The organism is Micromonospora sp. NPDC049301, from assembly GCF_040678715.1.
Classification (GTDB): Bacteria; Actinomycetota; Actinomycetes; order Mycobacteriales; family Micromonosporaceae; genus Micromonospora.
The window spans coordinates 518,027-573,902 of sequence record NZ_JBFAQO010000001.1 but is presented as its reverse complement, the minus strand read 5'-3'; the positions used below and the strand labels follow the sequence as shown (position 1 = coordinate 573,902).

Here is a 55,876-nt window from a genome sequence, read left to right as displayed (position 1 = left end):
GGGTGTACGGCCAGACCTCGTCGACGGCCGCCTGCATCCGGCGGTGCGACTCCTCGGTGCCGTCGCCGAGCCGCTTCACCCACAACGCGCCGTGGTCCAGGTGGTACGCCGATTCCTTGCGCGCCTTGGCGCCGATCGCGGCCAGCCGCTCGTCCGGGCAGCCAGCCAGCGCGGTGTACAGCGGTAGCTGGTACGCCGCCAGGAAGAACAGCTTCGCCATGGTCACCGCGAAGTCGCCGTTGGGCAGCTCGACCAGGAGCACGTTGCGGAACTGGCGGTCGTCGCGCAGGTACGCCAGCGCGTCCTCATCCCGGCCGGCGCCCTCCAGCTCGCCCGCGTACGACAGCAGCAGGCGGGCCGCGCCGAGCTGGTCGAGGGCGATGTTGGCCACCGCGATGTCCTCTTCCATCTCCGGCGCGCGAGTGGTCCACTCGGCCAGCCGTTGCGCGGCGATCAGCGCGTCGTCGCCGAGGGCGAGGGTGAAGTCGAGGGGACCGTTCACGCCGTCACCTCGCTGCGCTCGGCGGTGACGCCGCTGAGCTGGCTGGTTCGCTCGCTCCGCTCGCTCACAGGTGGGCCACCCCGTCCGGCACCTCGTAGAAGGTGGGGTGGCGGTAGACCTTGTCGGCGGCCGGGTCGAAGAAGGCGTCCTTCTCGTCCGGACTGGACGCGGTGATCGCGCTGGCCGGCACCACCCAGATCGACACGCCCTCCTGGCGTCGGGTGTAGAGGTCCCGGGCGTTGCGCAGCGCCAGCTCGGCGTCGGGGGCGTGCAGGCTGCCGACGTGGGTGTGCGACAGCCCGCGCCGGGCCCGCACGAAGACCTCCCACAACGGGCTGTTCTCGGTACTCACGCCGCCACCTTCTCCCTCTGTCCGGCCCGCTTGGCGGCGTACGCCGCGGCGGCCTCCCGTACCCACGCGCCCTCGGCGTGCGCGGCCCGCCGGCGGGCGATCCGCTCGCGGTTGCACGGCCCGTCGCCGGAGATCACCCGCATCAGCTCGTCGTAGTCCGGCTGGGTGTAGTCGTACGCCTGCCGCTCCTCGTTCCAGCGCAGGTCGTCATCCGGGATGCGCAGCCCCAGGAACTCCGCCTGCTGGACGCACATGTCGACGAAGCGCTGGCGCAGGTCGTCGTTGGAGAAGCGCTTGATCTTCCAGGCCATCGACTGGGCGGAGTGCGTGGAGTCGCCGTCCGGCGGGCCGAACATGGCCAGCGACGGGTACCACCAGCGGTCCACCGCGTCCTGGGCCATCGCCTGCTGCTCCGGGGTGCCGTGCGCCAGCGTGTGCAGGATCTCGTAGCCCTGACGCTGGTGGAACGACTCCTCCTTGCAGACCCGGATCATCGCCCGGGCGTACGGGCCGTAGGAGCAGCGGCACAGCGGCACCTGGTTGACGATCGCCGCGCCGTCCACCAGCCAGCCGATCGCACCCATGTCGGCCCAGGTCAGCGTGGGGTAGTTGAAGATCGAGCTGTACTTCTGCCGCCCGTCGAGCAGCAGCCGGACCAGCTCGTCGCGGCTGATGCCGAGGGTCTCGGCCGCGGCGTAGAGGTAGAGGCCGTGGCCCGCCTCGTCCTGCACCTTGGCCAGCAGGATCGCCTTGCGCTTGAGCGAGGGCGCCCGGCTGATCCAGTTGCCCTCCGGCTGCATGCCGATGATCTCGGAGTGGGCGTGCTGGGCGATCTGCCGGATCAACGTCTTGCGGTACGCGTCCGGCATCCAGTCGCGCGGCTCGATCTTCTGTTCCGCGTCGACCACCGCGGTGAAGTACGCCGCCAGGTCCTCGTCCGGCGCGGGTCCGCCGCGCCGTTGCCGTGCGGCGGCTGCGCGCAGCTCCGCCTCGGCCGCCTCGACCTCGCCGAGCAGGCCGCCGCCGGTTGCGTCGTCCGGGGCGGAGAAGTCATTGCCATACATGAGGACAAGTGTTACAGCTTGCACCTCGATGCACCAGGGGGTGTAACAGGAAACCCGAGTCACGTTCGGTCACCGATGGGCGCTTCCGTCTCACGCACGGCGATCTCGTGGGCTATGACTTGGCTCACTTTGCGAAAATGAATCCTCCTAGAAGCCCCATACCGTCGCGACATCCCACCTTTATCGCGCATTGCCACGTGTCTGGCTCTGGTGGTCGCGCGGACCGGACGTAGACTTCTGCCGGTCACACGATCGGCTGCCCAGACTCGCCGTCTCCACAGAGGCCACCTCCCCCGGCCTCGGCGATCGCACCGGTCGCCCCGGACAACAAGCCGGTCCCCCGGCCCTGACATCTGGAGCTCACCCAACTCATGCGATCCCGCGTGATCATGGTGTTCGCCGTCGTGGCGGTCCTGCTCGGTGGCGTCCTGCTGGTCCCCACCGCGTACGCCCGACTCGCCGGCGACGACGGCAGCGGAGGCGGCGGTGGCGGCGCCGGAAGCGTCGCCGCGCCGGCACCCACCCCACCGCCACCGCCCACGCTCGCCGCTGGCCCGGTGTCAGTGGCCTTCAAGGGCGAGTTCTTCTCGTGGGCGTTGATGGACCGGCAGACGGGCAAGATCTCCGGATCGCCGAACATGACCTCCACCAGCTCCACCGAATCGATGATCAAGGCGTGGATCGTCTCCGACTACCTGCGCCAACTCGGCAACAAGGAGCCGTCCGCGGCGTTGAAGAAGGCCGCCAGCCTCGCGATCCGCGACAGCAACGACGACGCGGCCAACCAGGTCTACAAGGCCGCCGGCGGCTCGTACGCCATCCCTGCCGGTGGCCAGCCGGGGCCGGTGATCAAGCGCGCGATCAGCATCTGCGGTCTGACCGACACCAAGCGCGGCAACGTGCCGAAGTACGAGGGCTACTGGAGCTTCACCCGGATGTCCCCGCGCGACGCCGTACGGCTCGCCGACTGCATCGCCGACGGCAAGGCCGCCGGCCCGAAGTGGACCAAGTGGGTGCTCAGCGAGATGAGCAAGGTGCAGGGCACCACCGCGGCCAAGGACCAGAAACTCAAGTCCGGCGGTGGCCGTTGGGGGATCATCAACGGCCTGCCGAAGTCGATCACCGCCCAGGGCCCGGTCAGCATGAAGAACGGCTGGACCCCGCTCTACTACGACGGCAACTGGCACGTGAACTGTCTCGCCGTCAACGGCAAGTGGAGCCTCGCGGTGATGATGCGCTACTCGATCAAAAATGGACTGGACTACGGCGCGCAGTTCTGCGCGAGCGTGGCCACTCAGCTCGTCACCCCGCAGCCCGGCGCCGCGCTGAAGGTGCCGCAGCAGCCGGTCGGGAAGTTCTGATGGCCGGCAACCGTCGGGCCGACCGACGCGGCGGCGGCGAGGCGTCGCCGCTACGGCTGGTCGCGATCACGGTCATCCTGATCGGGCTGGTCCTGGTGTCGCTGCGGCTGCTGCCCGGGTCGCCGTTCGAGTCCAATGCCGCCGCCCTGTGGGGCGACGCCGGCAGCACGACGAACGACCGGTCCACCGGCACCCCCACCGACCGCAGCGCCCGTCAGCCGGCTCCGGCACCGAGCCCCACCCCAGCCCTGGAGCCGCTGCCGTTCCAGGCCCAGGACCTCGAGCTCGACATCGAGGGCTGGTACTCCTGGAGCGTGCTCGACCGCCGCACCGGGAAGATCATCGGTTCCCAGAACATGGACGAGACCAGCACCACCGCTTCGATGATCAAATCCTGGATCGTCGCCGACTACCTGCGCCGCGCGGCCGACGCCGGCGACACCCCGAGCGACGCGAAGCTCGCCGACGCGACGCGGATCATCCGGGACAGCGACAACACCCGAGCCGAGCAGTTCTACAACTCGGTCGGCCGCGCCGCCTCGATCCGGCGGCTGCTCTCCATGTGCAAGCTGACCGACAGCAGTGTGGCACCCGACGGCGGCTGGAGCCGGACGGCACTCTCCCCTCGGGACACCGCCCGCCTGGGCAACTGCATCGCCGACGGCACCGCCGCCGGGCCGAAGTGGACCGAGTGGCTGCTCAACGAGATGAAGCTGGTGCGCGGCGCCGGTGACTTCGGCATCCGCAAGGCGTTCCCGGCCGCGGAGCAGAAGCAGATCGCCATCAAGAACGGGTGGATCGACCGGACCAGGGAGCAGGAGATGCACATCAACTGCCTGGCCATCGGCGACACCTGGACGATGGGCGTGATGGTCAAGTACCCGATCAACATGGGTTACGACTACGGCATGAAAAACTGCGAGAAGATCACCGAGGCCCTGCTCCGCCCCGGCGTCTGACCCTCGCTCCACGGCCGCGTTGGCGGCTCAGCCCGCTCGGCAGCCCAGCCCGCTCGGCGGCTCAGCCGGCGAAGAACTCCGGGCCGCCGTCCGGCAGCGCCGGTACCTCGCCGAGCGCGGCGGCCCGCCGGGCGAACTCCCGCAGCCCGGCGACCTGCCGGTCACCCAGCGAGAAGTCCAGGGTCCGGAAGTACGTGGCCAGCGTCGCCGCGTCGAAGGGCTCCCACCGGGCCGCCGCCTCCGCGACCTGGTCCAACTCGGCCAGACAGAGGTCACGCGAGCGCAGGAACGCCTCGTGCACCTCCTTGACCAGGCCCGGGTGGGCGGCGGCGAAGTCGCGCCGGACCGCCCAGACCGCGAACACCATCGGCAGGCCGCTCCACTCCCGCCACGCCTGCCCGAGGTCGGTGACCGTGAGGCCCAGGTCCGGCGCCTCGTAGAGCGCCCGCAGCGCCACGTCACCGATCAGCACCCCGGCGTCGGCCTCCAGCAGCATCTGGGTCAGGTCCGGCGGGCAGCGGAAATAGTCGGGTCGGACGTTGTACCGCTCGGCGAGCAGCAACTGTGCCAGCAGCACCCCGGTCCGCGAGGTCGAGCCGAGCGCCACCCGCGCGCCGTCCAGCTCGGCGAGAGGCTTCGTGGAGACGATGTTGACCGACAGCACCGGCCCATCGCTGCCCACCGCCAGGTCCGGCAGGAGCAGGAGCTCGTCGGCGTGCTTCAGGTACTCCACGAACGTGATCGGGCCGATGTCCAGATCACCGGCGACCAGCGCGGCGCTCAACCGGTCCGGCGAGTCCTTGTGCAAGTCCACGTCGAGCAGGGCTCCGGAGCGCATCAGACCCCAGTAGATCGGAAGGCAGTTCAGGAACTGGATGTGCCCGACCCGGGGACGTGCGATGCGCTCAGCCATGACCCGACCGTATCCCTGGCCTCCGGCTCCGGCTCGGCGGGCCGGCCCGGAGTGGCCAACCCCGCATCCGCCCCCGTTGACTGCTGGCGCTGCGGTCCGCCCGGGACGGCCGGGGACGGCCGGCGTACCACCCGCGCGACGACCGGCACGAAGGTCAGCACCACCAGGAGCCCGGCCAGGCCTGCTGCGGCGATCAGCGGCCGGGGCGGGACGGCGGTGAGCAGCGCGCCCCCGATCAGGAAGCCGGCCATCGAGCCACCCTGCACCGCCGCGCCGTAACTGGCGTACGCCCGAGCCCGCATCGCCTCCGGCACCCGGCGAGCGGTGAGCAGGTTGGCGAAGACGTTCTCGCCGCCGTTGGCCGCGCCCCCCACCAGCCAGAGCGGCACCAGCAGACCCGCCGCCGGCACCGTCGCGGCGACCAGCACCATCAGGCTGCACCCGCCCAGGGTGAGCAGCACCCCACGGACCAGGGCAGCGTCGTCGTCGAGCCGGTGGGCGAGCCGGGCGGCGAGCCAGCCACCGGGCAGCATCCCCGCCATCCAGGCCGCGCTGACCAGGCCGTACGTGGTGGGTGAGCCGCCCAGCGTCTCCCGGATGAAGAAGACCTCGATCACGTTGATGCCGCCGATCGCCGCGATCACCACCGCGATGCTGACCACCGTGACGAGCATCAGCGGGTCCCGGCGCAGCCGCCAGGCCGGGCCCGTACCCCGTGGATTGCCGGGGGTGACCACGGCGGCGGTCCGTCGACCACCGCGCCGCGTCCGCAGCAGCAGGCCGGCGACCACCAGCGCCAGGTAGGTCGCGGCGTCGACCAGCAGCGGTACGCGGGTGCCGAACTGCCCCACCAGCAGCCCGGCCAGCACCGGACCGCCGAGCGCGCCGAGGGAGACGGCGGTCTGACCGATCGCGCTCGCCCGTGGCAGGTCGCCCGGGCGGACCATGGCCGGCACCAGCGCCGCCAGGCAGGGCTGGGTCACCGCGAGCCCGCAGGCGAGCAGTGCGACGAGCCCGACCACCAGGACCGGGTGATCGACGAGGGCGAGCAGCGTACAGATCACGGCCTGGGCCAGCCCGACGGTCACCAGCAACGTGCGGCTGTCCACCCGGTCGGCGAGCCGGCCGGCGAGTGGTGCGAGCACCACCAGGGGCAGGGTGGCCGCGAGCAGCAACCCGGACACCGCGAGCCCGCCGGCGCCCGTGCCCTGCAACGCCAGCGCGAGTGCGGTGGCGGCGAGGAAGTCACCGCAGATCGTGGTGCCCCGCGCCGTCGCCGCGAGCCAGACGTCCGACCAGCGCGATTCGCCAGGTGTGAAGGACATATTTCGAAAATAATCCTTCACACCTGTTCGACGCAACCCCCGCTAGGCCAGCGGCACCGCCCGGTACTGCACCGAGACGGCACGCGCCCCTGGCGGCGGGTCGGCCCGACCCCGCCGAGGGTGGTACGGCCGGAACAGCGCCACGACCGCCTCGTTCAGCTCAGCCAACTCCTCCGCGGTGAGCAGCAGCAGCGTGTCGTTGAACAGCACAGCGTCGTACCACTCGGCAGGCTCGTCCCCGGCGCGCCGCAACCAGTCCCGGGTCCTCTCCATGGCCCGGACCGCGTGCGCCTCCACCAGCGCCTGCTCGGCGGCGCGCGCCTCGGGCCCGGCCTCGCGGCCCGCGTCGACCATCCAACTCGGACTCGGCGTTCGCCACACCCGCTCGCGGGCGTCACCCCGGCTCGGCGCCTGCTCCACCAGGCCGAACTTCGCCAGCGCCCGCAGGTGGTAACTGGTCGCGCTCGGTGACAGCCCAGCGATCTCCGCGCACTCGGTGGCGGTCCCGCCGCCCTCGCGGCTGCTCAGATACTCCATGATCGCGATCCGGGCCGGATGGGCCAGCGCCCGCATCACCTGCGGGTCACTGATCGTCATCCGGCGCGGCTCGGGACGGGCCTCGGTCATGCCCCCATGATCCCGGCCACCGGCGCAAGCCGCCATCACCCCCGTGGTCCCGGCACGCGCCCGCGTCGTCGGCCCTCCCGCCGGAGGGTCGCGCCAGCGATCAAGGCCGACGAAAGTGTCGTACACTTGTTCTATTGTCGATCCATGTTGGGGGCGTTGGCGCAGGCGGGCGGGGCCGTCGACGACTGCGCCGAAGCCGCTCCGTGGGCGCTCTCCGACGACGAGCTGCTCGCGTCGCTCGACGCGACGCACCGGATGGCGCAGCGGCTGGCCACCGTCCAGCTCGGGCTGGTCCGCGAACTGGACGCTCGCGGCCTCGCGGTCGCTCAGGGTGCCTCGTCCACCGCCGTCTGGCTGCGGGAGCGGCTCCGACTCTCCGGCCGATCCGCCCGCCAGCTGGTCCAGCTCGCTGCCACCGTCGACGCCGCGCCCTCCGCGGTGTGCGACGCCATGATCGCTGGCGCCATCACCGTCGAGCAGGGCCGGGTGCTGGCAGAGACCATCGCGGCCCTACCGGTCGAGGCGGGGCCGGAGGTGGCTGACAAGGCCACCCAGCTGCTCATCGCGTGGGCCGACCGGTTCGACCCGACCATCCTGAGCCGTCTCGGGGACCGCGTCCTCACCCACGTCGCGCCGGACCTGGCCGACCAGGCCGAGCTGGCGGCGCTCGAACGGGCCGCCGAGCAGGCCGAGGCCCGCCGGCACGTCACCCTCTCCGAGCAACAGGACGGGCAGGTACGCCTCAGCGGCAGCCTCGACACCGAAACCGCGAGCCTGCTGCGCGAGGCGATCGATCCGCTGTGCGCCCCGGCCGGAGCGCACGACGACCGCAGCCCCGGCCAGCGCCGGGCGGACGCGCTCGGCGAGATCTGTCGGCTGGCGTTGCGCACCGGTCACCTGCCGGACAGCGGCGGCGACCGACCACAGGTCGTGGTGACCGTTTCGCTGGACGCGTTGGTCAACGGCGTGCGCGCCGGTGCCCTGGAAACCGGGGCGCGCCTCACGCCGGGCGCTGTCCGTCGCCTCGCCTGCGACGCCGCCGTGCTGCCGGCCGTGCTGGGCGGCAACAGTCAGGTCCTGGACGTCGGGCGTCAACGGCGCCTCTTCACCGGGCCGCTGCGCCGCGCGCTCGTGCTGCGCGACGGCGGCTGCGCCTTCCCCGGCTGCGACCGGCCATCCCGATGGTGCGACGGTCACCACGTCCAGCACTGGGCCGACGGTGGCGCGACGGCGCTGGGCAACGCCGTCCTACTCTGCGGCCACCACCACCGGCTGATCCATCAGGGCGACTGGAGGGTCCGCATCGGGTCGGACGGCCTACCTGACTTCCTCCCACCACGCTGGCTCGACCCGCTCCGCACGCCACGCCGCAACCTCTACCACCGGCGATGCTGATGCCGAGGGGAAAGGCCTCCACCCCACTCGCGTCAGATTTGACACGCCGCCGCAGCGGCACGCCGCCACGCGTCAGTGCCAAGCCCCACGCGGCCTCACCGCACCCTGAGCGAAGGGTCCGGCACCACGCCGCGCGCTCGGCGCCGGGCCGCATCGCGCCTCCGCCACGCCGCACCCTCGGCTCCGCGCCGCATCACCGCCCTCCGCCACGCCGCACCGTCCCTCAGCGCCGCACCCCCAGCGCCGCAGCGCGTCGCTGCCCTTCGCCACGCCGAGCCCCAACGCCCCCAGCGCCGCGCCCCCAGCGCCGCGCCCTCAGCGCCGTCCGCTCGGCGCCACACCCTCATCCCCGCAGGCCCAGCGCCGCGCCTCCGCCACGCCGCATCGCGGTACGCCTTGGCCATGCCGCCGTGTCGCCACGCCGTCTCTGTCGGGTGGTCGCGTCGGTAATTCGGTGGAAGAGCCGGGCGTGGGGGCGTAGGGTTGCAGGCCGCTTGACGGCCGAGGTGAGCTGCACCGGAACGGACGTCCCCGCGCCGGGCGGGCGGCCATCCGCCCCCGGACACGCGAGCGCGCAGCAGATGTGAACGATGGGACGTCAGCATGCCCGCACTCGACCTGGACACCCACCTCGACACGGATCTGGCCGCCGAGCGCGCACACCTGGCCACCTCGCGGGATGCGCTTCGGTGGATGCGGGAGCGGGCCGAGGCCCTCTTCGCCACCGGGGACCAGGTGGCCGGCGACGCCTACGCCGCGGAGACGCTCGGCCGCACGCTGTCCCGCCGGGTGGCCGAACTGGCCGACGACCCGACGACGCCGCTCTTCTTCGGCCGCCTCGACTTCGCCGGAACCACGGACAGTGGGACCGGCGACGGCGCCTCGGTCCCGGACACGAGCACGAGCGCCGTGTCCACCACGACCGGCACCGCCGGCGCCGACACGACCGGCAGCAAAGGCACGACCAGCGCGGACACGACCGCCGGGGCGGCCAGCACCGACAACACCGGCAGCGGCAGCGGCAGCGGCAGCGGCAGCGGCAGCGGCAGATCATGATGGCCGGCGGTATCACGTCGGGCGGCGGCATGTCACCGATGAGCTGGGCGAGCCGTTGGTGCTGGACTGGCGGGCGCCGGTTTCCCGGTCGTTCTACCGGGCGAGTGCGCGGGATCCGCAGGGGGTGGCGGTCCGGCGGCGGTTCGGGTTCAGCAACGGGGTGCTGACCAGCTTCGAGGATGAGCGACTGGACCGGGGCGAGGAGCTGGGCACGACCAGCCGGATCCTCACCGCGGAGATCGAGCGGCCGCGCGTCGGGCCGATGCGGGACATCGTGGCCACCATTCAGCCGGAGCAGGACGAGCTGGTTCGGGCCGACCTGGCCGACTCGATCTGCGTGCAGGGCGCGCCGGGCACCGGGAAGACGGCGGTCGGCCTGCACCGGGCCGCGTACCTGCTCTACCTGCACCGGGAGCGGTTGCGGCGGGCGGGTGTGCTGATCGTCGGGCCGAACCGGGCGTTCCTGTCGTACATCGCGGCGGTGCTGCCGGCCCTCGGCGAGGTCGAGGTGCAGCAGGCCACCGTGGAGGAGCTGATCTCGCGGGTGCCGGTCCGGGCGGTCGAGCCACCGGCGGTTGCCGCGCTCAAACACGACGTACGGATGGCCAGCGTGCTGCGCCGCGCGGTGCGGGCGCAGATCGGCACCCCGACCGACTCGATCACCGTGTCGGACGGCTCGTTCCGGTGGCGGATCGGGCTGGAGCCGCTGCACCGGATCGTCGAGGAGACCCGCCGGGAGGGGCTGCCGTACGGCACCGGCCGGGAGCGGGTGCGGGCGCGGGTGGTGAGTCTGCTGCAACGGCAGGCCGAGGCGCGGCGGGCGGAGTCGCCCGGCGACGCCTGGCTGCGCCGGATGGGCCGGTGCCGACCGGTGACCGACTTCCTGGACGCGGTCTGGCCGGCGCTCACCCCCGAGGGGCTGGTACACGGTCTGCTGGCGGACCCGGCGCGGCTCGCCGCCGCGGCGGACGGGTTGCTCAGCGACTCCGAGCAGGCGCTGCTGACCTGGGCGAAGCCGGCCCGTACGGCGAAGGCGGCCCGCTGGACCGCCGCCGACGCGGTGCTGATCGACGAGGCGACCGGGCTGCTGGAGCGGCCCTCCGGGTTCGGGCACGTGGTGGTGGACGAGGCGCAGGACCTCTCCCCGATGCAGTGCCGGGCCATCGCCCGGCGCAGCGAGCACGGCTCGGTCACCCTCCTCGGTGACCTCGCTCAGGGCACGGCGCCGTGGGCGGCGACCGACTGGAAGGAGTCGCTGGCCCACCTGGGCAAGCCGGATGCGGTGGTGGTGCCGCTGACGGTCGGCTTCCGGGTGCCCGCCGCAGTGGTCGCGTTCGCCAACCGGCTGCTGCCGGCGCTGGCGGTGGACGTACCCCCGGCCGAGTCGCTGCGCCGCGACGGCGGCCTGGACGTGCGTACCGTGACCGACCTGACCGCCGCGACGGTGGCCGAGGTGCACGCGGCGCTCGCGCACGACGGCTCGGTGGGTGTGATCGCCGCCGACGACGCGGTCGACGGGCTGCGCGCGGCGCTGGCCGACGCCGGCGTGCCGACCGCGAGCGCCGACGACGTGGCCGACGCGGAGCGGGTCACCGTGGTGCCCGCGACGCTGGTCAAGGGCCTGGAGTACGACCATGTGGTGGTGGTCGAGCCGGCCGCGATCGTCGCGGCCGAACCACGGGGGCTGCACCGGCTGTACGTGGTGCTCACCCGCGCGGTGTCCCGGCTCGCGGTGCTGCACCACGAGCCGCTGCCCGCGCCGCTCCTGACCTGGTCAGCGACTCACGAGGGCTGAGGCGATCTCCCGCAGCGGCTTGCCGGGCTCGGCGATCGGCACCGTGAAGGCCAGCCACGAACCGTCGGTGAACTCCACCCGGAGTCGCTTCGGGTTGAGCCGGTGCCAACCCACGCGGGCGTTGGCCACCGCGGCCCGGGGCGCCGACCAGACGACCCGGGTGCCGGCCACCGCCCGCTCGTCGTCGGCCCGGGTCGACCAGAGCTTCACCGGCCCGGACGCGCACACCAGCAACCGCCGGTCGGTGACGGCGAGGACCGTGTCGGCGAGTGTGGTCGCCGGGGGCACCGGTCGCCGGGAATGTTGCAGCGTCGAGGCGAGCGAGCCGGGCGCTCCCCGGCCGGCCACCCCGTGGGTGACACGGTCGACGATCCGGTCCCCCGCCGGGAACGAGATCAACGGCGAGACCAGGTTGAGCAGGACGCCGCCGATGCCGGCGCCGGCCCCGGAGGCCTGCGGACGCTCGGCGTCGGGTGGGTCGGGCGGCAGGACACCCTGGGCGATCTCCGTCTTGGCGACGGCGAGCACCTGCTCCCCCGGCTCGACGAGCTGGGTCAGCCGTTCCTGGTAGCTGATGTCCGCCATGGGCTCAGTATCGGTCCCGGTGGTCGCCGGCCGGCCGGTCGGCGCCGGGCGCATCGCCGATCACCTCGCCCACCAGTTCGCGTACGCGGGCGGCGGCGGCCTGCTGCGCGCGGCTGGCGGCGGCGGTGAACTCCTCGGCGAGGGTGTACGAGTCGAGGCGCATCGCCCGCGCGTCGAGCTCCGACGAGACGATCGTGCCGTCGGCGGCGGCGGTGACCCGGACCAGGCCAGAGTCGCTCACCCCCTCGGCGTTGCTCTGCTCGATCTCGGCCATCTTGCCGGCCAACTCGCGCTGCCAGCCGTCCAGGTTGCGGGCCAGGGCCTCGATGCGGTCCAGACCGGGAAAGGTCATGTCGGTCTCTCTCAGGTCAGGATGGAGTCGAAGATATTCTGCACGCCCTTGGTGTAGGGGCCCAGATCCTCGCGGTACGTGCCGTCCACCAGGTAGTTGCGGTCCTTGGTGCCGTCCGAGATGTCGTGCAGGCCGACTCCGGTGTCCAGCAGGGCCCCGCCGAAGCCGGGGATGTTCACCGGGGACACCTGGTTGATCAGGAACTTGCCCGGGAAGAGCGTCTTGAACTTCTCGATCTGGAACGCCCTGGCCTCGGCCGACCACCCGGACTTGTTCCACATCCGGTACGCCTTCTTCGCCTTGCGGATCTCCAGCACCGCCCGGCGGTACTTCATCAGCAGCTCGGCGACCTTCTGCATCTTGGCGGCCAGCTTCATCAGGATCTCGGCGAACCGCGCGACGATCTTGACCATGCGGCCGACGGTGGTGGCGAGCCGGGCCAGCACCCGGACGACCGTCGCCGCGAGCGAGATGCCGGCGCTGAGCGCCGCCGCCACCGCCGCGATGATCACCTCCGTGAGGAACCAGAGCAGGAACTCGAGGATCAGCTCGACCAGCAGGTTGAACGCGTCGACCGCCGCGTTGGCCGCGTCGACCAGCACCTCCTTGGTGCCGTCCAACCCACGGGCCAACTCCTCGATCGCCTCCTCCACCGACTCCATGGAGGCGTGGAAGCTCTCGGCGGCATCGCCCGTCCAGGCGCCTCGCAGCCGGGACCGGTCCTGCATCTGCTCGTCGGCGATCGCACGGACCGCCGCACCGGTGGACAGACAGAGCTGGGCGGCCTGCATCAGGTCGTCCGGCTCGCCCGCGACGAGTTCGAGCAGTTGCTCGAAGGGCCACAGCACCGCGTTGGAGAGCGGCTTGAACGGGTCGGGCGTGCCCGACACGATCTGCTCGAAGTAGGTCTTGTTGCGCTGCAACGCCTCGGTGCTCACACCGGCCCCTGCCCGCTCGGGCCGCCGCTGCCGGGCGACCAGGGGCCCGGCGCGATGACGTCGGGAGCGGGCGGGCGCCCGGGCACGAACATGTCGGTGTTGGCCACGTCGGTGCCGGTGTAGGCGTCGGCGGTGTCGGTGAGCCCGTCGGCGATGTCCGCCATCACCTCGGCGCCGTCGGCCAGCCCCTGGAGGCACGCCTCGAACTGCTCGGCGTACGTCGCCGCGAGGCTGAACGACGCCGGCATCACACCGAACGCGTGCCGCGGGACGTGCCCGTCGCCGAAGGAACGGTGCAGCTCACGAAAACGGGCCGCACGGTCGTTGGACGCCGCGGCGAACGCCGTCAAGGCCTCCGGCTGGACCTCCAGCTCCCTGTCTGGGCTCGCCACGGACCCTCCCCAGTGTCCTGTGCGACGGGTCAGTCGCACGCTCTCCACCATAGGCACTCCGCGCCGGTACCGATGCCCCTGGTGAAGCTGCCGAGGTAGGCGGTGTTGACTTTGCAAGACTCACCGTGGACGCACCCCGGCCACCCTGATCCGGCTCAGCCGGCGGGGCCGGCTTGCGTTCGAGGAGTACACCGAGGCAATACACGCCCTGCTCGATCCCACCCCGTCGAAGGAGCAGCCATGACCCTCGCCCGCGCCGACCAGGCCAGCCGCCGGTACGGCGAAGTCCTCGCCCTCGACCGCGTCGACCTGGAAGTCCGGGCCGGTGAGCTGGTCGGCCTGCTCGGTCCGAACGGCGCCGGCAAGAGCACCCTGATGAACCTGCTGGTCGGTCTGCGCCGACCCAGCTCGGGACGGGTCGAGCTGTTCGGCGGTGACCCCCGCGACCCGGCGTCCCGGCGCCAGATCGGGGTCACTCCGCAGGAGACCGGCCTGCCCGGCACGCTGCGCGTCGGTGAGGTCGTCGACTTCGTGTCCGCGCACTACCCGGACCCGGTACCCCGGGGAGAACTGCTCGACCGCTTCGGCCTGGGCGACCTCGCCCGGCGGCAGACCGGCGGCCTCTCCGGCGGGCAGCGCCGTCGGCTGGCGGTGGCGCTGGCGTTCGTCGGCCGGCCCCGGCTGGTGCTGCTCGACGAGCCGACCACCGGTCTGGACGTGGCCGCCCGGCACACCCTCTGGGACGCGATCCGGGCGTTCCACGACGACGGCGGGACGGTCCTGTTGAGCAGCCACTACCTGGAGGAGGTGGAGGCGCTGGCCCGCCGGGTGGTGGTGATCGGGCAGGGTCGGGTGCTCGCCGACGACACGGTGGACGCGGTGCGCGGCATCGTCGGCGTACGCCGGGTCAGCCTGGTCGCCGACGAGCTGCCCGAGCTGCCCGGCGTGGTCCGCACCGAACGGGTCGACGGCCGGCTGCACCTGCTCACCACCGATGCCGACCAGCTGGTCCGGGCGCTGGTCACCACCGGGACCGCCTTCACCGACCTGGAGGTCCGGCCCACCTCGCTGGAGGAGGCGTTCCTCGCCATCACCAACGGGAGCGACCCCACCACCGCAGACCAGCGCAGCAACGGGGACCAGCCCGCCACCGCCGCTGCCGGCGGCCGACCGACCACCGCCTGAGGAGCCGACCGTGCAGCTCGCCCTGGTCCATGCCCGCTACCAGCTCCTGGAGATCGTCCGGATCCCGGTGGCCGTCTTCGGCAGCGCCTTCTTCCCGGCGGCCGCCATGATCTTCTTCGTGGTGCCGTTCGCCGGCCACGATCCGGCCGGCGCCACCTTCGCCACCGCGTCGATGGTCACCTTCTCGGTGATGAGCGCCAACATCTTCCAGTACGGCGTCGGCGTCGCCGAGGACCGCGACCAACCCTGGAACCCGTACACCCGGACCCTGCCGGCCGGGCCGGCGCCCCGGTTCGCCGGCCGGGTGCTGGCCGGTCTGGCGCTGACGTACCTCTCGCTGATCCCGGTCGTGGTGATCGGCGCGACGCTGACCGCGGCCCGGATCAGCCCGGCGGCCTTCCTCCTGGCCGCCGGCACCGTGGCCGTCATCTCGGTGCCGTTCACGCTGATGGGGCTCGCCATCGGTTACTCGCTGCCGAGCAAGGCGGCGATCGTCGTCGCGCAGGTGGTCTTCCTGCCGCTCGCGTTCGGCGGCGGCCTGCTCTCCGCACCCGGTCAGGCCCCCGGGTTCATCGAGACGATCGCGCCGTTCCTGCCCACCCGGGGTGCGGTCGAGCTGATCTGGGCGGCGGTCGGTGACTACCCGGTCCAACCGCTGTCGCTGGTCATGCTCGGCGTCTGGGTGGTGCTGCTCGCCACGCTCGCCGGCTGGGCGTACCGGCGGGACGAGGGTCGCCGGTTCAGCTGACGATTCGTCCGTTTCCGCCCCGGTACGCGGCGGGACGGTGCCAGGATTCCGGCAGGGGGCCGTCGTGGCCGCCGGGCCGAGAGGGGTCTTGACGTGAGCACCGTCCCGCCGGGTACGCCCTGCTGGGCCGACCTGGCCACCCCGGACCTGACCGACGCGCGGCGCTTCTATCCCGAGCTGTTCGGGTGGACGGGCCGGGTGACACCGGAGCCTGAAGCGGGCGGTTACACCATCTTCCTGCTCGACGGCCGGTCGGTGGCCGGAGCAGGGCCGCCGGCGATACCGGACCAGGTGCCGATCTGGTCGACGTACGTCGCCACCGACGACGCGGAGCTGGTCGCCGGCCGGGTCGAACGGGCCGGCGGGCAGGTCGTGGTGCCGCCGTTCGAGGTCTTCGACCGGGGCCGGATGGCGGTCTTCGCCGATCCGGCGGGCGCCACGTTCAGCGTCTGGCAGCCGTTGGCGATGCCCGGCGCCGAGGCCTTCAACGTGCCGGGCGCGATGAGCTGGACCGAGCTTGTCACCCCGGACCCGGAGGGCGCGAAGGTCTTCTACGAGCTGGTGTTCGGCTGGCAGCCGGACGACCAGGTGGTCGGCGGGATGACGTACACCGGATGGCGGCTCGGCGCGCAGATCGTCGCCGGGATGATGCCACCGTTCGCCGACGACTTCCCGGCCGATCTGCCCGCGTACTGGACGGTGTACTTCGCGGTCGCCGACGCGGACGCCGCCGCGGCACGCGCCTCCGAGCTGGGCGGGACCATCCTGGTGCCACCCCGGGACAATCCGGCGGGACGGTTCGCCGCCCTGCGCGACCCCCAGGGGGCCCTCTTCTCCGTCATCGACCTCGGCCCGAACGGGGACTGACCGACCGGCTCAGCGGGGGCGGACGGGGACGACGAGAGGACCGTGGGCACCGGGGACGACCCGGACGCTGGCCCGGTAGTGGGTGGCGAGCAGGTGCTCGGTCAGCACCTCGTGCGGGGTCCCGACGGCCGCCACCCGGCCGTCGGCGAGCAGCACCATCCGATCGGCGTACTCGCCGGCCAGCGAGAGGTCGTGCATGGTGGCGAGCACGGTCAGGCCGTGCTCGCGGCGCAACTGGTCCACCAGCTCCAGCACCTCCTGCTGGTGACCGATGTCCAGTGCGCTGGTCGGCTCGTCGAGCAGCAGCAGCGTCGCGCCCTGGGCGAGCGCCCGGGCGAGGAAGACCCGCTGCCGCTCGCCCCCGGAGAGGGTGGCCAGCTCCCGGCGGTGGAAGCCGGTGAGGTCCAGTCGGTCGAGCACGTCGTGCACGACGGCGACGTCCGCGGCCGACTCCCGACCCAGCGGCGGAATGTAGGGCGTGCGGCCGAGCAGCACGTAGTCCAGCACCGACATGCCGGGCGGCACCACCGGGGACTGGGCCACCGTGGCCACCACCCGGGCGCGGTCGCGGCGGCGCAGCGCGGCGCTCGGCGTACCGAACAGGGAGATCGCCTCCGGCGCGGGCAGCAGCCCGCCGACGGCGCGCAGCAGGGTCGACTTGCCGGCGCCGTTCGGGCCGATCACGGTGACCCACTCGCCGGCTGCGACGGTGAGGTCGACGCCGGTGAGGATCGGCGTGCCGTCCAGGCTGACGTGCAGCCCCCGCACCTCGACCGCCGGCACGCCGGCCTCGCGGTCCGGGCCGGCGGCGGGTTCGGGGCTCACGTGAGCACCCGCCGGGCGGTGCGCAGCACGAGCACGAAGAACGGGCCGCCGAGCAGGGCGGTGACCACGCCGATCGGGATCTCGGCCGGCGCGGCGGCCGTGCGGGCCACCACGTCGGTCAGCGCCAGGAACGCGGCGCCGAACAGCAGCGACAGCGGCAGGATCACCCGGTAGCTCGACCCGGCGAGCATCCGGACGGTGTGCGGCACGATGATCCCGACGAAGCCGATCAGGCCGGTCGCGGAGACCGCCGCGGCGGTGCCCAGCGAGGCCGCCGCGATCAGCAGGTAGCGGGAGCGCTGCGGGTGCAGGCCGAGACTCGTCGCCTCGTCGTCGCCGACCGCGAGGACATCCAGCTCGCGGCGGTGCAGCAGCACCACCACGGTGGTCAGCACGGCGTACGGCAGCACCAGCAGCACGTCGTGCCAGCCGGCGGTGGCCAGCCTGCCGAGCAGCCAGGAGTAGACCGGCTGGATGCTGTCGGAGTGCCGTTGCAGCAGGTACGTCTGCCCGGCGGAGAGGAACGCCGAGACCGCCACCCCGGCCAGGATCAGCATCGCCGGTGACCGACTCCGCCCGCCGGCGCCACCGAGCAGGTAGGTCATCGTCACGGCGAGCAGGGAGCCGGCGAACGCGGCCAGCGGGATGGTCAGCGGCAGTCCGGTGATCGCGCCCTGTCGGCCGACGCCGCCGAGGGCGATCGCCGCGGTCACCGCGAGCCCGGCGCCGGCGGCCACGCCGAGCAGGTACGGATCGGCCAGCGGGTTGCGGAACACCCCCTGGTAGCAGCCGCCGGCCAGGGCGAGCAGGCCGCCGACGAGCAGGCCCAGCACCACCCGGGGAAGCCGCAGCTCGGTGACGATGGCGATCTCCCGCTCGGTCAGCCCGCTCTCCAGGTGCACCCCGGGGATCAGGTTGAGCAGCTCGGCCGCGACGCTGCCCGGCGGCAGGCTGACCGGGCCGAGTGACACCCCGGCGATCAGAGCGAGGAGCACCGCGAACACGCCGGCGACCAGCCAGCGCTTGCGCAGCCCGACGGGCCGCGACGCGGGTGGCGTCGCGGCCGGTCGGGTGGGTGGCGCCGGGACGGCCACGGGTGGCGTCCCGGTCACCGCGCCTTCTTTCGTTCGCGACTGCGAGGCTCGCAAGCCCGGCTCACTCCTCGCGCTCACCGACGGACGAGGTTCACGCGGGCACCTTGGCGACCGCGTCGATGATGACCCGGAGCAGGTCCACGACCCGCGGGCCCCAGCGCGAGGCGATGTCGTCGTCCAGTGCGACCACCTGGTTGTTCTTCACCGCGTTCAGCCCGGCCCAGCCGCTGCGCGCCTTCACCGAGTCGGCGTTCTGCTGACAGCACTTGGAGTCGGCCAGGAAGACGAAGTCCGGGTTGGCCTTGACGATGAACTCCTGGGACAGCTGCGGGTAGCCGCCGTTCTTGCCGTCCGCGTCGGCCGGGTCCGCGATGTTGGTCAGACCGACCTGGCTGTAGAGCGAGCCCATGAAGGTCTTGCTGGTCACGCTGTACAGCTCCGGGCCCAGCTCGTGGTAGTAGGTGAGCTTCTCGGCGCGCTGCGGCAGGTCCTTGACCAGCTTGGCGATGTCGTCCTTCATCCGGGTGGTGACGTCGGTCGCCTGGTCGGCGTGCCCGGTCAGCGCGCCCAGGTCGGTGATCTGCCGGTACGAGTCGTCCAGCGTGGTCGCCGCGGGGGTGAGGTAGACCGGGATCTTCAGCTTGCCGAGCTGGTCGACGATCTTGTTGGTGTCGTTGGAGAGCACCACCAGGTCGGGGCTCTTACCGGCGATCGCCTCGGCGTTGGGCTGGAAGCCGGACAGGTCGCTCCTGGGCGCCTCGGCCGGGTAGTTGGAGTTGTCGTCGACCGCGCTCACCTGCGGGCCGGCGCCGATCGCGAACAGCATCTCGGTGGCGCTGGGCGACAACGAGACGATCTTCTCGGGGCGCTTGTCGAGCGTGAGCGAGCCGACCGTCACCGGGTAGCTGGCGGCCGCGGAGCTGGCGCCGGCGGTCGGCTCGTCGGCGGCCTTCTCCGCACACGCGCCGAGGGCGAGTGCGGCGACCGCGAGAGTCGCGGCGAAGAGCCGGGGGGTACGTCCGGACATGGGTCCTCCTGTCGGTCGAGGAGTGTGGTGCTTCGCCGACAGGGACTTTCGTACGCCCGCCCACGAGGCGCCCTTCCTCGAGAGCGCGTGTCGCGACCGATCCGCAGGCGACCTGGCTCGTCCCCGTCGTCCAAACGGGGCATCACAGTTGCGGGACAGCGCCGGGTTTCGCACCGGCTTCGCTGCGGAGTGGTCGCTAAGACGGTAGCGCACCGCCCGGACGTGCCGGATCGATCAAGGCCCGATCGCCGCCGGTCGATCGCCCGCGCCGCCCAACTGCGGGGGCGCGACGACCGACCGTGGCGATATGTCCAGGATCCCGGGGCTCGGGAGCGGGTGGTGGGGCCCCGCAGGGGCGGAACGGGGCCCCACCCGATCAGGAGGCGGTGATGGTGACGTTGTCCACAGCCGCTTCCACCAGGCTGGCGCCGGAGGCGTCCGCCGCCTCGACGAGGATGCGCACCGACTGGCCGGCGTACGGGGTGAGGTTGAGGTTGGCCACCGCCCAGGTCCCGTTGCGGTTGGCCGCCGCGCCCGCCTGGGTGAGCAGGGCCGTGGTGCCGCCGTTGTGCACCACGCTCACCCGCAGGTAGTCCGCCGAGGAGGCGTTCGACCCGTGCGCCAGGTACCAGGCCAGCGAGAGGGTCAGCGTGCCGGACGACGGCAGCGTCACCGCCGGGGACCGGGCGCTGGTGACGCCGCCGTCGAGGTCGTAGTCACCGGCCGCCGTTCCGGCCAGCCGACCGGTGACCAGGTCGTTGCTGCCGGCGTACGGGGTGAGCTGCTTCGCCCCGCTGGACGTGGTCGCCTGGGCGGCGCCCCGTTCCCAGACCCCGACCGTGGCGGTGTCCGTGCCGGACGGGTTGATCGTCCAGCCGGTGGCGGTCTCGAAGGTGTCCGACCAGACCGTGGTGCCGCCGCCACCACCGCAGTATTGCGCCTGCTTGCCGATCGCCCGGTACGGGCAGTCGGCGTACTCGCTGAGCATCAGCACCGCCTCCCGGTTGCGCGACGTCTGCGCGGGGATCACCTCGTCGGGCGGGTAGAAACCACCGCCGCCGGACGAGCCCGGGTACATCTCGAAGGTGTACGCCCAGATGCCGTGGGTGGCCCACATCCAGTCGATGCTGGTGCCGTCGGCGATGTAGAGGTCGCTGGACTGTTCCGGCGTGTAGCTGTTGGTGGCGGCCATCTGCTGGCCGATGGTGGCGAAGGTGTTGTACTGGTCCGCGGTCATTCCGGACGGGTTGTTCGCGGTGGTGTAGCCGAAGGGCCAGAGCACCAGCTGCGAGTACGTGTGGAAGTCGATGTTCGCCTTGATCTGCTGGGCGCCGCCGACGACACGACTGTTGACGAAGTTGCGCAGCGCCTGCGTCTCGGGTGCGGAGAACGCCGACGGGCCGCGGTAGGTCTCCGACGAGGTGGTGCCGGACGAGCCGCCGCAGCAGCCCCACTGGTAGGACCAGTTGCGGTTCAGGTCGGTGCCGACCGCCGACGAGCCGCTGTTGGGTTGCCGGTTCTTGCGCCAGGACCGGTACGACCCGGTGGCGATGTCGTACTCGCTGCCGTCCGGGTTGACCGTCGGCACGATCCAGATCTCCCGGCTGTTGACGAGGTTCGTGATCCGGGAGTCGCCGCCGTAGCTGTCGGTGAAGAGGTTGAGCAGGTAGATCGCCATCTCGACGGTCAGGTGCTCGCGGGCGTGCTGCTGCGCGTTGAACAGGATCTCCGGCTCGCTCTCGTCGGTGGCCACGTTGTCGGAGATCTTCACCGCCATCAGGTCGCGGCCCTCGTACGACGTACCGATGCTGATCCTGCGGGCGATGGCCGGGTGGTCGGCGACGACCTGGTTCACGACGGCGGTCAGCTCCGCGTAGTCGTGGTAGTTGGAGTCGGCGGGCGGAAAGGCGAGCGTGCCGACCTCGCCGGCGCCGCGCTCGGCGTTCGGCGGTGGGGCGAGTGGTTCCAGCCGGAAGCCGAGCCTGCCGATGGCGGCGACCTCTCCGGCGGTGGCCGAGACGTGCAGCACGCCGTGCTCGGAGTAGTCGATGGCGGCCCCGGTGCGGGCAACGGCGGTGCGGTCGGCGAAGGTCCGGGGGCCGAGCACCCGGTAGCCGGCGGCGGCCGGCTCGGCGGTCCGGTCCGGTGCCGGTCGCGCGGCGACCGGGCCGGTGGCGACGGTGACGATTCCCAGCCCGGTGACGACGGCGAGCACCAGGACGCGGCGGAGGGGGATGGGCGTGCGGAGGGCCATGGACTACCTCCTCGGAGGGCGGGAGATCCCGCTCGGTGGTGGACACTTCACCACCGGTCACATGGTCATATCAATATTCGTCGCTTCCTTGTTCATCCCAGGTGGACCATCGCGGCGGCAATGATTTTCCACCCGTGAACGTCTGGCGAAACTTCCTTCCGGGGGCGACACTGACCAGCGACGATGTCCCTCTCGACACCGCGGAGCCCCCATGGCCAGATCCCGCCTAGGCGCGGCCGCCCTCGCCGGCGTCACCGCGCTCGCCCTGCTCGCCACCGCCGCGCCCGCGGCAGCCGCCGCGCCGCTCACCGGCGGCCGACCACCCGCCACCGTCCACGACGAGCAGATCACCTTCCAGGACTGGTCCGGGCCCGCCGACTGGCACCGGGGCAGCCGGGCCGGCACCCGCGTCGTGCCCGGCCCCCGAGCGGGCGTCACCCTGGCCCGCCCGGCCGGCACCACCGAGTACGCCGACCCGCACACCGGCACCACCCGCACCTGGGAGTACGGCACCTGGACCTCGCCGGTGACCCGGATCGGCTTCGACGCCACCGAGCTGATCGCGTCCTGGAACGCGGAGACGCCCGCCGGCACCTGGATCCAGGTGGAGATGCAGGGCAGCTACACCAGCGGTGACCAGACCCCGTGGTACGTCATGGGCCGTTGGGCGTCCGGCGACAGCGACATCAAGCGGACCACCGTCAACCGGCAGGGCGACCCCTGGTCGACGATCTGGACCGACACCTTCAGCATCGACGACGCCGCCGCCGGGGTGCTGCTGCGGTCGTACCAGCTGCGACTGACCCTCTACCGGGCGCCCGGGCAGACCGCCGCGCCGGTGGTCCGGATGCTCGGCGCGATGAGCTCCACCGTCCCGGACCGGTTCACCGTCGCGCCGAGCGCCGGGCACATCGCCTGGGGCGTCGAGCTGCCCGTGCCGCGCTACTCGCAGAACGTGCACTCCGGGCACTACCCCGAGTACGACGGCGGCGGTGAGGCGTGGTGCTCCCCCACCTCCACCGAGATGGTGGTCGAGTACTGGGGGCGCCGGCCGTCCGCGGCCGACACCTCCTGGGTGGACCCGACCTACCCCGACCCGACGGTGAACCACGCCGCGCGGATGACCTACGACTACGCGTACGACGGCGCCGGCAACTGGCCGTTCAACACCGCGTACGCGGCCAGCTTCCCCGGCCTGGAGGGACGGGTGACCCGGCTGCACTCACTGGACGAGCTGGAGCGGTTCATCGCCGCCGGCATTCCCGTGGTGACCAGTCAGTCCTTCCTCGCCAGCGAGCTGGACGGGGCGAACTACGGGACCTCCGGGCACCTGTTCGTGGTGGTCGGCTTCACCGCCGACGGCGACGTGATCGTCAACGACCCCGCCTCGTCCAGCAACGACGTGGTGCGCAACGTCTACCAGCGGGAGCAGTTCGAGCAGATCTGGCTGCGCACCAAGCGGATCAACGCCAGCGGTGGCGTCTCCGGCGGCTCGGGTGGCGTCGCGTACCTGATCAAGCCGCTGCACAAGCCCTGGCCCACGGTCGCCGGCTCCACCAACTGGTGACCCGACCGGCCGAGCGCACGTGATCAAGAGGTTCGCGTCACCGGGAGCCGTCCTGGTGACGCGAACCTCTTGATCAACGCGAGGGCTGGTCGTCGGTGGGGGGCTCGGGGTCGGACCTGGGCTGGTCGTCGCCGGCCAGGGCGGAACGGAGGCGCTCCTTCTCGTCGCGGCGGCGGGCCGCCGCGCCGGCCATCTCATCGGCCATCTCGTCCCGCCAGCCCCGCAGCAGGAAGAAGGAGAGCGCGGCGGAGAAGACCAGCGCCAGCATCAGCTTCAGGAACACGTTCATGTCGACCAGCCAGAGGGCCGCCAGAACGGCGACGAACAGCCCGATCCGGCCCAGCGTGTACTTGACCGACGCGCTCACCTGCACCACTCCGTTCTCCGTCAGCCGCCGGTGCCGGCGGAAGGTCGACCCGCCCGGCGGGCGGTCGGGGTCAGCCGGTCCGGCGGGCCAGCCAGCGGACGCCCGGGAACCAGACCGTCGCGTACGCCACGGTGAACGCCGCCGCCGCCAACGCTCCGGAGAGCAGCGGCGGCAACCCGGCGCCCAGACCGGCGATCAGCAGCCCGGCGAACACCCCGACGGCGGCGGCGACCAGCGCCGCCACCACCCGGGCCGCGCCGAACTCCCAGGCCCGGAAATCGTCCCAGAACAGCCACGCCGGCAGGATCACCGCCAGCCAACCGTTGGTGTGCCCGAAGTCGCCGGCGCCGATCGAGGCGAACGCCCAGTCGAACAGCACGAGCGCCAACGCGCCGATGACCAGGCCGGCCAGGCACACCCCGAGCAGATCGCCCAGGGTACGGATCCGCCCCTCGGCGTCCCGCCGGGGAAAGCCGCCCTGCCGCTCGGAACCGCGTTGCTCGGTCATCGACTGCGAGGGTACGTGGTGGCTCAGGCCCACACCTGCTGCGGCTCGGCGCGGCGCTCGGCCAGCGACGGGGCCTTGTCGTACTCCCGGACCACGTTGTAGCGGGTGTCCCGCTCGACCGGCTGGAAACCGGCGTCCCAGATCAGGTGCAGCAGGTCGTCCCGGTGCATGGTGTTCGGGGTGCCGTACGAGTCGGCGTCATGGGTGATCTTGTATTCGACCACCGAGCCGTCCAGGTCGTCCACGCCGAAGTTCAGCGAGAGCTGGGCCACCGAGAGCCCGTGCATCACCCAGAAGTTCTTGAGGTGCGGGATGTTGTCGAAGAGCAGCCGCGAGACGGCGAAGGTCTTGAGCGACTCGGCCGGCGAGGCCATCGTGGTGCGGGCCTGGATCCGGTTGCGGATCTTGCCGTCCGCCGAGTCCACGAAGTCGTGCTGGTAGCGCAGCGGGATGAAGACCGCGAAGCCGCCGGTCTCGTCCTGGAGCTCGCGCAGCCGCAGCACGTGGTCGACCCGGTGCCGGGGCTCCTCGATGTGGCCGTACAGCATCGTCGCCGGCGTCTTCATGCCCTTGCTGTGCGCCAGGGCGTGGATGCGCGACCAGTCCTCCCAGTGGCAGGCGTGGTCGACGATGTGCTGGCGGACCTCCCAGTCGAAGATCTCCGCGCCGCCGCCGGTCAGCGACTCCAGGCCCGCGTCCATCAGCTCGTCGAGGATCTCGTCGGCACTCAGGCCGCTGATCTTCTCGAACCACTGCACCTCGGTCGCGGTGAAGCACTTGAGCTTGACGTTCGGCAGCGCCGCCTTCAGCTCACGCAGCACCTTCGGGTAGTAGCGCCAGGGCAGCGTCGGGTGCAGGCCGTTGACGATGTGCAGCTCGGTGAGCTGCTCGTCCTCCATCTCCTTGGCCTTGCGGACCGCCTCGTCGATGCGCATCGTGTACGCGTCCTTCTCGCCCGGCTTGCGCTGGAACGAGCAGTACGCACAGGACGCCGAGCAGACGTTGGTCAGGTTGAGGTGCCGGTTGACGTTGAACATCACCCGGTCGCCGTTGAGCTCGGTGCGCTTGTGGTGCGCCAACCGGCCCAGCCAGGCCAGGTCGTCGCTGTCGTAGAGGGCGATCCCGTCCTCCCGGGTCAGCCGCTCACCGGCGTACACCTTCGCTTCGAGCTCACGCTTGAGTCCGGCGTCCATGGCACGTCCCTTCCACCTGCGGTCCCGGTCGAGCGTACGTCGGGACGCCGACAGGCCCGGCGGCACGGTCGGCGGCAGCGACCCACTTCACCAGACTCTCAGCCTCCCGTAACCCGGCGATGCATCGACATCACTGCCCGCGTGCGGTAAGACAGGGTGGGGCGGAACACACACTGGTACCGTCCCGACGGTCGCGCCCATCGAGCGCGGCGACGGGCAGCGGGACGGGGAGCGGAATGGTCTACAGCGGGCGCGGGCGACGGCAGCGACGACGGAGCCCGGTGGTCTCGCCGGTGCTGCGTCCGAGGCTATGGGCCGCCCTGCTCGGCGCGATCGCCGCCGCCGTGCTGGCCACCCCCGCGTACGCCGAGCCCGGGCTGCCCACCACGGTGCCGGACACCGGCTCGCGCCCGGCCGCGGTCGGCGCGCTCCAACTGCCCGGCGGCGCGCCCGTCCCCGGCGTCCCGGTCCCGCCGGTGGTCAACGTCGGCACCGGCCCGCTGGCCGCTCAGATCGCCGCCGGCGAGACGCGGGTCGGCACGCTCGGCGAGGCACTGCTGCTGAGCCGGCAGAAGCGCGCCGACGCGCAGGCCCAGCTGGAAGCGGCCGGCAGGGCGCTGGCGACCGCGCAGGACAATCTCCTCCGGGCTCAGCAGGCGGCCGACGTCGCCGCCTCGGACGCGTTCAAGGCGGCCGCCGCGCTACCCCCCGGCGACCTGGCCGACGACCTCCAGGGGCTGAGCCGGCTCCAGCGGATCGCCCGCGGCGAGAAGGTCGAGCGCGGCACCACCGGCGTGGCCGGGGAGCTGACCCGGGCCCGCAGCGGCGAGCAGCTCGCCTACCAGGCACACACCAACGCCAAGACCCAGCTCGACGCCGCCGAGGCGGAGTTCGCCGCCGGCGAGAAGGCGCTGCGCGCGGCCGAGGCCGGCCTGCTGAAGCTGCGCCGCGACAACGCCGCGCAGCTGATCGAGATCGAGCGCCAGCAGGAAGCCGCCGAGCAGCAGCTCGGTGCCGGCTACCTCGTCGGCCAGAACGTCAGCGGCATGGCGGCGCACCCGCGGGCGCTGGCCGCGGTCCGGTACGCCCTCGCCCAGCTCGGTGACCCGTACGAGTGGTCCGAGGAGGGGCCCGACACGTTCGACTGCTCCGGTCTCATGTGGGCGGCGTACCGGTCGCCCGGCGCCGACTACTTCCAGCTGCCCCGGGTCTCCCGGGACCAGTACGCCGCCACCCGCTCCCGGACGGTGCCGCAGAGCGCGCTGCTCCCCGGCGACCTGCTCTTCTTCGCGTCCGGCAGCAGCTGGACCACGATCCACCACGTTGCCATGTACATCGGCAACGGCAAGATGGTGCAGGCGCCCACCACCGGAGACGTCGTCAAGGTCTCGGTCGTCCGCTGGTCCCGGCTGTACGCCGCCACCCGGGTCATCGGCGCGGTGCCGGCCCCGACCGTGCCGGTCCCGACCGTGCCGGTCCCGACGCCGACCCCGACCGCGAAGCCGACGCCCACCACCAAGCCGACGCCCACCACCAAGCCCACGCCCACCACCAAGCCCACGCCGACCGGATCGGCCACTCCGACGCCCACCGGCACCCCGACTCCGACCCCGACCCCGACCGGCAGCACCTCGCCGAGCGCGACGCCGAGCGCGACCAGGACGCCGACGACCGCGCCCACGTCGCCGACCAGCGCGCCGGCCACCTCGGCCCCGGCCAGCACCCCGTCGGCGAGCCGGAGCGGGATCGCCAGTGACAGCCCGGCCGCGAGCACGACGAGCAGCCCGAGCACCGGAAGCTGACCCCGCCACGATCCGCTCCGGCTGTCCGCTCGGGGCGATCTGTGGCACCGTGACATCCAGGCACATCCGGCCCGATGTCACGGGTCCGGGTGCGAGCGCGGCACGGAGGGCGGAGATGGCCGAGCAGAGTGATCCGGCGGAGAAGGTCGGCCCCGTCGCGGTCGACCAGGCCGAGCCGCCGCGGCCGGGCAGCACAGACACGGCGTCCAGTGCCGACGACACCCCGGCCGCCGACGACGCCTCCGCCGACGGTGATGTCAGAGCCACCTCCGCCGCCGACGCTCCCGCCGACACGGACGCTTCCGCAGCCGCCGACGCTCCCGCCGGCACCGAGGCTCCCGCCGGCACCGACGCCGCCACGGACGCGGATGCGGGGCAGCCGGCACCTGACGGCCCTGGCCCGACCGCCGCGCCGGTACGGGCCCGGGCCAGTGTCGTGACCGCCGCCGCGGTGCCGGGTGACCGCCCGGCCAGCGCTCCGGGGAGTGCGACCACCTACCGGGCGGCCGGGTCGGCCAACCCGGCCGGCGGAGCACTGCCCGGGCAGCGGGACGGCTCGAGCGCCTCGGCCCGGGCCAGCGCCACGGTGCCGGCCAACAGCCGCGTCACGGCCGGCGCCGCGGGCACCCGGGACTCCCGGGCGAGCACGCCCGGTGTCTACCGATCTGCCCCGGTGAGCACCGAGCCCCCCGAGCCGGCGCAGCCTCCGGAGCCCGCCCAGCCGCCCACGCCCCCGACCCCGGAGCCAGTCCCCGCGCCGCCCGGCCCCGGGCCGACTCCGCCGTCGCCGCCCGAGCCCGAGCCCGAGCCGGCGCCGAGCCCTGGGCCGTACCCGCCCGGTCCGGTGCCGACGCCGCCACCGGGCCCCCGGCCCACGCCGCCACCCGGCCCGCTGCCGCCCGTCCCGGGTCCGCCCACACCGCCGCCCTCTCCGGTGCCGCCCGTCCCGGGTCCGCCGTCGCCGCCCGTTCCCGGCCCACCGGCACCGCCTCCCGGCCCGCCGGTGCCTGGGCCGCCACCGCCGCCCGGCCCGATGCCGGCACCGCCGTTCCCGCCGCCCCCCGCGACGCCCAGCGGGCCGCCGGCCGTGCGGGCCTCCGCGTCGGTCTCCGCGCCGCCGGCCAGCCCCACCGGGTGGGCCGCCGCGTCGCCCGCCGATTCCGCCGAGCGGGGCTCCACGCCGCTGCACGGCTCGCCGTCGGGTGTGCGGGCCTCCGCGTCGCCGGCCGGTTGGTCGTCCCCAGCGGCGCAGCCCGGTCCGGGCCTCGGAGGGTGGACCGCGGCACCCGTCTCCGCCCCGCCGGTGGTGCCCGCGCCGGCTCTGCCCGGCTGGCCGCCGTCCACCACGGGCACCTCGTCGGGTGGAGGCGACACCGGCGGCTCCCGAGGGGCCACGCCTGCCAACCCGGGCGAGCCGGCCGGGCCGGGCTCGGCCGCCGCTCGCGGCGGGCGGTACGACGGCGGCTCCGATCTGGCCGGCACGGTCTACGGCAGCGGGGACGGGCCCGGCTACACCACGATCGCGTTGCCGGCCAGCGCCGTGGAGAATTCCGGCTCGCTGACCGGGCACATCCTGGCCCAGGGTTGGGCGGACACCCCGGCTGAGCGGTCCAGGACCACTCGGGTGGTGATCGTCCTGGCCGCCGCGCTCGCGCTGCTGGTGGGGATCAGCGTGCTGGTCGTCCTGCTCGCCAACGACGCCCTGGATGGTCTGGTGGGTAACGTGCTCAACAGCTGACCCGACCATCGGGGCGATGGTGAGTCCGCCCACTACGGTCGGGCAACCGGCTGGCGGCTTCGCCGAACCGCCGTACACTGGTCGAGATCACTGACCCGGCGCGCGTGATGCGCGCCCATGGGCGATCTTGCGGGCGATCCGGCGGCACAGCCGCGGCAGGCCATCGCGAAGATGCGCCCCGCTCGAAAGGCATTTGTTGACCACCTCTGCTGACCCCAGCATCGTTCCGTCCGTTTTCGACCCCGCCCAGGCTGCGGACGACGCCGCCCTGGAGACGCCCGACACCGCCCCGACGGAGGTCGCCGAGCCCGTCGACTTCGCCGCGCTCGGCCTGCCCGAGCCGCTGGTCCGCGCGCTGGCGCGGCAGGGCATCACCACCCCGTTCGAGATCCAGCGGGCCACCGTTCCGGACGCGCTCGCCGGCCGGGACGTGCTCGGCCGCGGGCAGACCGGGTCGGGCAAGACGCTCGCGTTCGGCCTGCCCCTGCTGGCCCGGGTCGCCGCCGGCCAGCCGGCCCGGCCGATGCGGCCGCGCGCCCTGGTCCTGGTTCCGACCCGCGAGTTGGCCATGCAGGTCAACGACGCCCTGCTGCCGCTGGGCAAGGCGATCAACGTGTTCCTGAAGACCGCCGTCGGCGGGGTGCCGTACGACCGCCAGATCGACGCGCTGCGGCGCGGCGTGGAGATCATCGTGGCGACGCCGGGGCGGCTCGGCGACCTGATCGAGCGGGGCATCTGCCAGCTCGACGACGTCGAGGTGACGGTGCTCGACGAGGCCGACCAGATGGCCGACATGGGCTTCCTGCCCGAGGTGACCGAGCTGCTGGCGAAGACGCCCGCGAACGGTCAGCGGCTGCTCTTCTCGGCCACCCTGGACGGTGACGTCGACGCGCTGGTCAAGCGGTTCATGGCCGACCCGGTGACCCACTCCACCGCGCCGTCCACCGCCTCGGTGTCCACCATGGACCACCACATGCTGCTGATCCCGCCGCACGAAAAGTTCCCGGTGACGGCCTCGATCGCCGCCCGGGACGGCCGGACCATGGTCTTCGCACGGACCCAGCTCGGCGTCGACCGGCTGGTCGAGCAGCTCGCCGCCGTCGGCGTACGGGCTGGTGGCCTGCACGGCGGCAAGACCCAGCGGATGCGTACCAAGACGCTGGCCGAGTTCCGTGAGGGCCGGATGAACGTCCTGGTCGCCACCGACGTGGCGGCCCGGGGCATCCACGTCGACGGCGTCACCCTGGTGCTGCACGTCGACCCGCCGAAGGACCCGAAGGACTACCTGCACCGCGCCGGGCGCACCGCCCGGGCCGGCGAGTCGGGTGCGGTCGCCACGCTGGTGCTGCCCAAGCAGCGGCGCACCACCCTGGCGATGCTGGAGAAGGCCGGTGTCGCGCCGGCCGAGAGCCGCGTGCGCCTCGGTGACCCGATGCTGGCCGAGCTGATCGGTGCCCGTGAGCCCAGCGGCGTCCCGGTTCGCGTGGAGGCGGAGCCGCGGGGCTACGGGGACCGCTCCGGTGGCCCGCGCCGCTTCGGCGACCGACCGGGCGGCGACCGCCGCTACGGCGACCGCCCCCAGGGCGAGCGCCGCTACGGCGACCGCCCGACCGGCGAGCGTCGCTACGGCGACCGGCCGCAGGGCGACCGGCAGTACAGCGACCGCCCCCAGGGCGAGCGCCGCTACGGCGACCGTCCGCAGGGCGACCGGCAGTACGGTGACCGCCCCCAGGGCGAGCGCCGCTACGGCGACCGGCAGTACAGCGACCGGCCGCAGGGTGACCGGCAGTACGGTGACCGCCCGACCGGCGAGCGCCGATACGCCGACCGGGACAGCCGGGGTTACGGCGACCGGCCGCAGGGCGAGCGCCGTTTCGGTGACCGGCCGCAGTTCGGTGACCGGGACGGCCGGCCGACCGGCGAGCGGCGCTACGGCGACCGCCCGACCGGTGAGCGCCGGTTCGGGGACCGGGACGGGCGCGCCTCCGGTGACCGCCGCTTCGGCGACCGTCAGCAGGGCGAGCGGCCCGCCGACGAGCGCCGGTTCGGGGACCGGCCGGCCGGGGAGCGGCGCTTCGCGGACCGGGACGCCCGGGGTGGTTTCCGCTCCGAGGGCCGCGGTCAGGGCGACCGGCAGCGCGACGACCGGCCGCGCGACGACCGGCGTGGCTTCGGCGGGCGACCGCCGGCCCGTACCCACTGATCCACTGATCTACTGAACGCCGCCGCGGAGCCCGTGCTTCGCGGCGGCGTTCGCGCATGCCCTGCCGATGTCGGCCCGGTCGCGTAACGTCCGGCTCATGCCGACCATGCCGAAGTCGATCTTCTGGTCCCGGACGGACACCGCCGGCAGCGAGCAGGTCCTGCTCAACGACGGCCAAGGGTTGACGGCCCGGGGCACCCTGCTCGCCGTGGACCCGATCCCCTGGACCGCCCGCTACCAGCTGACCACCGCGCCGGACTGGAGCACCAGCCGGGTCGAGGTCGAGGCGGAGGGGCCGGGCTGGCTGCGCAGGGTCACGCTGGAGCGGGCCACGGACCGGTGGCGGGTGACCACCGCCGAGCAGGGCAACCTGGACGCGGCGCTCACCGCGGCGGGTCATCCCCGGTCCGGCCTGCCGGGCACCGACGACCCGGACCGGCTGGCCGACGCGCTCGACGTGGACCTGAGCGGGTCGCCGCTGTTCAACACCCTCCCGGTTCACCGGCTCGGGCTCGCCGGCCAGCCGGCCGACCTGCCGCACCGGATCACCGCGGCGTGGGTGCTGCTGCCCGGTCTCGAGGTAGTGCCGGCCGAGCAGATCTACACCGGGCTCGGGCCGGGGCGGGTACGGTTCGCCAGCGGCACCTTCACCGCCGACATCGATCTGGATGCCGACGGCTACGTGGTGCGCTACCCCGGGCTGGCCGAACGGATCGACCCGCGCTGAGCGCGCCGACCGCCTGCCGGGCTCAGGCGGGCCAGGCGCCGGTGGTCAGGAAGCGGTCGATGACGGCCGCGTGTGGTGCCAGGTCGTGGCCCTGCGCGGCCACCCAGTCGTCGGCGTAGTAGGTGTCCGCGTACCGGTCGCCGGCGTCGCAGATCAGCGTGACGACCGAGCCGATCCGGCCCTCGGCGAGCATCCCGGCGATGAGGCCGAACGCGCCCCACAGGTTCGTGCCGGTGGAGCCGCCCACCCGCCGGCCGAGCACCGCCGAGCCGGCCCGCATGGCGGCCAGCGACGCCGCGTCCGGCACCTGGACCATCCGGTCCACCACGGCGGGCAGGAAGGACGCCTCGACGGTGGGGCGGCCGATCCCCTCGATCCGGGATCCCTTCCCGGTGCGCACCGACCAGTCGGCGGCCAGCCAGGCCGGGTAGAACGCCGAGTTCTCCGGGTCCACCACGCAGAGCTTGGTGGACAGCCGGCGGTACCGGACGTACCGGCCGAGGGTCGCGCTGGTGCCCCCGGTTCCCGCGCCCACCACGACCCAGGCGGGAATCGGGTGCCGCTCCAGCTTGAGCTGCGCGTAGATCGACTCGGCGATGTTGTTGTTGCCCCGCCAGTCGGTGGCCCGCTCGGCGTAGGTGAACTGGTCCATGAAGTGGCCGCCGGAGTCCTCGGCCAGCCAGCGGGCCTCCACCACCACGCTCGCCGGGTCGTCGACCAGGTGGCACCGGCCGCCCTGGAACTCGATCTGCGCGATCTTCTCCGGCGAGGTGGAGGCGGGCATCACCGCGATGAACGGCAGCCCGAGCATCCGGGCGAAGTACGCCTCGGAGACCGCCGTGGAGCCCGAGGACGCCTCGATGATCGTGGTGCTCGGCCCGATCCAGCCGTTACAGAGCCCGTAGAGGAAGAGCGAACGGGCCAGTCGGTGCTTCAGCGAGCCGGTCGGGTGCACCGACTCGTCCTTGAGGTAGAGGTCGATCCCCCACTCCCGGGGCAGCGGGAACGGCAGCAGGTGGGTGTCGGCCGAGCGGTTCGCGTCCGCCTCGACGGCGGCGATCGCCTCGGTCACCCAGCTCCGGCTGGCCTCGTCGCAGCGGTCGAGATGAGTCACGCCGGCAAGGTAGCAAGCGGGTCGGGGGAGGTCAGAGCCGGTCCGTCGGCGTGACCCGGCGGAGCTGGCGGCGCTGCCCGGCCCGGCCGACGGCCTGGATGAGCGGGGTCAACCCGATGGCCAGCCGGGGCAGGGTGTCCAGCAGCCGGACCTGCGCGCCCCGCCAGCGGGGCAGGCTGACCACCGGGCGTGGCCGGCGGGCCAGCCGGGCCGCCCGGGCGGCCACCCGCTCCGGGGTCAGCATCGACCCGGTGAACGACGCCAGCGCCCCGGGGTCGTCCAGCCGGTCGTGCAGCATCGGGGTCCAGATGCCGTCCGGGCAGAGGCAGGAGACGTGCACCCGCCGGTGCCCGGCCATCCGCAGGTCGGACAGGGTGCCGAGGCTGAACGCCAGCAGCGCGTGCTTGCTGGCCGCGTACACCGTCTCGCCGGGCGCGGCGATCAGCCCGGCCAGCGAGACGACGTTCAGCACGTGGCCGTGCCCCTGCCCGCGCATCACGGCGAGCGCGGCGAGGGTGCCGTTCATCGCGCCGAGCGCGTTCACGTCGAACACCCGGCGGCGGGTAGGTCCGTCGTGCTCCCAGGCGGGGCCGGTGACCAGGATGCCGGCGTTGTTGACCCACAGGTCGAGGCCACCCCGGCTCGCCGCCTCGGCCGCGATCTCGGCGCAGGCCCCCTCGTCCCGGACGTCCAGCGCGGCGGACCAGCCGCCGAGCGGCACGGCGGCGACGGCCACCGCGGCCGGGTCGAGGTCGGTGAGCAGCACCGACCAGCCGTCGGCGTGCAGCGCGGCGGCGATGGCGCGGCCCAGGCCGCCGGCGGCCCCGGTCACCACGGCCACTCCACGTCCCGGCGAGGTCATCGGCGCACGCTACCGCCGGCCGGCCCGGCCGCACCAGGGGCCGAGCGGCCACGCTGCGGCGATGCCCGAGGCGGGGGCCGGGCGGCGGTCAGGCGGGGGTACGCGGCTCAGGCGGGCGGCGGGCCGACCGGCTGGGGGCGGTTCTCCCACTTCGTGGAGAGCGCGATGGCGGTACGGGTGGAGGCGACCCCGGGCGTCCGGTTCAGCCGCACGATCAGCTGCTCCAGCTCGGCGATCGTGCCGACCCGCGCCTTGAGCAGGAAGGACTCGACGCCCGCCATGAAGTAGCAGGACTCGATCTCGGGCAGGATCCGGAGCGACTCGAGCATGTCGTCGCTGTCCGCGCCGGAGTCCTCGACGATGCCGATCAGCGCCGTGACGCCCAGCCCGATCGCCTCCGGCTCCACGTCCGCGCGGTACCCGCGGACCACGCCGCTGCTCTCCAGCTTGCCGACCCGCTCGTGGACGGCCGGAGCGGAGAGACCAACCTGCCGGGCCAGCTCGGCGTACGAGAGTCGGGCGTTTCCACGCAGCAGGTCGACGAGGCTCAGGTCGATGGCGTCCACGGAGAGTGACCTTATCCGGTTGGGCGTAACGCGATGCCTTCGGCATCCGTTGGACATAGCAGTGAGTAACTGTTCACAAACTGACAGTCAAGGTAGGGGTTGCGCCAGTACCATTTACTAACTCCCCACTCAGTGCGTTTTTCGCGTTTGGCGGACAGGCCAGGTCCCTGGTGCTGTAATTGCCATACGTCCCTCATGACGGCTCTGGGCTCGCACCAGCCGGGGGCAGTGTGTTCAGCCAGGGGCTTCGTCGACGCGAGGAGGGGGCTGTGGACACTGGAGATCGCCTGCTGACACCGGGTGAGGTCGCCGCGCTGTTTCGGGTGGACCCGAAGACTGTGACGAGATGGGCGGCTGCCGGCCGGATAGGAAGCATCCGGACTCCAGGCGGGCATCGCCGGTTTCGGGAATCCGAGGTGCGAGCCCTGCTTGAGGGGGAGGGCATGCTGGACGAGGTGGACGAGGCCGGAAAGCCACGCAACGTGGGGCCGGCCGCATCCACCGGGCCGGGTCCGGCCAACGCCGGCATGTACTGAACTGGTGCGGACAACGCTACGCGGACCGGGCACCAGTCCGGTCCGCGTCCCGCTACGGCGACCTGCCGGGCGTGACGGGGTGGCTGAGCGGAGGGCTCAGCTCCGGGCCGCGCCGAGCTCGCCGGACCACCGCCGGAAGAGGGTGTGCGGCACGCCGAGCGCGTCCAGCACCTTGCCGGCCACGAAGTCGACCAACTGCTGCGCGCTGGCCGCCGCGCCCGCGCCGTAGAAACCGGGGCTGGCCGGCAGCACCACCGCGCCGGCGTCGTGCAGCGCGATCAGGTGCTCCAGGTGACTGCGGGTCACGGGCGTCTCCCGGGGCACCACCACCACCGGCCGGCGTTCCTTGAGGTTGACCTCGGCGGCACGCTGCAACAGGTCCTTGGAGAGCCCGATCGCGATGCCCGCGCACGCCGCCGTGCTGGCCGGGACCACGGCCATTCCGCGTACCCGGTAGGAACCGCTGCTCGGACCGGCCGCCAGGTCTCCCGCCGGCCAGTGCCGTACGTCCGCGCCGGTCAGGTCGCGGCCGAGCCAGGTGGCGAGGTCCTCGGCCCAGTGCGCGTCGCGGAACGGCCGGCCGGTCTCGTCGAGCACGGTGAGCCGCGCCGCCCGGGAGACGATCAGGTCCACCGGTTCGCCCGCGTCCAGCAGCCCGCCGACGACCGCCGCCGCGTACGGCGTACCCGAGGCCCCGGAGACCCCGACCACCCATGGTTCCCGCATGCCCACAGCCTGCCTGGTGCGGCTCGTCCGCCCGTGGCCACCCCCGGGATCGGCCCCGGGTGCTCGCCCGAGATGTCCGGCGGGCACCTGCGCGTCCCGCCGACCTGACATGCTGCCGGTGGCCATTCGCACCGGCAGCAGATCGCACAGGAGGCATCGGTGACGACCGGCGAGGTCCTCTGGACGCTGCGCGCCGAATGTCCGATCCCGGCCCGGCTCTCGCCGCACGCCGACCGGGTGCACGAGTGGCTGCTCGGCCTGCTGCCCGAGCTGGGCCTGCCGTTGGACGACGCCGCGCTGCACCGGCTGAGCCGGGGTGCCTTCGCCCGGTACGCCGGCCGGCTCTACCCGGACGCCACCGAGGCCGACCTGCGGAGCCTGACCGCCCTGTTCACCTGGTTCTTCCTCGTCGACGACGTCTGCGACGGGCCGGGCCGGCTCGCTCCGGAGCAGATCCGGGCGCTGCGCGACGGCACGCTGGCGCTGCTGCACGACGGCCACCGGGCACGGCACGCCGGGTTGACGGGTCCGCTGCGGCGGCTGCTCGTGCTGGCCTGGCGGGAGCCGCGCCGCCGGATGCCGGCCCGGTGGCGGCTGCGCTTCGCCGACGCGGTGGCCCGGCACCTCGACGGGACCCGTCGAGAGGCGGCCAACAAGGAGGCGGGTCACCGACCAGGCGTCACCGAGTACGTCGAGCTGCGTCGGGCCACCTCGGCGGCCGACGTGTCGTACCCGCTGGTGGAGTTCGTCACCGGCCGGCCCCTGCCCGACCCGGTCTACCACCACCCGCTGCTGCGCCGGGTCGCCCGCACCGGTAACGACCTGCTCTCCTGGTACAACGACCTCGCCTCGCTGGACCGGGACCGGGCCACGGCGGGCGGGCACAACCTGGTGCTGGCCATGCAGGACGAGTGGGGTCTGTCGCCGGCGGAGGCCGTCGACCGGGTGGCCGAGCGCTGGCGGGAGTCCATGCGGCTCTTCGTCGCGCTGCGGGCCTCGGTGCCGTCGTTCGGGCCGGCGCTGGACGAGGCGGTCACCGACCATCTCGACGGGGTGGCCGACGCGGTGCGCGGCACCATCGAGTGGACCCTGGAGAGCGGCCGCTACCCGACCAGCAAGGAAGAGCCCCTACTCAACGCCTTCCGTGGAGCAGGGGCCGCTTCCTGACAACCGGCGTGCGCCGGGACGGCCGGCCTCAGGCCCGCAGGCCGAGCCGGATCACCAGATCGAGCAGGGCGAAGGCGAACAGCGCGATGCCGACGAAGCCGTTCGCGGTGAAGAACGCCCGGTTGACCTTGCTCAGGTCGGTCGGGGTGACCACCAGGTGCTGGTAACCGAACGCGACCGCGGTGAGCGCCAGGCCGACCCACCAGAGCCAGCCGAACCCGACCATCGCCCCGAACCAGACGAAGAGCCCGAAGGTCACCACGTGTGCCACGGTGGAGGCGTTCAGCGCGAAGCGCCGGCCGTACCGGGCGGGCACACTGTGCACACCGATCTCCTGATCGATCTCGGAGTCCTGGCAGGCGTAGATCAGGTCGAAGCCGCCGATCCACAGCCCGACCGCCGCGCCGAGCATCCAGGCCGGCCAGGAGCCGTCCAGGGTGCCGGTGACCGCCAGCCAGGCGCCGACCGGCCCGACCGCCTGGGCCACCGCGAGGATCGCGTGCGGCCAGTTGGTGAACCGCTTGCCGTACGGGTAGACCACCAGCGGCACCACGGCGAGCGGCGCCAGCAGCAGGCAGAGCGGGTTGAGCAGGGCGGCTGCGGCCAGGAAGACCACCAGCGCGACGGCCGCGCCGGTCCAGGCCGTCCGCACGCTCACCGCCCCGGTGACCAGCTCCCGTGCGGCGGTACGCGGGTTCCGCGCGTCGATCCGCCGGTCGAGGATCCGGTTGGCGGCCATGGCGAACGTCCGCGCCCCGACCATCGCCACGGTGATCAGCAGCAGGTCGACCCACCGGACGTGCCCGCCGTTGACCTGCATGGCGGTGAGCGCCGACAGGTACGCGAAGGGCAGCGCGAACACCGAGTGCTCGATCGCCACCAGTTTGAGGAAGGACTTCACCCGTCCCGGCTTCTCGGCCGGCGCGTCGAGGACCGCCATCAGATGCCGTACTCCTTCCAGCGCTTGTCGACCAGGGCGGTGACCTCCGGCGACATGCTCATCTCCTCCGGCCAGCCGCGGGTGTAGCCCTCGGTGGGGAGCTTGCGGGTCGCGTCGACGCCCACCTTGCCGCCCCAGAACTGCTGGTACGACGCGTGGTCGAGGTGGTCGACCGGGCCCTCGGTGAGCAGCAGGTCGCGCGCGTAGTCGACGTTGCCGAAGGCGCGGAAGGCGACCTCGTTGTAGTCGTGCACGTCGCAGTCCTCGTCGACGATCACGATCAGCTTGGTCAGCGACATCAGGTGCGCGCCCCAGATCGCGTTCATCACCTTCTGCGCGTGCTTCGGGTAGCGCTTGCGGATCGAGACGATCGCGCAGTTGTGGAAGACACCGGCGGCCGGCAGGTCGTAGTCGACGATGTCCGGGATCAGCAGCTTGAGCAGCGGCTGGAAGATCCGCTCGGTGGCCTTGCCGAGGCCGTGGTCCTCCTGCGGCGGCTTGGACGTGACGATCGAGTGGTAGACCGGCTTGCGCTGCATGGTCATCGCCTCGATGTGCAGCACCGGGAACGGCTCGACGGGCGTGTAGAAGCCGGTGTGGTCGCCGAACGGCCCCTCGGGCAGCCGTTCGCCGGGCTCCAGGTAGCCCTCCAGCACGATCTGCGCGTGCGCCGGGACCTGCAACGGCACGGTGAGGCAGTCGACCATCTCCACGCGTTCGCCGCGCAGGAACCCGGCGAACAGGTACTCGTCGATGTCGCTGGGCAGCGGCGCGCTGGCCGCGTACGAGACGACCGGGTCGCAGCCGATCGCGACCGCGACCGGCAGGCGCTGCCCGAGCCGTTCGGCGACCGCGTGGTGGGCGGTCGAGTCCTTGTGGATCTGCCAGTGCATGCCCAGGGTGTTGCGGCCGTGCTGCTGGAGCCGGTACAGGCCCAGGTTGCGCTTGCCGGTCTCCGGGTGCTTGGTGTGGGTCAGGCCGAAGTTGTGGAAGATGCCGCCGTCGCCGGGCCAGACCTGGAGCCCCGGCAGCCGGTTCAGGTCGACGTCCTCACCCCGGTAGACCACCTCCTGGCAGGGCGCGGTGTTCACCTTGCGCGGCGGCAGCGACTTTAGCTGCATGACCTTGCCCAGGCCCTCCCGGATGCCGGACCAGCCGACCGGCAGCTCCGGCTTGATCAGCGCGCCGATCCGGGCGCCGATCTCGTCCAGCGAGTCGACGCCGAGCGCCATCGCCATCCGCTTCTCGGTGCCGAAGAGGTTGATCGCCACCGGCATCTCACCCCGGGTGGGACGCTCGAAGAGCAGCGCCGGCCCGTCGGACCGCACGGTCCGGGTGACCACCTCGCTGATCTCCAGGGTGGGGTCCACCGGGACGTCGACCCGGCGCAGCTCCCCCGCGCGCTCGAGCGCCGCGAGGAAGTCCTTGAGATCGTTGTACGGGAAGCCACGAGCCGCCATGCCCGCCAGTCTCCCGCACCGTGTCCGCCGCCGACCAAGGCGGGTGCTGTGACGTACGTCCGGAACGGTCCCCGGTGACCCTCCCGCCGGCCGGGGCCGGATTGTGCGGCGACCGGCGGGGTAGTCGAGCGGTCCGCCGAGCGGAGGAGTGGCGATGGGCGACGGACGGGTTCCGGACGGATTTACCGAGCAGCGGGCCCGGGTCGGTGACGTGACGCTCAACTACGTCCGGGGTGGGCATGGCCCGACCCTGGTGTTGCTCCACGGCTATCCGCAGTGCTGGTACATGTGGCGGCCCCTCCTGCCAGAGCTGGCGCGGCACTTCGAGGTGGTCGCGCCCGACCTGCGCGGTTTCGGCGGCAGCGACGCCCCGGACGGCGGTTACGACAAGAAGACCGTCGCCGCCGACCTGCACGGGCTGCTCGACCAGCTCGGCCTGACCGGTGACCTTCGGCTGGTGGGGCACGACCTGGGGACCATGGTGGCGTACGCGTACGCCGCCGCGCACCCGGAGCGGGTGAGTCGGCTGGTGCTCAGCGAGGCACCGATCCCCGACGAGAGCCTCTACGTGTTCCCCGCGCTCACCCCCGCCGGGCCGGGGGTGTGGAACTTCGGCTTCTTCTCGCTCCGTAACGGCCTGCCGGAGCAGATGGTCAGCGGGCGCGAGGCGCTCTGGGTGGACCGGTTCACCGACGCCCTGATGGTGCGCAAAGGCAGCATCGCCACGCCGGATGTCGAGGAGTACGCCAGCCACCTGCGCGACCCGGCGCACCTGCGGGCCAGCTTCGGCTACTTCCGGGCGTTCGCTCAGGACATCGCCGACAACACGGCGTACCGGGCCACGAAGCTGCGCATGCCGGTGCTGGCGATCGGTTCGCGGGCCAGCCTCGGCGAGAAGGTGGCCGAGCAGGCCAGCCGGTACGCCGACACGGTTCGCGGCGAGGTGGTCGACGACTGCGGGCACTGGCTGTACGAGGAGCGGCCGGAGGAAATGCTCGCCCTGCTGGGCGACTTCCTCGCACCGGCCTGAGCTCCGGTCGGGGAGGACGCGTCCGGACGCCGGTCAGGCGGTGGGCGTCCAGGCGTGGGCGGCCAGCGGCGGGTCGAGCGGCGCCCGGGTGAGCCGGTTGGCGAAGGTGGAGATGGTGTACGTGCCGACGCCGAACACCACGTCCAGCGCGTGCCGGGGCTGGTAGCCGGCGGCCAGGAAGTCGTCCAGCTGGTCGTCGGGCACGGCGCCCCGATGGTCGAGCACGGCCAGCGTGAACCGGCGCAGCGCCTCCAGGCGTGGCTCGGGCAGCGGCGCGCCGGAGCGCAGCGCGGTGATCAGCTCGGTGGTCGCGCCGAGCCGGGTGAGCGTGCCGGTGTGCAGGGCGACGCAGACGTGGCACTCGTTCGTGGTGGCGACGGCGAGGACGACCACCTCCCGTTCCAGCGGCTCGAGGGCGGTCTGTTCGAAGCCCGCGTTGGCGGTGAGGAAGCCGGCGAGCAGCTGCGGCGACTCGGCCATCAGCGCCACGGGTGCGGGCAGCCAGCCGAAGCGGCGGCGTACCGCCTCGACGGTCGGGCGGGCGGCGGCGGGCGCGGTCTCGGCGGTGTGCGCGGTGAAGACGGACACGGTTACCTGCTCTCGGGAGTGTCACGTCGCCCCGGTCATCCGGGCGCGTAAAGTAGTCAACGTGGTTGACGGAATGGTAAACGTGGTTGACGAACATGGCAACCGCTGACCCCGCCCGGCCCGGCTTCCAGCTGCCGCTGCTCCTGCTGGCCGGCTTCCGGACGCTGATCGACGACCTGCACGCCGAGCTGGCCCGGCAGGGGCACCCGGAGCTGCGCCCGCTGCACGGCTTCGTGCTCCAGGCCGTCGGGCTGGACGGCACCACGGCCACCGAACTGGGCCAGCGGTTGGGCATCTCCAAGCAGGCCGCCGGCAAGACGGTCGACCGGCTGATCGCCGTCGGCTACCTAGACCGGGTCGACGATCCCCGGGACGCCCGCCGCCGGCTGGTCACGATGACCCCGCGCGGCGTCGACGGGCTGCGCCGCTCAGCCGAGATCTTCGACCGGCTGCGCGAACGGTGGGTCGAAGCCCTCGGCCCCGAACGCGTGGACGCCCTGGAGGACGACCTGCGGACGATGGCCGCCGCCAACTGGTTCCGCCTCGACGTGCCAGGCTGGTTCGGCGGCTGACCCGCGACCGGAGAGTCGGCGAGGTATCTCACCGGGCGTGGCGCACCGGCGGCCCACGGGGGCAGGGTGGAGCCATGTCGGACGCCTACGTCGTCGGTGACCCGGACGGGTTGTCGCCCCTGCTGGTCGAGCTGCGTGACGCCATCGCCCGGGAGCTGCACGCCCAGCTCGCGCTGCGCGCCGAGCGGATCGAGCTGGCCGACCTGCCGGAGGTGGCCTACCAGGTCACCGTCCAGGTCGACCGGACGCTACGCGCCTGGCGACCGCGGTCCCACCAGGCCGACGGGTAGGACCAGCCCGTCGCTCAGTCGAGGCCGCCGTACGAGTGCAGGCCGGTGAAGAAGATGTTCACGCCGAACAGGTTCATCAGCATGGTGAGGAAACCGAGCACCGCGAGCCAGGTGGCCACGTTCCGCTTGACGCTGGGCGTGGCCCGGGCGTGCAGATAGCCCGCGTACACCACCCAGGAGATGAACGCCCAGGTCTCCTTCGGGTCCCAGCCCCACGGCCGTCCCCAGGCAGCCTCGGCCCAGATCGCCCCGGCGATCACCGCGAAGGTGAAGACCGGGAAGGCGAAGGCGTGCAGCGCGAAGGTCAGCCGCTCCAGGCTGACCGCCGCCGGCAGCCGCTTGGCCAGGGTGTACGGGAAGCTCCGCTTGCCCTGCTCGTACCCGGCGCGCATCAGGTAGCCGACCGCCGGCACCGCGCCGAGCAGGAAGATGCCGGACGCGAAGACGATCGTCGCGACGTGGATGACGAACCAGTACGAATTCAGCGCCGGCACCAGCGGCACGATCGGCACGTACAGCACCAGCTCGGCCGTGGCGACCAGCAGCACCATCACGAGGGTGAGGAACAGCCCGAGCTTGCGCAGCGACGGCCGCTTCCAGAGCACCACCAGCCAGGCCGTGACCCCGATGAACGTCACCGTGAGCACGAACTCGTACATGTTGCCCCAGGGCATCCGGTCGGCGGCGATGCCGCGCGTGACCAGGGCCGCGAGGTGCAGCGCGGCGGCGAGCGCGGTGGCGCCCACCGCCATCAGGCCGGCGATGCGGGCCCGCCGCGCCGAACGGTCGGCCACGGCAGGCAGCGGGACCGGCGCGGGCGACGTCGGTACGCCGCCACCGCCGACACCGGCACCCACCAGCTCGCGGGCGGGAGCCGCCGCGGCGACCCGGGTACGGGCGTTGCCCAGCGCGTACTCCACGGCGTGACTGATCATCGCGACCAGGTACACCAGGATCGCGAAGGTCACCAGATTGTCGGAGAGTGCGGACATCACTCGGTCCCTTCTCGCGCGCCGGCCCGGTCATCGGGATCAGCACCCGTGTCCGCTCGGTCATCACCGCGGACCGCGGCGACGAGCTGGGCGAACTCGTCGGCGAACCCTGGATAGTCGGTGCGCGGCAACCCACCGGCCTCCACCAAGCTACTACCGCCCGTCGGAGATCCTTCCACGGGGTCCGCCGGCATCACCCGGAAGAACACCCGGCGGCGCCGCCCGAACAGCGACCCCATCAGCCCCACCAGCAGGAAACCGCAGCTGACCAGCAGCAGCGTCGAGCCGGGGTCGTGCCGGACGGAGAGGGTCACGTACCGCTCGGTGCCCAGGAACTCGACAGTGGTGCCGTCGTCGAGCGTCCAACTCTCGCCCTTCCGGAGCAGCTTGGTGCCGACCTCCTTGACCTTCCCGGCCCGCACCTGCCGCTGGTCGAGTTGGTAGACCGAGCCGGGGATGCCGGCGTCCAGGCCGAGGTTGCCCCGGTAGGCGACCAGGTTCAGCGCCGGGTTGCGCTCGGTCGGGTACTCCGAGCGGACGAACGGGGCCTGCTGCGGGGCCGTGGGCAGGTAGATGCCGGTGAACGCCATCTGCTCGTCCGGTGCGCGCTGCCCGGTGCGCGGGTCGACGTTCGCGTCCGGGAAGGCCGCCAGCCCCTCACTGGTGAGGCCGCTGTCCCCGGTGGTCAGGAACGGCTCGTCGCTGATCTGGCTGCGGCCGAACCGGTCGGTGTAGCGGATGACCGGGGCGTACCCGTGGCCGAGCAGGTAGACGCTCGCGCCGCCCAGCCGCAGCGGCGAGTTCACCGAGAAGTCCGCGCTGCGGATCGGCTCGTCGGGGCCGTCGACGGTCACCCGGGCGTTGAAGAACTCCGGCTGGCCGGACGCCAGGAACCGGGCCTCGAAGTCGTCCAGCCGCAGGCAGAAGCGGGGCAGGTCCTCGCTGTCCACCCGGGGGCCGAGCTTCGCCTCGGCGTACTGCTGCCGGGTGTTGCAGAAGGCGTTGTCCGCGCCCGCGACCAGCAGTCGGTTGCCGCTCCAGCCGTACCACGAGCCGAGCGCGACGCCGATCAGCACCGCGATCAGCGACGTGTGGAACAGCAGGTTGCCGGTCTCCTTGAGGTAGCCCTTCTCGGCGGACACCTCGTCGCCGCGGACCTCCACCCGCCACCGCCGCTTCCGCAGCACCTCGGCGACGGCCGGCGCGCCGCCGGCCGGGGCGGGCAGCACCGCGTGCTGCGGCAACCGCTGGAGGCGCTTCGGCGCGGCCGGCGGTCGGGACCGCAGGGCCCGGACGTGGTCGCGCAGGCGGGGCGTGATGCAGCCGATCAGCGAGGTGAACAGCAGCAGGTAGATCGCGGAGAACCAGACCGAGCCGAAGACCTCGAACGCGCCGATCCGGTCCAGCCGGGGGGCCAGGTCCGGGTGGTCGACGAAGTACTGGTTCACCTTCTCCGGGCTGATCCCGCGCTGCGGCAGCACCGAGCCGGGGATGGCCGCGACCGCGAGCAGGAAGAGCAGGATCAGCGCCGTACGCATGCTGGTCAGCTGCCGCCACGAGTTGCGCAACAGGGCCAGCAGCCGGTTGGGTCGGCGCCGGGGCGCCGGGGCCGCGGTCTCCGGCCGGTCGTCCACGACCGTCATCAGATGCTCACCTCGCCCACCCCGACGGTGGTCTGCAACCAGATCACGAAGCTCTGCCATCCACCGGTGACCAGCGCCAGGCCGATCAGGATGAGCAGGGCGCCGCCGACCCGGGTGACCCAGCGGCTGTTGCGCCGGACGGCGCGGAAGACCCCGAGCAGGCGCTGGAAGCCCAACCCGAAGACGACGAACGGTATCCCCAGCCCGAGGCAGTACGCCACGGCGAGCACCACGGCGCGGTCGCTCTGGCCGCTCGCGGTGGCCATGCCCATCACCGCGCCGAGGGTGGGGCCGGTGCAGGGCACCCAGCTGAGCGCGAAGACCGCGCCGAAGACCGGCGCGCCGAGCAGCCCGGCGGAGGGCAGCCGGGAGATCCGGAACTCCCGCTGCAGGGCCGGGATCATCCCGAGGTAGCCCAGACCGAGCACGATGATCAGCACGCCGATCACGATCTCCAGCTGCCGCTCGTAGTCGAAGAAGACCCGGCCGATGCTGGCGAACAGGATCGCGGTGGCGACGAAGACGACGGTGAAACCGGCGATGAAGAGCAGCGTCCCGGCGAGCACGCGTCCCTTGACCGCGCCGGCCCGCGCGACCCGCTCCCGTACCGCGACGCCGCCGGTGGCCTCGGCCGGCGCGGGCTCGGCCGCCGGTCGGCGGCCTTCGAGGTCGGTGCCGGCGAGGCCGGTGACGTACGAGAGGTAGCCGGGGACCAGCGGAAGCACGCACGGGGAGAGGAAGCTGACCAGGCCGGCGAGCGCCGCCGCGCCGATGGCGAGCAGCAGCGGCCCGCTCAGAGCCAGTTCACGGAAGGTCTCGCCCATCAGCCGGACGCCGGCTTCTCGGCGGCGATCCGCTCGACGATCGGTTGCAGGCCCTCCTGCTTGACCGCGGCGCGGATCACCGAGGCGATCCGGCCCTCCCGGTCGAGCACCACGGTCGCCGGGACGGTGTTCGGCGGAATGTCCAGGGCGAGCGCCAGCTTGCTCGGCGGGTCGAACAGGCTCGGGTAGGTGACCCGACCCTCCTCGAACGCCTTGGCCTTGTCCCGCTGGTCCTGGACGTTGATGCCGAGGAAGGTCACCCCGGAGTTCCTGGTGGCCTGGTAGGTGGCTTCCAGGTCGTCGGCCTCGGCACGGCACGGCGCGCACCAGGAACCCCAGAAGTTGACCACCACCACCTGGCCGCGGGCCTGGCTGACGTCGTAGCTGCCGCCGGTGAGCAGCTCACCGGCCAGCTTCGGAGGTGCCGAGCGCTGGTCGGGAGCACACTCGATGATCCCGTCGGAGGTGGTCGTGCAGGTCTTCTCCCGGCCCTGCGACGTGCAGCCGGTCAGCGCCACCGCGGCGACGGTGGCGAGCAGGCCGGCGGTCCACCTCCGGGCGCGCATCAGGCTCCCTTGGCCGTCCGGGCGGTCGCGGAGAGCGCGATCAGGTGCGCGGCCGGCTCGCTGTAGCCGATGCCCACCACCTTCGCGCCGTCGAAGTGGAACGTCGTGAGGCTGGCCAGCCCGCACTGCCGCTTGCGCGGGTCGTGCCAGAGCCGCTTGCGCTCGACGTACCGGCGCAGTGTCCAGATCGGGAGCTGGTGCGAGACCAGCACCGCCTCGCGCCCCTCGGCGGCGACCCGGGCGGCGTGCACCGCGGCGAACATCCGCTCCGCGATGGCCTGGTACGCCTCGCCCCAGGACGGGGTCACCGGGTCGCGCAGCACCCACCAGTTGCGCGGGTCGCGGAACGACCCGTCGCCCGGCGACACCTTCTTGCCCTCGAACCAGTTGGCGCTCTCGATCAGCCGCTCGTCCACACCGACCGGCAGCCCGAACTGTGCGGCGATCGGCTCAGCGGTCTGCTGGGCGCGCTCCAGAGGGCTGGCCACCACGTGCACGACCTCGCGTTCGGCCAGCCCCTGCGCGGCGGCCTTGGCCATCTGCACACCCAGCTCGGAGAGGCGGAAACCGGGCAGCCGGCCGTAGAGGATCTGGTCGGGGTTGTACACCTCGCCGTGCCGGAGCACGTGGACCACCGTCTTGCTCACCGCTGCGCCCCCCTCGTTCGCGACTGCGGGGCCCGCAAAACCGGCTCACTCCTCGCGCTCACCACTACCCCCCGAGACCCGCCGCTGCCGCCGCGTTCGCCGCCGTCGGCAGTGCGGCGGCGATCTGCTCCAGAGCGGCGTCGTCGATCGCCGCCGACACGAACCACGACTCGAACGCGCTCGGCGGCAGGTAGACGCCGGCCGCGAGCATCGCGTGGAAGAACGCCTTGAACGCCGGCACCTGCTGGGTGCGAGCGCTGTCGTAGTCGACCACGTCGGCGTCCGTGAAGAAGATGGAGAACATGCTGCCCGCGTACGACAGTCGGTGCGGGACCCCGGCGGCGCCCAGCGCGTCGGAGGCCAGCTTGCCCACGACGGCGGCCGTGTCGTCGAGCTTGCGGTAGAGCGACTCGTCGGCCAGCCGCAGGGTGGCCAGGCCGGCGGCGCAGGCGAGCGGGTTACCGGAGAGCGTGCCGGCCTGGTAGACCGGGCCCGCCGGCGCCAGTCGCGCCATGATCTCGGCGCGCCCGCCGAACGCGGCGGCGGGCAGCCCACCACCCATGACCTTGCCGTACGTCCAGAGGTCGGCGTCCGACGCGTCGAGGCCGTGCCAGCCGGCGCGGGAGACCCGGAACCCGGTCATCACCTCGTCCACCACGAGCAGCGCGCCGTGCGCGTGCGCGATCCGGGCGAGCTGCTGGTTGAAGCCGTCCCGGGGGGCGACCACGCCCATGTTGCCGGCGGCCGCCTCGGTGATCACCGCGGCGATGTGCGGGCCCTCGGCGGCGAAGGCCTCCTCGACCGCCCTGATGTCGTTGTACGGCAGCACGATCGTCTCGCTGGCCGCGGCGCCGGTGACGCCGGGCGAGTCGGGCAGACCGAGGGTGGCCACGCCGGACCCGGCCGAGGCGAGCAGCGCGTCGACGTGCCCGTGGTAGCAACCGGCGAACTTGACGATCTTGGAGCGCCCGGTGAAGCCACGGGCCAACCGGATCGCCGACATGGTCGCCTCGGTGCCGGAGTTGACCAGGCGCACCTGCTCCACCGGGGTCCGGTCGACAATCTCGGCGGCCAGCTCCACCTCGCCCGGGGTGGGGGTGCCGAAGCTGGTGCCCCGGGCGGCGGCGGCCTGCACGGCGTCCACCACCTCCGGGTGGGCGTGCCCGAGGATCAGCGGACCCCAGGAGCAGACCAGGTCGACGTAGCGGCGGCCGTCGGCGTCGTGCAGCCACGGGCCCTCGCCACGGACCATGAAGCGGGGGGTGCCGCCGACCGCCTGGAAGGCGCGCACGGGGGAGTTCACCCCGCCCGGCACGATGGCGCGGGCGCGGTGGAACAGGGCCTCGGAGGCCGGAGCGTCGGCCGGGTAACGGCCGGATCCGGCGGAGAAGGTGTCGGTCACGATGCCGCCATTGTGTCAGCGCCGAACGGTCAACCAGCAGCCACCCCGGGCCGGGGTTACCGGGCTCACCCGTCTCCGGCACCCGTCGGCGGCCCCGACATCGGGGGGCCGACGCGGCGGCCGTCGGCCTCGACAGGCCGGGTCGTCCGGATCGCGATAGGCTGACCGGGTGGATCGTGCCGAACTGTCCATCACGCTACACCGGACGGGCGACGAAGCAGTGCTGCGCCTGGCCGGTGAGATCGACATGCTCACGGCCGCTCAGCTCTCCACGGTGGTCAACGAGGTGCTGGCCGACCCGCCCCCGCGGATCGTGCTCGACCTGGGCGGCGTCACCTTCTGCGACTCGCAGGGCCTGGGCACCCTGGTCGTGCTCAGCCGCAAGGCCAGCCACGCGCAGAGCCTGCTGATGCTGACGCACGTGGGCGATTTCCTCCTCCGCGTCCTGGACATCACGGGCCTCCGCAGCGCCCTGATGATCCGCAACGACCAACCCACCGGCTGACCCCACTCCGGGTCCGTCCGGCCCGCTCCCCCGGTTGATCATGAAGTTGTTGCCGACTTCTGTCCCATTCGTCGGCAACAACTTCATGATCAACGCCTGCGTGGGAGCCGGTCAGGGGGTGGGGACATCCCGGGTGTGGAAGGTTTTCAGCGCTACGGCGAGCAACGCGGCCGTCACGGCGACCAGGGCGGCCAGCGGGGTGACGGTCCAGTCGGGGCCGAGGACCTGTGGGGTGTGGGTGAACGGCGAGAGGTCCAGCGCCCACTGGTCCAGCTCCAGCACCGCACCGAGCTGACCGAGCAGCAGGCAGCCGGCCAGCACCACCCAGGCGCCCGCGGAGAACCGGGGCAGCCAGCCGACCAGCAGCGCCGCCAACCCGGCCAGCACCCAGGCCGCCGGCACCTGGGCCAGGCCGGCGCCGAGCAGTCGGGGCACCTCGCCCCCGACGTCACCGACGCTGAGGCCGTAGGCCAGCCCGGTGGCGAGCCCGGTCACCGCCAGCACCACCGCCGGGCCGAGCAGCGCGAAGAGCAGGTGCGCCGCCAGCCAGCGGGTCCGGCTGACCGCCGTGCCGAGCAGCGGCTCAGCCCGCCCGGCGGTCTCCTCCGCCCGCGCCCGCAGCGCGGCCTGGATGCCGTACCCGGCGGCGGCCAACGCGGTCAGGCTCAAGGTCCCACCCAGGTACGCCTCGGCGAGCGCCGAGCTGCCACCGAGGCGGGCAAGGATCTCCGCGATCTGCTGATTGCCCTGCACCGCGTCGCCGGCAGCGTCCGCCGCGCCGCCGAGCACCAGGCCGAGCAGCCCGAAGCCGACGGTCCAGCCGAACAACTGGCCCCGATGCAGCCGCCAGGCCAGGCCGAACGGGCCCGCCAGCCGTGGGCCGGCGGTGGCCGGGCCGAGCCGGGGCGGCAAAACCCCGGCGCCGAGGTCCCGGCGCACCGAGACGGGGTACGCGACGAGCGCGATCGCCGCGCTGAACAGCACCGGCAGCAGCAGCACCCACCACCGCTCGTCGGCGAAGGCCCGGCCCCGGGCAGCCCAGCCCAGCGGCGAGAGCCAGCTCAGCCACTCGGCGCTCCCGCCGGTGCCGCCGGAACCCCCCGCGTCGCCGGCCAGCCGCAGCACGAAGGCCAGCCCGAGCGCACCGAGGCCGATCCCGCGCGCCCCGCTCGCACTCTCGGTGAGCTGCGCGGCCAACCCGCCGACCGTGGCGAAGACGATGCCGGTGAGCGCCACCCCGGCCCCGAAGAGCAGCGAGCCCGCGGCCGGCAGGTCCGCGGCGACCAGGCCGGCGGCGGTGAGCAGGCCGAGCAGCACGTTCGCGGCGTACGTCACCAGCAGCGCGGCGGTCAGCCCGGCGTACCGGCCCAGGACGGTTGCGCCGAGCAGCTCCCGCCGGCCCGCCTCCTCCTCGGTGCGGGTGTGCCGGACCACGGTGAGCACGCTGACCAGCGCGGCGATCAACGCCAACAGGCCGGCCCGCTGGACGGTGAGCGCACCGATGCTGTCGCCGTACACCGGGCCGAGCAGGGCGACGATGGACGGGTTGCTCGCGGTGCCGGCCAGGTACGCGGCACGCTCGGCGTCGGTCGGGTACAGCCCGGCGTACGCGCCGGCGTAGCTCGCCGGCAGCACGGAAAGCAGCAGGATCCAGATCGGCAGCACGACCCGGTCCCGGCGCAGGATCAGGCGCACCAGGTGCCGGGTGCCGGTGAACGCGTTCACGAGCGCACCGCCGGCTCGGCCTGGTAGTGCCGCAGGAACAGCTCCTCCAACGTCGGAGGCTGGCTGACCAGGCTCCGTACGCCGATGTCGGTGAGCCGGCGCAGCGCGGCGTCCAGCGCGGCGTTCTCCACGTCGAAGCGCACCCGGGCGCCGTCCACCCGCAGGTCGTGCACGCCGGCCAGCTTGCCCAGCCCGTCCACCGGGCCGGTCAGCTCGGCCTCGATGGAGGTCCGTCGCAGGTGGCGCAACTCGGTCAGGGTCCCCGTCTCCACGTCCCGACCGTTGCGGATGATCGTCACCCGGTCGCAGAGCGCCTCCACCTCGGCCAGGATGTGACTGGAGAGCAGCACCGTGCGGCCGTCGGCCTTCGCCCGGCGGACCCAGTGCTGGAAGACCTCCTCCATCAGCGGGTCCAGGCCGGAGGTCGGCTCGTCCAGGATGAGCAGTTCGGCGTCCGAGGCGAGAGCGGCCACCAGGCCGACCTTCTGCCGGTTGCCCTTGGAGTACGCACGCCCCTTCTTGCGCGGGTCCAGCTCGAAGGAGTCGAGCAGCTCGGCCCGGCGGGCCGGGTCGAGGCCGCCGCGCATCCGACCGAGCAGATCGATGACCTCGCCGCCGGAGAGGTTGGGCCAGAGCGTCACGTCGCCCGGCACGTACGCCAGCCGCCGGTGCAGGGCCACCGCGTCGCGCCACGGGTCACCACCCAGCAGTCGGACCGCCCCCGCGTCGGTCCGCAGCAGGCCGAGCAGCGCCCGGATGGTGGTCGATTTGCCGGCGCCGTTCGGACCGAGGAAGCCGTGCACCTCGCCGGCGCGGACGGTCAGGTCCAGACCGTCGAGCGCCCGGGTCCGGCCGAAGGTCTTGACCAGGCCGGACACCTCAATGGGAGTTTCCATGTATCGGAAGCTACACTCGTTTCACAAACTTGTGAAGACCGTGCGAGCCAGGGCACCATCGGGGGCCACGCGAGCAGTCAGGAGGGACCGCCATGGCAGCCACCGACGGCCACGACCCGGTGCACCTATTCGTCGAGCGGATGGCGTTGACCTTCGCCGAGGTCGGGTTTCCGCGGATGGCCGCGCGCGTGCTGTTCACCGTGATGAGCGCCGACGACCCGCTGACCGCCGCCGAGATCGGCGAGCGTCTCGGCGTGAGCGCGGCGGCCGTCAGCGGGGCGGTCCGCTACCTCACCCAGTTCGGCATGCTGATCCGCGAGCCGGTCCCCCGGTCCCGCCGGGACCGCTACCGGATGCCGGACAACCCCTGGTACGAGGCCACCATCACCAAGACCGCGCTCTACAAGACGTTCATCGACGCGGCCGACGCCGGCGTGGTCGCTCTCAACGGCCCACAGACGCCGGCCGGCGAGCGGGTCGCCGAGATGCGCGACTTCTTCATCTTCGTGCAGAAGGAGATCGACTCGCTGGGCGAGCGCTGGCGGGCCCGCCGCGCCGCCACCGGTCACATCCGACCCGGCGAGGCCTGAGCGGCGTCGCCAAAGGCGACCGTGGCCTCGAACCAGATGTAGCGCGGTCACGCCTCGGAGTCGCGCTCGCCGGCCGCCCCCCGCCCGATCTGCGAGGCCGGAACCTCCAGCGGCCGTCCCCGGCTCTCCAGCGCGTCCAGTAGCGCGACCAGGGCCAGCACCCCGGCCACCACACTCAGCCCGACCATCGGCGACCAGCGGGCCAACGCCGGCGTGAACAGCAGCAGGGCCACCAGGCCGATCGTCCGGGAACGGGAGAGCCGGCCGAAGATCTCATACTCCAGCCGCGTACGGGCGACGAGGAAGAGCACCGGACCGCCCACCACGAACAGGAGCCAACTGGGCCGAGGCGGCCCGAACGGATCATCGATCACCAGTTCGTAGCCGACAGCGGTGACCAGCACGCTGAACACGATCAGCAAACGCGTCCGTTCCGACGTCGCGCCCAGCCGGCCCGGCATACCCGCCCGATCCAACGCCTCGGTCAGCAGCAGACCGGCCCGGTGGAAGTAGATCCGCCAGAGCAGCGCGCTGGTGACGAACGCGACCGTGAAAGCGGCTGCCCGCTCCGCGGAGTAATCCTTTCCGCTGAAGACCACGCCGATGACCAGGATCGACTCACCGAGTGCGATGAGAAGAATCTGCTGGTAACGGTCGGCAAGATGCATCCCGGCGATCCGCCAGCGACCCACCGCCGCAGCCCCGAGCCACGGCAGCGGCCAGCCCAGAGCCCAGGCGAGGTAGTCGATAACGAGGGCGGCAGCCCACAGTGGCAGGCGAAGCTGATCCGGACCCAACGCACCGGCCAGCCACAGCGGCGCGCTCACCGAAGCCCACACGGCGAGCCGGAACGGCACCAGCCGTCGCGGATGGCCACGCAGCGCGGCGGCGACCACCAGCGGCCGTACCACCATCACCATCAGGTACGCGACCGTGAACGGCAGCGCTCGCTCCTCCATGGCCCGTGGCAGCGCCACCGCCATGACCAGACCGGCGAACATGGTGCCGACCACGACGGCCTGGATGACCGGCTGCTCTGGCTCGTAGCGACTGGTGATCCAGGCGGTTTGCGACCAGATCAACCAGAGCGCCAGGAAGAGCAGCATGGTACGAGCGAACCCGTTGACCAGCGCCCAGCCGGTGTCATCGCCCAGGCCGGCGAACCGTTGTGAGACCCCGGTGAGGGCCACGACGAAGGCCAGGTCGAAGAAGAGCTCCAGGAACGTGGCGCGGCCCGAACTCTCGGGAGCGCGCAGCAGTTCGGCGCCCCGCCGAGCCGCCATCGTCCGCCTCCGTCCGCCCCTTGTCGCCCCAACGAGTCGGCGGTCGGAGGGGTTGCGTCAGCGCCTGGCGGCGTGCACCTCACGCACACGGGTTGCGGAACGGCCGCTGCGGCGTCGGGCCAACGGAAAACCTGGTCGACCCGACCACCGGCGACGGGTCCGTGTCAGGAGGTGTTGCCCCAACGGGCCTGTTCGATCAGCCGCACCGCCCGGTCCCGGGCGTCCGGATCGTCGGAACGGAGCAGGGCGGTCGCCTCGTCGACCGCGTCGGTGAGTCGCCGCCACTGCGTGTCGCGATCCCGCACCAGGTCCGACTGGGCGGCCAACTGCCGGGTCTTCACCCACAGCTCGACGAAGACCGACACCTTGGCGCGCAGCACCCACGGGTCGAACGGTTTGGTGAGGTAGTCCACCGCGCCCACCTGGTACCCGCGCAGGGCGAGCTGGGCATCCCGGTCCGCGGCGGTGAGGAAGATGATCGGCACATGCCGGGTCCGCTCCCGGCGCTTGATGTGGCTGGCCGTCTCGAAGCCGTCCATGTCCGGCATCTGCGCGTCCAGCAGGATCACCGCGAAGTCGTCCACCAGCAACTGTTTGAGCGCTGCCTCGCCGCTCTCCACCGCCACCGACTGGACCGGCAGGCCCTGGAGGATCGCCTCCAGGGCCATCAGGTTTTCCCGCCGGTCGTCCACGAGCAGCGCCTTGGCCATCTGGGTCACGAAGTCTCCTCGGTGCGGCCGCCGCTGATCCAGGACGACATCAGCTCGATCAGGTCATCCAGGTCGACCGGCTTGGTGATGTAGTCGCTGCCCCCGGCCGCGAGCGCCGACTCGCGGTCACCCGGCATCGCCTTCGCGGTCAGGAAGACGACCGGCAGGTCGGCGAACCGGTGGTTACGGCGGATCTGGCGGGTGGTCTCGTACCCGTCCTGGTCCGGCATCATGGCGTCCATCAGCACGATGTCCACCTCCGGATGCTCGGCCAGCAGGCGGACACCGTCCGCCCCGTTGTCCGAGTACAGCACGGTCATCCCGTGCAGCTCCAACGCGCTGGTCAGCGCGAAGACGTTGCGCACGTCGTCGTCCACGATCAGCACGGTGGCGCCGTCCAGCTGGCGGGTGGCCGGCGCCTCCGGCCGCTGCGGCAGCAGCTCCAGCGGGGGCATCAGCAGCGACGACGGCAGGCCGGCGCGCTGCGGGGACGGCGACTGGGGTGCGACGACCGCGTCCGGGGCCAGCACGTGCGGCACGAACAGGGTGAAGGTCGACCCCTGCCCCGGTGCCGACGACACGGTGATCGTGCCGCCGATCAGCCGTGCCAGGTCGCGGCTGATCGACAGACCCAGGCCGGTACCACCGTACCGGCGGCTGGTGGTGCCATCCGCCTGCTGGAACGCCTCGAAGATGATCGACAGCTTGTCGTCGGAGACGCCGATCCCGGTGTCGATCACGGTGAACGCGATCACCTGCTGGGCGTTGGTCAACGCCGGCACGTCGAACACGGCGTTCTCCGCCGCCGGGGCGATCCGCAGCGTCACCGCGCCGTTGTCGGTGAACTTCACCGCGTTGGAGAGCAGGTTGCGCAGGATCTGCTGCAACCGCTGCGCGTCGGTGACCAGCGCCGGCGGCAGATCCTTGCTCACCCGCACCTGGAAGTCCAGGCCCTTCTCCTCGGCCTGCGGCGCGAACGCCTGCTCCACGTAGCCGCGGATCTCCGCGAACCGGATCTCGGTCGGCTCGACGTCCATCCGGCCCGCCTCGATCTTCGACAGGTCCAGGATGTCGTCGATCAGCGAGAGCAGGTCCGAGCCGGCGCTGTGGATGGTCCGGGCGAACTCGATCTGCTTCGGGTTGAGGTTCTGCTCCGAGTTCTCGGCCAGCAACCGGGCCAGCAGCAGCAACGAGTTCAGCGGCGTACGCAGCTCGTGGCTCATGTTGGCCAGGAACTCCGACTTGTACGCCGAGGCCCGGGTGAGCTGCTGCGCCTTCTCCTCCAGGCCGAGCCGGGCCAGCTCGATCTCCCGGTTCTTCGTCTCGATGTTGCCCTTCTGCTCCGAGAGCAGGGTGGCCTTCTCCTCCAGCTCGGCGTTGGTGCGCTGCAACTCCGCGGACTGCTCCTGGAGCTCGTGCGCCAGCCGCTGCGACTGGGCCAGCAGCTCCTCCGTACGCCGGTTGGCCTGGATGGTGTTGACCGCGATGCCGATGGTGAGCACCAGCCGCTCCAGGAACGACAGGTGCAGCTCGGAGAAGGCCGCCACGCTGGCGAACTCGATCACCCCGAGCAGCTCCCCCTCGAACAGCACGGGGAGCACCACCAGGTCGGACGGGGGTGTCTCGGCCAGGCCGGAACGCAGCGTGAGCCGGCTGTTCGGGGAGGCGCTGACCCGGATCGTCCGGCGCGACAGCGCGGTCTGCCCGACCAGCCCCTCGCCCGGGCCGAAGGTGACGTCGTGCCCCCGCGCCACGTACCCGTAGGAGGACGTCAACCGCAGCCGCATGCTGCCGTCGGCGTCGTCCGCGAGGAAGAAGGCGCCGAGCTGGGCGTCGACCAGCGGGGTCACCTCGGTCATGATCATGCGGCAGACCTCGACCAGGTCCCGCTGGCCCTGCAACAGGCCGCCGATCCGGGCCAGGTTCGAGTCCAACCAGCCCTGCTCGGCGTTCTTCTTGGTCGTCTCCCGGAGGGTGACGATCATCTGGTTGATGTTGTCCTTCAGCTCGGCGACCTCGCCCTGCGCCTTGACCGCGATCCGCTGGGTCAGGTCGCCACGGGTCACCGACGTGGACACCTGGGCGATGGCCCGCAGCTGGGTGGTCAGCGTCGAGGCGAGCTGGTTGACGTTCTCGGTCAGGTCCCGCCAGGTGCCGGAGACGCCCTTCACCTGCGCCTGACCGCCCAGCTTGCCCTCGATACCGACCTCGCGGGCCACCCGCGTCACCTCGTCGGCGAACGACGACAACTGGTCCACCATCGTGTTCACCGTGGACTTCAGCTCCAGGATCTCGCCCTGCGCGTCGACCGTGATCTTCTGGCTCAGGTCGCCCTTCGCGACGGCCGTGGTCACCGAGGCGATGTTGCGGACCTGGCTGGTCAGGTTCGACGCCATCGAGTTCACGTTGTCGGTCAGGTCCCGCCAGGTGCCGGACACGCCCTTCACCTGCGCCTGACCGCCCAGCTTGCCCTCGGTGCCCACCTCACGGGCCACCCGCGTCACCTCGTCGGCGAACGACG

At 72.5% G+C, this 55,876-nt stretch carries 53 protein-coding genes and 1 pseudogene (1 of these 54 only partly in view); 19 read left to right on the top strand and 35 right to left on the bottom strand.

What is annotated here, in order from left to right; translation table 11 throughout:
* From paaC to paaA, 3 genes are all read right to left on the bottom strand, one after another.
* Window positions 1–502, bottom strand: partial view of a 1,2-phenylacetyl-CoA epoxidase subunit PaaC gene (gene paaC / locus AB0K07_RS02760; RefSeq protein WP_363750451.1) — the 5' portion only. 224 nt of this gene lie to the left of the window's left edge; 502 of the gene's 726 nt are visible here — the first part of the coding sequence; it begins with the start codon at window positions 500–502; the stop codon falls past the left edge of the window.
* 64 nt (window positions 503–566) lie between these two features.
* Complete coding sequence (gene paaB, locus AB0K07_RS02755) at window positions 567–854, bottom strand: 1,2-phenylacetyl-CoA epoxidase subunit PaaB (RefSeq protein WP_363750450.1); 288 nt, start codon at window positions 852–854, stop codon at window positions 567–569.
* Complete coding sequence (gene paaA / locus AB0K07_RS02750; protein ID WP_363750449.1) at window positions 851–1,918, bottom strand: 1,2-phenylacetyl-CoA epoxidase subunit PaaA; 1,068 nt, start codon at window positions 1,916–1,918, stop codon at window positions 851–853. Before paaA ends, paaB begins: the two co-directional genes overlap by 4 nt.
* Window positions 1,919–2,289: 371 nt before the next feature.
* Here paaA and AB0K07_RS02745 point away from each other — a divergent pair, with 371 nt between their 5' ends.
* Together AB0K07_RS02745 and AB0K07_RS02740 are read left to right on the top strand one after the other, a co-directional pair.
* Window positions 2,290–3,279 (top strand): hypothetical protein, encoded by a 990-nt coding sequence (locus AB0K07_RS02745; RefSeq protein ID WP_363750448.1) that lies wholly within the window; start codon window positions 2,290–2,292, stop codon window positions 3,277–3,279.
* Window positions 3,279–4,238, top strand: coding sequence for a hypothetical protein (locus AB0K07_RS02740; protein WP_363750447.1), 960 nt, complete (start codon window positions 3,279–3,281; stop codon window positions 4,236–4,238). Before AB0K07_RS02745 ends, AB0K07_RS02740 begins: the two co-directional genes overlap by 1 nt.
* A 61-nt stretch (window positions 4,239–4,299) precedes the next feature.
* On the opposite strand, the gene AB0K07_RS02735 is transcribed toward AB0K07_RS02740, so the two are convergent.
* The 3 genes from AB0K07_RS02735 to AB0K07_RS02725 are packed head-to-tail and all read right to left on the bottom strand — an operon-like array spanning window position 4,300 to window position 7,103.
* Window positions 4,300–5,151, bottom strand: a complete 852-nt coding sequence (locus AB0K07_RS02735; RefSeq protein WP_363750445.1) for a menaquinone biosynthesis protein — start codon at window positions 5,149–5,151, stop codon at window positions 4,300–4,302.
* Complete coding sequence (locus AB0K07_RS02730) at window positions 5,103–6,476, bottom strand: MFS transporter (RefSeq protein WP_363750444.1); 1,374 nt, start codon at window positions 6,474–6,476, stop codon at window positions 5,103–5,105. The genes AB0K07_RS02735 and AB0K07_RS02730 overlap by 49 nt, the downstream gene beginning before the upstream one ends.
* Before the next feature lie 42 nt (window positions 6,477–6,518).
* The gene (locus AB0K07_RS02725; protein WP_363750443.1) at window positions 6,519–7,103 is read right to left on the bottom strand and encodes a winged helix-turn-helix domain-containing protein; all 585 of its coding nucleotides are present in this window, start codon (window positions 7,101–7,103) and stop codon (window positions 6,519–6,521) included.
* A gap of 144 nt (window positions 7,104–7,247) precedes the next feature.
* Here AB0K07_RS02725 and AB0K07_RS02720 point away from each other — a divergent pair, with 144 nt between their 5' ends.
* Window positions 7,248–8,498 (top strand): DUF222 domain-containing protein, encoded by a 1,251-nt coding sequence (locus AB0K07_RS02720; RefSeq protein ID WP_363750441.1) that lies wholly within the window; start codon window positions 7,248–7,250, stop codon window positions 8,496–8,498.
* A 583-nt stretch (window positions 8,499–9,081) separates the two neighbouring features.
* Window positions 9,082–11,349: pseudogene (locus AB0K07_RS02715) on the top strand (AAA family ATPase); the annotation flags it as partial.
* Here the strand turns inward: AB0K07_RS02715 and AB0K07_RS02710 are convergent.
* Genes AB0K07_RS02710 through AB0K07_RS02695 form a run of 4 tightly spaced genes read right to left on the bottom strand, consistent with a single transcriptional unit; the run spans window position 11,329 to window position 13,616 of the window.
* The gene (locus tag AB0K07_RS02710; RefSeq protein ID WP_363750440.1) at window positions 11,329–11,934 is read right to left on the bottom strand and encodes a hypothetical protein; all 606 of its coding nucleotides are present in this window, start codon (window positions 11,932–11,934) and stop codon (window positions 11,329–11,331) included. The pseudogene AB0K07_RS02715 and the gene AB0K07_RS02710 sit on opposite strands and share 21 nt — an antisense overlap.
* A gap of 4 nt (window positions 11,935–11,938) precedes the next feature.
* On the bottom strand, window positions 11,939–12,286 hold the full coding sequence (locus AB0K07_RS02705) for a YbaB/EbfC family nucleoid-associated protein (protein ID WP_363750439.1): 348 nt from the start codon (window positions 12,284–12,286) through the stop codon (window positions 11,939–11,941).
* A gap of 11 nt (window positions 12,287–12,297) precedes the next feature.
* A complete protein-coding gene (locus tag AB0K07_RS02700) occupies window positions 12,298–13,224 on the bottom strand; it encodes a WXG100 family type VII secretion target (RefSeq protein WP_363750438.1) in 927 nt (308 codons plus the stop codon).
* The gene (locus tag AB0K07_RS02695) at window positions 13,221–13,616 is read right to left on the bottom strand and encodes a type VII secretion target (protein WP_363750436.1); all 396 of its coding nucleotides are present in this window, start codon (window positions 13,614–13,616) and stop codon (window positions 13,221–13,223) included. The genes AB0K07_RS02700 and AB0K07_RS02695 overlap by 4 nt, the downstream gene beginning before the upstream one ends.
* Window positions 13,617–13,856: 240 nt before the next feature.
* Between AB0K07_RS02695 and AB0K07_RS02690 the strand changes: the two genes are divergently transcribed.
* The 3 genes from AB0K07_RS02690 to AB0K07_RS02680 all read left to right on the top strand — a co-directional run bounded on the left by AB0K07_RS02690 (window position 13,857) and on the right by AB0K07_RS02680 (window position 16,416).
* Window positions 13,857–14,801 (top strand): ABC transporter ATP-binding protein, encoded by a 945-nt coding sequence (locus AB0K07_RS02690; protein WP_363750435.1) that lies wholly within the window; start codon window positions 13,857–13,859, stop codon window positions 14,799–14,801.
* A 10-nt stretch (window positions 14,802–14,811) separates the two neighbouring features.
* Window positions 14,812–15,549, top strand: coding sequence for an ABC transporter permease (locus tag AB0K07_RS02685; protein ID WP_363750434.1), 738 nt, complete (start codon window positions 14,812–14,814; stop codon window positions 15,547–15,549).
* Between the two features lie 93 nt (window positions 15,550–15,642).
* Window positions 15,643–16,416: a VOC family protein gene (locus tag AB0K07_RS02680; protein WP_363750433.1), complete on the top strand. Its 774-nt coding sequence runs from the start codon at window positions 15,643–15,645 to the stop codon at window positions 16,414–16,416.
* 9 nt (window positions 16,417–16,425) lie between these two features.
* On the opposite strand, the gene AB0K07_RS02675 is transcribed toward AB0K07_RS02680, so the two are convergent.
* The 4 genes from AB0K07_RS02675 to AB0K07_RS02660 all read right to left on the bottom strand — a co-directional run bounded on the left by AB0K07_RS02675 (window position 16,426) and on the right by AB0K07_RS02660 (window position 21,616).
* Window positions 16,426–17,199: an ABC transporter ATP-binding protein gene (locus tag AB0K07_RS02675; protein ID WP_363751399.1), complete on the bottom strand. Its 774-nt coding sequence runs from the start codon at window positions 17,197–17,199 to the stop codon at window positions 16,426–16,428.
* Between the two features lie 38 nt (window positions 17,200–17,237).
* Complete coding sequence (locus AB0K07_RS02670; protein ID WP_363751398.1) at window positions 17,238–18,335, bottom strand: iron ABC transporter permease; 1,098 nt, start codon at window positions 18,333–18,335, stop codon at window positions 17,238–17,240.
* 91 nt (window positions 18,336–18,426) lie between these two features.
* Entirely contained in the window at window positions 18,427–19,362 is a 936-nt protein-coding gene (locus AB0K07_RS02665; protein ID WP_363750432.1) for an ABC transporter substrate-binding protein, read from the bottom strand.
* A 376-nt stretch (window positions 19,363–19,738) separates the two neighbouring features.
* Window positions 19,739–21,616, bottom strand: coding sequence for a M14 family metallopeptidase (locus AB0K07_RS02660; protein ID WP_363750431.1), 1,878 nt, complete (start codon window positions 21,614–21,616; stop codon window positions 19,739–19,741).
* Window positions 21,617–21,827: 211 nt separating this feature from the next.
* On the opposite strand from AB0K07_RS02660, the gene AB0K07_RS02655 reads away from it, so the two are divergent.
* The gene (locus tag AB0K07_RS02655; RefSeq protein WP_363750430.1) at window positions 21,828–23,183 is read left to right on the top strand and encodes a C39 family peptidase; all 1,356 of its coding nucleotides are present in this window, start codon (window positions 21,828–21,830) and stop codon (window positions 23,181–23,183) included.
* 73 nt (window positions 23,184–23,256) lie between these two features.
* Here AB0K07_RS02655 and AB0K07_RS02650 read toward each other — a convergent pair whose 3' ends face one another.
* The 3 genes from AB0K07_RS02650 to mqnE form a co-directional block, all read right to left on the bottom strand.
* A complete protein-coding gene (locus AB0K07_RS02650; RefSeq protein ID WP_363750429.1) occupies window positions 23,257–23,550 on the bottom strand; it encodes a DUF4229 domain-containing protein in 294 nt (97 codons plus the stop codon).
* A 70-nt stretch (window positions 23,551–23,620) separates the two neighbouring features.
* On the bottom strand, window positions 23,621–24,058 hold the full coding sequence (locus AB0K07_RS02645) for a hypothetical protein (RefSeq protein ID WP_363750428.1): 438 nt from the start codon (window positions 24,056–24,058) through the stop codon (window positions 23,621–23,623).
* 23 nt (window positions 24,059–24,081) lie between these two features.
* Entirely contained in the window at window positions 24,082–25,251 is a 1,170-nt protein-coding gene (gene mqnE / locus AB0K07_RS02640) for an aminofutalosine synthase MqnE (protein WP_363750427.1), read from the bottom strand.
* Between the two features lie 236 nt (window positions 25,252–25,487).
* Between mqnE and AB0K07_RS02635 the strand changes: the two genes are divergently transcribed.
* The 4 genes from AB0K07_RS02635 (at window position 25,488) to AB0K07_RS02620 (ending at window position 31,721) form a co-directional block, all read left to right on the top strand.
* Window positions 25,488–27,053, top strand: coding sequence for a C40 family peptidase (locus AB0K07_RS02635; RefSeq protein WP_363750426.1), 1,566 nt, complete (start codon window positions 25,488–25,490; stop codon window positions 27,051–27,053).
* Between the two features lie 115 nt (window positions 27,054–27,168).
* Entirely contained in the window at window positions 27,169–28,791 is a 1,623-nt protein-coding gene (locus AB0K07_RS02630) for a hypothetical protein (protein ID WP_363750425.1), read from the top strand.
* Between the two features lie 196 nt (window positions 28,792–28,987).
* On the top strand, window positions 28,988–30,994 hold the full coding sequence (locus AB0K07_RS02625; RefSeq protein WP_363750424.1) for a DEAD/DEAH box helicase: 2,007 nt from the start codon (window positions 28,988–28,990) through the stop codon (window positions 30,992–30,994).
* A gap of 106 nt (window positions 30,995–31,100) precedes the next feature.
* Window positions 31,101–31,721, top strand: a complete 621-nt coding sequence (locus AB0K07_RS02620; RefSeq protein ID WP_363751397.1) for a putative glycolipid-binding domain-containing protein — start codon at window positions 31,101–31,103, stop codon at window positions 31,719–31,721.
* A gap of 22 nt (window positions 31,722–31,743) precedes the next feature.
* On the opposite strand, the gene AB0K07_RS02615 is transcribed toward AB0K07_RS02620, so the two are convergent.
* The 3 genes from AB0K07_RS02615 to AB0K07_RS02605 form a co-directional block, all read right to left on the bottom strand.
* Entirely contained in the window at window positions 31,744–32,835 is a 1,092-nt protein-coding gene (locus tag AB0K07_RS02615; protein WP_363750423.1) for a PLP-dependent cysteine synthase family protein, read from the bottom strand.
* 31 nt (window positions 32,836–32,866) lie between these two features.
* Window positions 32,867–33,697 (bottom strand): SDR family oxidoreductase, encoded by an 831-nt coding sequence (locus tag AB0K07_RS02610; RefSeq protein ID WP_363750422.1) that lies wholly within the window; start codon window positions 33,695–33,697, stop codon window positions 32,867–32,869.
* Window positions 33,698–33,804: 107 nt separating this feature from the next.
* Window positions 33,805–34,263 (bottom strand): Lrp/AsnC family transcriptional regulator, encoded by a 459-nt coding sequence (locus AB0K07_RS02605; RefSeq protein ID WP_363750421.1) that lies wholly within the window; start codon window positions 34,261–34,263, stop codon window positions 33,805–33,807.
* A 269-nt stretch (window positions 34,264–34,532) separates the two neighbouring features.
* Between AB0K07_RS02605 and AB0K07_RS02600 the strand changes: the two genes are divergently transcribed.
* Entirely contained in the window at window positions 34,533–34,799 is a 267-nt protein-coding gene (locus AB0K07_RS02600) for a BldC family transcriptional regulator (RefSeq protein ID WP_363750420.1), read from the top strand.
* 96 nt (window positions 34,800–34,895) lie between these two features.
* Here the strand turns inward: AB0K07_RS02600 and AB0K07_RS02595 are convergent, their stop codons facing one another.
* Window positions 34,896–35,525 (bottom strand): UbiX family flavin prenyltransferase, encoded by a 630-nt coding sequence (locus AB0K07_RS02595; RefSeq protein ID WP_363750418.1) that lies wholly within the window; start codon window positions 35,523–35,525, stop codon window positions 34,896–34,898.
* 159 nt (window positions 35,526–35,684) lie between these two features.
* Here AB0K07_RS02595 and AB0K07_RS02590 point away from each other — a divergent pair, with 159 nt between their 5' ends.
* Window positions 35,685–36,692, top strand: coding sequence for a terpene synthase family protein (locus tag AB0K07_RS02590; RefSeq protein WP_363750416.1), 1,008 nt, complete (start codon window positions 35,685–35,687; stop codon window positions 36,690–36,692).
* A 28-nt stretch (window positions 36,693–36,720) separates the two neighbouring features.
* Here AB0K07_RS02590 and mqnP read toward each other — a convergent pair whose 3' ends face one another.
* Window positions 36,721–37,632, bottom strand: a complete 912-nt coding sequence (gene mqnP, locus AB0K07_RS02585) for a menaquinone biosynthesis prenyltransferase MqnP (protein WP_363750414.1) — start codon at window positions 37,630–37,632, stop codon at window positions 36,721–36,723.
* Window positions 37,632–39,092, bottom strand: coding sequence for a menaquinone biosynthesis decarboxylase (locus AB0K07_RS02580; protein ID WP_363750413.1), 1,461 nt, complete (start codon window positions 39,090–39,092; stop codon window positions 37,632–37,634). Before AB0K07_RS02580 ends, mqnP begins: the two co-directional genes overlap by 1 nt.
* 154 nt (window positions 39,093–39,246) lie before the next feature.
* On the opposite strand from AB0K07_RS02580, the gene AB0K07_RS02575 reads away from it, so the two are divergent.
* Window positions 39,247–40,122 (top strand): alpha/beta hydrolase, encoded by an 876-nt coding sequence (locus AB0K07_RS02575; protein WP_363750412.1) that lies wholly within the window; start codon window positions 39,247–39,249, stop codon window positions 40,120–40,122.
* Window positions 40,123–40,155: 33 nt separating this feature from the next.
* On the opposite strand, the gene AB0K07_RS02570 is transcribed toward AB0K07_RS02575, so the two are convergent.
* A complete protein-coding gene (locus AB0K07_RS02570) occupies window positions 40,156–40,710 on the bottom strand; it encodes a carboxymuconolactone decarboxylase family protein (protein WP_363750410.1) in 555 nt (184 codons plus the stop codon).
* Window positions 40,711–40,805: 95 nt separating this feature from the next.
* Here AB0K07_RS02570 and AB0K07_RS02565 point away from each other — a divergent pair, with 95 nt between their 5' ends.
* Both AB0K07_RS02565 and AB0K07_RS02560 read left to right on the top strand, forming a co-directional pair.
* Window positions 40,806–41,282, top strand: a complete 477-nt coding sequence (locus AB0K07_RS02565; protein ID WP_363750408.1) for a MarR family winged helix-turn-helix transcriptional regulator — start codon at window positions 40,806–40,808, stop codon at window positions 41,280–41,282.
* 74 nt (window positions 41,283–41,356) lie between these two features.
* A complete protein-coding gene (locus AB0K07_RS02560; protein ID WP_252416244.1) occupies window positions 41,357–41,572 on the top strand; it encodes a hypothetical protein in 216 nt (71 codons plus the stop codon).
* Between the two features lie 14 nt (window positions 41,573–41,586).
* Here the strand turns inward: AB0K07_RS02560 and ccsB are convergent, their stop codons facing one another.
* The 6 genes from ccsB to hemL all read right to left on the bottom strand — a co-directional run bounded on the left by ccsB (window position 41,587) and on the right by hemL (window position 47,646).
* On the bottom strand, window positions 41,587–42,564 hold the full coding sequence (gene ccsB / locus AB0K07_RS02555; protein ID WP_363750406.1) for a c-type cytochrome biogenesis protein CcsB: 978 nt from the start codon (window positions 42,562–42,564) through the stop codon (window positions 41,587–41,589).
* On the bottom strand, window positions 42,564–44,207 hold the full coding sequence (locus tag AB0K07_RS02550; protein ID WP_363750404.1) for a cytochrome c biogenesis protein ResB: 1,644 nt from the start codon (window positions 44,205–44,207) through the stop codon (window positions 42,564–42,566). Before AB0K07_RS02550 ends, ccsB begins: the two co-directional genes overlap by 1 nt.
* A complete protein-coding gene (locus tag AB0K07_RS02545; protein ID WP_363750402.1) occupies window positions 44,207–45,031 on the bottom strand; it encodes a cytochrome c biogenesis protein CcdA in 825 nt (274 codons plus the stop codon). Before AB0K07_RS02545 ends, AB0K07_RS02550 begins: the two co-directional genes overlap by 1 nt.
* Window positions 45,031–45,597 carry a TlpA disulfide reductase family protein gene (locus tag AB0K07_RS02540; protein WP_363750400.1) on the bottom strand — a complete coding sequence of 189 codons (567 nt, stop codon included), beginning with the start codon at window positions 45,595–45,597 and terminating at the stop codon, window positions 45,031–45,033. Before AB0K07_RS02540 ends, AB0K07_RS02545 begins: the two co-directional genes overlap by 1 nt.
* Window positions 45,597–46,244, bottom strand: coding sequence for a histidine phosphatase family protein (locus AB0K07_RS02535; protein WP_363750398.1), 648 nt, complete (start codon window positions 46,242–46,244; stop codon window positions 45,597–45,599). The genes AB0K07_RS02540 and AB0K07_RS02535 overlap by 1 nt, the downstream gene beginning before the upstream one ends.
* A 64-nt stretch (window positions 46,245–46,308) precedes the next feature.
* Entirely contained in the window at window positions 46,309–47,646 is a 1,338-nt protein-coding gene (gene hemL / locus AB0K07_RS02530) for a glutamate-1-semialdehyde 2,1-aminomutase (RefSeq protein WP_363750396.1), read from the bottom strand.
* A 169-nt stretch (window positions 47,647–47,815) separates the two neighbouring features.
* Between hemL and AB0K07_RS02525 the strand changes: the two genes are divergently transcribed.
* Window positions 47,816–48,151, top strand: a complete 336-nt coding sequence (locus AB0K07_RS02525; RefSeq protein WP_363750394.1) for an STAS domain-containing protein — start codon at window positions 47,816–47,818, stop codon at window positions 48,149–48,151.
* A gap of 111 nt (window positions 48,152–48,262) precedes the next feature.
* Here AB0K07_RS02525 and AB0K07_RS02520 read toward each other — a convergent pair whose 3' ends face one another.
* Together AB0K07_RS02520 and AB0K07_RS02515 are read right to left on the bottom strand one after the other, a co-directional pair.
* The gene (locus tag AB0K07_RS02520; protein ID WP_363750392.1) at window positions 48,263–49,876 is read right to left on the bottom strand and encodes an ABC transporter permease; all 1,614 of its coding nucleotides are present in this window, start codon (window positions 49,874–49,876) and stop codon (window positions 48,263–48,265) included.
* On the bottom strand, window positions 49,873–50,772 hold the full coding sequence (locus AB0K07_RS02515) for an ABC transporter ATP-binding protein (RefSeq protein ID WP_363750390.1): 900 nt from the start codon (window positions 50,770–50,772) through the stop codon (window positions 49,873–49,875). Before AB0K07_RS02515 ends, AB0K07_RS02520 begins: the two co-directional genes overlap by 4 nt.
* Before the next feature lie 92 nt (window positions 50,773–50,864).
* Between AB0K07_RS02515 and AB0K07_RS02510 the strand changes: the two genes are divergently transcribed.
* Window positions 50,865–51,362, top strand: coding sequence for a helix-turn-helix domain-containing protein (locus AB0K07_RS02510; RefSeq protein WP_363750388.1), 498 nt, complete (start codon window positions 50,865–50,867; stop codon window positions 51,360–51,362).
* A gap of 47 nt (window positions 51,363–51,409) precedes the next feature.
* Here the strand turns inward: AB0K07_RS02510 and AB0K07_RS02505 are convergent, their stop codons facing one another.
* From AB0K07_RS02505 to AB0K07_RS02495, 3 genes are all read right to left on the bottom strand, one after another.
* Window positions 51,410–52,645, bottom strand: coding sequence for a low temperature requirement protein A (locus tag AB0K07_RS02505; protein ID WP_363750386.1), 1,236 nt, complete (start codon window positions 52,643–52,645; stop codon window positions 51,410–51,412).
* A gap of 164 nt (window positions 52,646–52,809) precedes the next feature.
* Entirely contained in the window at window positions 52,810–53,364 is a 555-nt protein-coding gene (locus AB0K07_RS02500) for a response regulator (protein ID WP_363750385.1), read from the bottom strand.
* Window positions 53,361–55,876 (bottom strand): ATP-binding protein (locus AB0K07_RS02495; RefSeq protein ID WP_363750383.1); only part of this gene is annotated, 2,516 nt, incomplete at its 5' end. The genes AB0K07_RS02500 and AB0K07_RS02495, both read right to left, overlap by 4 nt.

Bases quoted from the DNA above. Each gene is read 5' to 3' on its own strand.
- AB0K07_RS02645 (WP_363750428.1), bottom strand. From the start codon at position 24,058: ATGACCGAGCAACGCGGTTCCGAGCGGCAGGGCGGCTTTCCCCGGCGG.
- mqnP (WP_363750414.1), bottom strand. From the start codon at position 37,632: ATGGCGGTCCTCGACGCGCCGGCCGAGAAGCCGGGACGGGTGAAGTCC.
- AB0K07_RS02540 (WP_363750400.1), bottom strand. From the start codon at position 45,597: ATGCGCGCCCGGAGGTGGACCGCCGGCCTGCTCGCCACCGTCGCCGCG.
- AB0K07_RS02565 (WP_363750408.1), top strand. From the start codon at position 40,806: ATGGCAACCGCTGACCCCGCCCGGCCCGGCTTCCAGCTGCCGCTGCTC.
- AB0K07_RS02735 (WP_363750445.1), bottom strand. From the start codon at position 5,151: ATGGCTGAGCGCATCGCACGTCCCCGGGTCGGGCACATCCAGTTCCTG.
- AB0K07_RS02580 (WP_363750413.1), bottom strand. From the start codon at position 39,092: ATGGCGGCTCGTGGCTTCCCGTACAACGATCTCAAGGACTTCCTCGCG.
- AB0K07_RS02575 (WP_363750412.1), top strand. From the start codon at position 39,247: ATGGGCGACGGACGGGTTCCGGACGGATTTACCGAGCAGCGGGCCCGG.
- AB0K07_RS02610 (WP_363750422.1), bottom strand. From the start codon at position 33,697: ATGACCTCGCCGGGACGTGGAGTGGCCGTGGTGACCGGGGCCGCCGGC.
- AB0K07_RS02515 (WP_363750390.1), bottom strand. From the start codon at position 50,772: ATGGAAACTCCCATTGAGGTGTCCGGCCTGGTCAAGACCTTCGGCCGG.
- AB0K07_RS02635 (WP_363750426.1), top strand. From the start codon at position 25,488: ATGGTCTACAGCGGGCGCGGGCGACGGCAGCGACGACGGAGCCCGGTG.
- AB0K07_RS02720 (WP_363750441.1), top strand. From the start codon at position 7,248: ATGTTGGGGGCGTTGGCGCAGGCGGGCGGGGCCGTCGACGACTGCGCC.
- AB0K07_RS02745 (WP_363750448.1), top strand. From the start codon at position 2,290: ATGCGATCCCGCGTGATCATGGTGTTCGCCGTCGTGGCGGTCCTGCTC.
- AB0K07_RS02545 (WP_363750402.1), bottom strand. From the start codon at position 45,031: ATGGGCGAGACCTTCCGTGAACTGGCTCTGAGCGGGCCGCTGCTGCTC.
- AB0K07_RS02595 (WP_363750418.1), bottom strand. From the start codon at position 35,525: ATGCGGGAACCATGGGTGGTCGGGGTCTCCGGGGCCTCGGGTACGCCG.
- AB0K07_RS02740 (WP_363750447.1), top strand. From the start codon at position 3,279: ATGGCCGGCAACCGTCGGGCCGACCGACGCGGCGGCGGCGAGGCGTCG.
- paaA (WP_363750449.1), bottom strand. From the start codon at position 1,918: ATGTATGGCAATGACTTCTCCGCCCCGGACGACGCAACCGGCGGCGGC.
- ccsB (WP_363750406.1), bottom strand. From the start codon at position 42,564: ATGTCCGCACTCTCCGACAATCTGGTGACCTTCGCGATCCTGGTGTAC.
- AB0K07_RS02560 (WP_252416244.1), top strand. From the start codon at position 41,357: ATGTCGGACGCCTACGTCGTCGGTGACCCGGACGGGTTGTCGCCCCTG.
- AB0K07_RS02655 (WP_363750430.1), top strand. From the start codon at position 21,828: ATGGCCAGATCCCGCCTAGGCGCGGCCGCCCTCGCCGGCGTCACCGCG.
- mqnE (WP_363750427.1), bottom strand. From the start codon at position 25,251: ATGGACGCCGGACTCAAGCGTGAGCTCGAAGCGAAGGTGTACGCCGGT.
- AB0K07_RS02730 (WP_363750444.1), bottom strand. From the start codon at position 6,476: ATGTCCTTCACACCTGGCGAATCGCGCTGGTCGGACGTCTGGCTCGCG.
- AB0K07_RS02705 (WP_363750439.1), bottom strand. From the start codon at position 12,286: ATGACCTTTCCCGGTCTGGACCGCATCGAGGCCCTGGCCCGCAACCTG.
- AB0K07_RS02505 (WP_363750386.1), bottom strand. From the start codon at position 52,645: ATGGCGGCTCGGCGGGGCGCCGAACTGCTGCGCGCTCCCGAGAGTTCG.
- AB0K07_RS02510 (WP_363750388.1), top strand. From the start codon at position 50,865: ATGGCAGCCACCGACGGCCACGACCCGGTGCACCTATTCGTCGAGCGG.
- AB0K07_RS02725 (WP_363750443.1), bottom strand. From the start codon at position 7,103: ATGACCGAGGCCCGTCCCGAGCCGCGCCGGATGACGATCAGTGACCCG.
- AB0K07_RS02710 (WP_363750440.1), bottom strand. From the start codon at position 11,934: ATGGCGGACATCAGCTACCAGGAACGGCTGACCCAGCTCGTCGAGCCG.
- AB0K07_RS02665 (WP_363750432.1), bottom strand. From the start codon at position 19,362: ATGTCCGGACGTACCCCCCGGCTCTTCGCCGCGACTCTCGCGGTCGCC.
- AB0K07_RS02620 (WP_363751397.1), top strand. From the start codon at position 31,101: ATGCCGAAGTCGATCTTCTGGTCCCGGACGGACACCGCCGGCAGCGAG.
- AB0K07_RS02660 (WP_363750431.1), bottom strand. From the start codon at position 21,616: ATGGCCCTCCGCACGCCCATCCCCCTCCGCCGCGTCCTGGTGCTCGCC.
- AB0K07_RS02630 (WP_363750425.1), top strand. From the start codon at position 27,169: ATGGCCGAGCAGAGTGATCCGGCGGAGAAGGTCGGCCCCGTCGCGGTC.
- AB0K07_RS02690 (WP_363750435.1), top strand. From the start codon at position 13,857: ATGACCCTCGCCCGCGCCGACCAGGCCAGCCGCCGGTACGGCGAAGTC.
- AB0K07_RS02550 (WP_363750404.1), bottom strand. From the start codon at position 44,207: ATGACGGTCGTGGACGACCGGCCGGAGACCGCGGCCCCGGCGCCCCGG.